A 57,671-nucleotide genomic window follows, 5' to 3' on the forward strand; every position below is an offset into this window, starting at 1 on the left:
GGGGGGAGGGGGGTATATAAACAGATCCGACACTCGAACGGGTGGTGGATTCTACCGACGTTTGTTTACTTCGTCTCAGTGCGTATCTTCGGCTGATCACACGCTCAGTTGTCTCGACTGCTGCCGATATAATAACGACGCAGTAACCCCCGTCGTTCGAGTGAATTGAATGACACGACTTTTCTGCTTAATTCAATCGAAATTTCAACCTCCCGGCCATCCGTGCCAACTACCGTTGCGAAGTCGACTTCTGGAAAGCCTCCCGAGCTACTCCCGCACTTTCTCGTTTTGCTGTGCGGCTTCGCCCGCGTTCGCCTTCGCGTTTCGCTGACGCACCCGCGCCAGCGCCTCGAAGTAGTGGTCGATCTCACGGTCTCGTTCCGCGAGGATCGTCTCCAGTTCGCGTCGCGAGAGATCGACCGGGAACGTCATCGCGAGCTTGATATCTCCGCCGTCGAGGCCGATCATCACCTGTCGGTCGCCGCCGTCGCGGTGCCAGCTGACGTGCACCTGCTCTGGGTCCATCGTTGACATCGGTGACTCACTCCACGGTGACGCTCTTGGCGAGATTGCGCGGTTTGTCGATCGGGCGATCCAGATAGTCGGCGACGTGGTACGCGACCAACTGGAGTTGGACGTTCGCGAGCACGGCGGCGACGTCGGGGTGGGCCTCGGGAATCGTCAGCGCGGCGTCGGCGGTGTCGATCACCTCGCGGTTTTCTTCGCTGACGACCGCGATCACGGGCGCGCCGCGGGCCTGGACTTCCCGGACGTTGCTCAGAGTCTTCTCGGTGTGCCGGCCGGTGAACACCGCGAACACGGGCGTGTTCGGCGTCACCAGCGCGAGCGGACCGTGTTTGAGCTGTCCGGCGGCGAAGCCCTCGGCGTGCTCGTAGGTGATCTCCTTGAACTTCAGGGCACCCTCCATCGCGACCGGGTGGGCGACGCCGCGGCCGATGAAGAAGTACGAATCCATCGCCCGGTAGCGGTTGACGACCTCCATCGCACGCGTCTCGTCGAGTACGCGCTGGACCGTCTCGGGGAGGGTCGACAGCTCCGAGAGCAGCTGGCGGCTGTCGTCGCTCTCGGAGTCGGCAATGTCGCGGGCCAGCCGTTCGGCCAGCAGCCCCAGCGAGGCGACCTGCGAGGAGAACGTCTTCGTCGCGGCGACGCCGATCTCGGGCCCGGCGCGGATGAACATCGCGTCGTCACACTCGCGGGCGGCCGTCGAGCCGACGACGTTGGTCATCGCGAGCGTTCGGGCGCCCCCTTCGGCGGCCCGACGAAGCGACTCCAGCGTGTCGGCGGTCTCGCCGCTCTGGGTGACGCCGATCACGAGCGTGTCCTCGTCGACCGGCGCCGGCGACATGGCGTACTCGCCGGCGCGGAACGTCTGGGCGGCGACGCCGCGGCGGGCGAGCAGTTGCTGACCGTACAGCGCCGCGTGGTAGCTCGTCCCGCAGGCGACGAACTGGATCGCCGAGACGTCCGCGAACGATCCCGGCGGGAACTCTTCGAGGCTGACGCCGTCTGCGCCGGAGGCGGGGACATCGTCGCTCGAATCCCTATCGCCGTCGTCGGCGTCCGATGCGGATGCGTCGGCGTCCAACGCAACGGCGTCGATCCCGGACGCCTCGCTCCCGTCGGTGACGATCGGCTCGCCCTCGTCGCTGGCGTCGATCCGCCCTTCGATCGTCTGGGCGAGCGCGGTTGGTTGCTCGCTAATCTCCTTGCGCATGAAGTGGTCGTACCGGCCCTTCTCGGCGTCCTCGGCGACCCAGTCGACCGTCCGAACATCGCGGTCCAGCGGGTCTCCCTGACCGTCGACGATTTCGTAGCCGTCGTCGGTGACGGTCACGATGTCGCCGTCCTCGAGGTAGACGACGCGGTCGGTGAACTCCAGGAACGCCGGCACGTCGCTGGCGAGGTAGTGGCAGTCGTCGCCGATCCCGAGCACGAGCGGGGATCCCTGTCTGGTGGCGTAGACGGCGTCGGCGTCGTCGGTCATCGCCGCGATGGCGTAGCTGCCTTGGAGCTGCTCGGCCATCCGGCGGAAGGCGACGTCGAGGTCGAGTCCGCGGTCGACGTGCTCCTCAAGCAGGTGCGGGATCACTTCGGTGTCGGTGTCGCTCTCGAACTGGTGACCGCGCTCGCGGAGGTCGGCCTTGAGCGCCTCGTGGTTCTCGATGATGCCGTTGTGGACGATCGCGATCGACCCGGTACAGTCGGTGTGCGGGTGGGCGTTGGCGTCCGTCGGCGGTCCGTGGGTGCTCCAGCGCGTGTGGCCGATCCCCATCGAGCCCTCGGGCGGCGACTGCTCGACGCGGTCCTTCAGGCGGTCGATCTTCCCCTCCCGCTTGTGGACCGCGAGACCGTGGCCGTTCTTGATCGCGACCCCGGCGGAGTCGTACCCCCGGTACTCCAGATTTTCGAGGCCGGTCAGCAGCTCGTCGACGGCGTCGCCACGTCCGATCCGGGCGGTGATGCCGCACATCGTCATCCACCCCCCGTGTCGGCGCCTCGGCGGTCATCAGCGCCAGTCCGAAGGTTGTTCGAGCGACGGTGCGATGAGTTCGCGTCGTGGCGGAAGTAGTTTGAGCGACGGTACGAACGGTCGTGTGGTGAGTGCGTTGCGGACATAGGTTTCTCGCGCGGTACGCCCCGGCGGTTCCGGGAACTGGATACTGCCCCTGTCCGGTGCGCCACTCTTTGTTATTGATCGGGTGCCAGTACGACAGAAGGTCCCTAGCACGGATAGGTTAGTTGTACGACCTATGAACGGCCTGTGACGACTGCGGCGATTGCGACCGTCGTACCGCACCGCGTGATGTCGCGGATCGTCATCGCTTCGGGCAGTTCGTCAAGTCGTCTCACTCAGTACGCCGCTGTCAGCAGGCACCGTCTTCTGCGCCGACACGCATTCGAAAGTGACGGCTTCGCCGCTGACCGCTCGGCTGCGCAGTCGATTTGCAGTCAGTCGAATGCATCAGTCGAGAACGGCACACGCGATGCTGAGCGGCCCTCAGTCCTCGCGCGACTGGAGCACGGCACAGCCCGTCAGCGCCACGAGCATCGCCAGGACGATGGCCGTCTGGACCCAATCAGCCGGGAACTGTACGGCCTGGCCGATCAGGAAGAGCCCACCGCCAATCAGTGTGATGCTCAGGTAGTAGCGCGGCTAGACCGTCTCCTCGTCGGACTGGCTGTCGAGGTACTCGTCCAGCTGGTCGGCGCTCTCGCCGAGCTTGATCGTTCCCCGGTTGCGATCGAACTCGACGATGTCGGCGTCGTCCATCTTCGGCAGATGGCACTGGTAGAGTCCGACGTACACTCGCTTTCGCTCTCCTGACGTCAGCGCGGCCACCGACTTGTCGTTCTCGAGCGCCGCCACGTGCTCGGCCAGCTCTCCCAGATCGACGGTTTCGTTCTCCTCGCGCCTGACGTACCGGAGCACCAGACGCCGTCGCTTGTTTTTCAGTATCTCGAAGACGATATCGAGCGGGAGCGGCTCCGGTTCGGCGGACTGTTCCGACTCCACCGACTCCCCTTCGTTTTCGACTTCGCCCTCGTCGTCCGTGCGTTCCGTCTCCGGAACGTCCATGTCACTGCTGGTCATACGGCCCGTTCTCGCGGGTCGACGGTTTGGTATTGTGCTCGCACGATTCGTACATCCCCATCATGTTGTTCTGTAGGCACGTCGCCGCTTCTCCTCCCCGTATCCGGTCCGCGGGTCCCTCGGCGTCGCCCGTTCTGTACGATTGAGTAATCAACCCCCCGCATTTTAAAGTTAATTAAACCAAGGTGATGCTTCCGAATCAAATTGGGTGGTACATCTTAACCGATCCAACTACACCGCTACTCGAAACGGCCGGCAGGTAAGTCACCGCTACGGGTTTGCCGCCCGAAAGGATCCGCCGAGTCGTCGAAAGTGCCGTCCCGGGCGCCTCCGGACGACTCCGATACATCGGCATCGAATGACTGCGTTTTGCCAGCGGTAGGTGGCTTTTACTCGTCACTCCAGTCAGCAAGGTGACGCATACTTACGTGGGTGAACGAAGCAACTCGCAGCAATGTCGGAGGAATACGGATCTAGGGGGAAGCAGGGAGACGCCGAACGTACTGCCGGACCAGTCACGTTCGACGAGTTGTTCACAGTGCTCTCGACGGCGCGACGCCGATACGCGCTGTACTGCATGGTCGAGACGCCGGCAGCGACGCTCTCGACGACTGAACTGGTCGACGAACTGGCTGCGCTCGAGAATCAGGTATCTGACGAGGCTCCGTCCCGCGACGAGATCGAGATGACGCTTCGCCACACCCACCTGCCGAAGCTCTCGGCAGCCGACGTGGTCGACTACGATCCCGAGCGATCGGTCGTGACCTATCGGGGCGGGCGACGCATCGATCGATGGCTCGATCGAACGATGGACGCCGAGATCGATCGACCGGGGTCCTGACCCGATCGTCGCTTCGGAATCGGCGACTCGTTCGTGGCTTTTGCCATAATATTTTTATCTCGTGCGGTGGATTACCATACGACAGGGGAGCGTCTTTCGTTCCATACTGGCGCGAGCCCCAAGGTCGGTCCCCCATGAGAGACACAGATTATCACAACGGGCGCGACGATCACCGATCCGACGCGCACCGCTTCGAGTGGTCCGACGACCCCGCCCTTAGCATCGCCGTCATCGAAGCGGTCGCGGCGGTCTCGGGCCGCGATCCCCTCGAGATAGAACCCCTGAACAGGTACGTCGATCCGGACGCGCTCGACGACATCTTCGAGCGCGACCAGGCGCCGTCGACGGCGCGCGGTCGGATCTCGTTCCCGCTGGAAGAGTATCTCGTGGTGGTTCACAGCGACGGCGAGATCCTCGTATATCCGCCGGAGTAGACGCCGCACCGGATCAAAGCGATCCTCCGAATTCGCGCTGTTCGCGTTCTCCAGTCGTACGGTCGGCAGCAGCCGTCAAAGCTGTCGGCATCAGTCGTCAAGGCTGTCTGAGTCGGCCCGTCGCGTCGCCGAGGCTCTGGGTCGGTCAGTAGAAAGTGGCATCGCATCGCCCGGGTACGACGGCAACGTCGTCCGCGGTAGAACAGCGGCGTCGTCGACGGTGACCTCTCGTTCGGTGGCGGCGTCGCCCCGCTTACTGTTTGTCCATCGCCTGGACCTGTTCCTGATAGCGGTTGCGGATCGTGACGACGGTCACCTGCGCGACGTCGGCGACCTCGCGCTGGGTGAGTTCCTGATCGCAGCGCTGTGCGGCCAGGTAGATCGCGGCGGCCGCACAGCCCGTCGGCGACTTGCCCGAGTGGAGGCCGCTGTCGACGGTCACGTCGACGATTTCCTTGGCGAGTTGGCGCACCTCCGAGTCGATGTCCAGTTGCGAGCAAAAGCGCGGCAGGTACTGCTTGGGATCGACCGGCTCCATCACGAGGTTCAGCTGCTGGGAGATGTGCCGGTAGGTGCGGCCAATTTCCTTGCGTTCGACACGGGAAACTTCCGCAACTTCGTCGAGGCTGCGGGGGATCTCCTCCTGGCGGCAGGCGGCGTACAGCGCCGCGGTCGCGACGCCCTCGATCGACCGGCCGCGGATCAGGTCGGCGTCCAGCGCCTTCTGGTAGATGACGCTGGCGACCTCTCGGACCGAGTGGGGGACGCCCAGCGCGCTGGACATCCGGGAAATTTCCGAGAGCGCCTGCTTGAGGTTGCGCTCGCCCGCGTCGCCGGTCCGGATACGCTGTTGCCACTTTCGCAGCCGTCGCATCCGACTGCGCTGCTCGGGTCGGATCGTCCGCCCGTGGGCGTCCTTATCACGCCAGTCGATCTTGGTCGTTAGCCCCTGATCGTGCATCAGCTCCGTCGTCGGCGCCCCCACGCGCGAGCGCTCCTGGCGCTCGGAGTGGTTGAACGCGCGCCACTCCGGGCCGTAGTCGATCGTCTCGTCCTCGACGACCAGCCCGCACTCGTCGCAGATGAGTTCGTGCCGGTCGGAGTTGTGAACCAGCGTCCCCGAGTTACACTCGGAGCACGTCGACCCTTCGCGGGACTCTCCCTCTTCCTCGTCCGTCTGTTGCTTCGGCCGATTGTATGTGTTTATTTTTGACATGGTGTCGTCGGAATCGTTCCTCCCCCTGAGGATACATTTATATCGGATGCCACCGCCGAGGGGTACTTAATCATCAGTGCTGTTCGTTCCCCAAACGGCGTCTGTCACCCTTAGTTATAAACTCGCTACAGCGGGTCGCGGCGGTCGACGCGAAGCTTACCGCTGCGGGCGATTATGCGGCGTCTACGCTAAGTGTTCGCTACCGTCCTTCCCACCCCTACGCACGCGCGAGCGTGGGTGTCAATCCGACGCGCGTTGATCCCGCGAGAAACGTCCCGGTTCCGGCACTGTCCCCTCGCCGAGGACACGTCGGCCTACCACTAGCGGAAGTCGCGGGATCAGCGACTGATTGATTTGCCCTCGACACTGCTCCGGTGGTTCGGCTATCGGATCGACGCCGACGTTCGGCGTCAGCCTGACGATCGTCAAGGAGTCGGATTTCGGCGTCGAGCAACTGGTCGTGACGCCCCGACTGGTCGATGAGAGACTGTGGTTCGGAACGGAATCAGATCCGCGAGGTCTGGGGGTCGCCGCCGAACGCCACACGCATTCTCCACAATGTTTGCACATTGTTAGACTTGTAGCTGCGACGAGACGCTCACCCGTGCGATAGTTATATACCAGTTGGTTGCACACCGGTACGTATCGGCCGACGCACAGTGCGCACATCTCAGACACTTCACACATTTCAAACATTGTAAACGATGGACCGAACGAACGCAGTCAGCGTGGCGCTGCAGAAAGGCGGCGTCGGAAAGACGACGATCGCGATCAACCTCGCCGAACGACTCGCCGCTCGCGGCGACGACGTGCTGCTGGTCGACCTCGACCAGCAGGGGAACGCGACCGAGGGCGTCGGATTGGCCGACGCCTACGAGGCCGACGTTCACCTCGGGAACGTGCTCGACGACGACGATCCGACGACGCCGGGCGACGTGATCCGTCCGGCCGCCGGCGAGACCGACTTCGAAGTGCTACCGGGGCACAAGGATCTCGACACCGTCGCGGACACGATCCGCAACACCCGCTTCGCGGAACTGTGGGTCCGCCGCCGGATCGTCGAACCGCTCGTCGAGGACGGCTACGACCGCGTCGTGATCGACTCGCCGCCGAACCTCGGACCGCTGTCGGACGCCTCGCTGATCGCCACTCAGAACGTGATCGTCCCCCTGCAGATGGCCGAACCCAGCGTCTCGGGGTTCGAGCGCATGTACACCCAACAGATCGTCCCGATCGACCGCGAGGTCGGGATCGACATTGCCGCGATCGTCCCGAACAAGCTCTCGGGCGACAACGAAGAAAAGCGCATCATCGGCGATCTCGAGGACTCCGAGTTCGGCGAGTACCTCCCCGAGTTCGCGCGGTCGGATCGGTTCGGGACGTCGCCGGGGCCGGGTATCCGCGAGCGCATCTCGTTCCGGCGCGCCTGGCGGGAGGGTGTCCCGCTGGCCACTTACGACCCCGACAGCGACATGCTCGATCGGCTCGACGAGCTCGCGGCGATCGTTCAGGATGGGGGTGTCACCGATGCCTGACGAGAACCGCTTCGCCGGGCTGAGCGACGCCGTCGACGAGGACGAGGAGAGTACCGACCAGCCGGAGAGCGGCGAGACTGCGAGTGAGGTGGGCCCAGACGGTGACGCCAGTACAAACGGCGACGGGGACGTGAACAGTGCAGAAAGTTCAGACATTGTGGACAGTTCGGACATTGTAAACCTTCCAGAAAGCTCGGACGGTGCAGACACTGTAGAATGCTCAGATGGTGAGAGTGACGGAAGCAGCCCGGATAGCACGGACGATATCGGGGAGCAAGCCGCTACGCCGGCAGACGACGAGAGTCAAGATATGAACAGTTCAGACACTGCGGACGGCGCGGGAGCATCGGGAACGACGGATATCGGGAGCGAGGAGGAAAGTGCGAACAGTGCGGACAGTTCAAACATTGTAGAAAGTGCAGACATTGCAGACAGTGTGGACATTGCGGACAGTAGAGACATTCCTGAGAGTGGAGACAGTTCGGACATTCCGAACAGTGTCGACGCCGAGGGGGAGACCGAACCGTCGGACGACGAGCCCGCCCCGTCGATCGCGGGCTCGGCGTTCGGCTTCGACGACACCGAACAGCACTCGGTGTACGTCCGCCCGGATGCCTGGCAACAGTTTGAGGACGCCGAGGCGCTCGTCGACGCTCGACTACGAGCCGAGCATGACGTCCGGGACCTGACCGGGCGGGAGTTCCACGACACCGTGCTGCGGGTAGCCAGCGATCACGAGGACGAGCTGGTTGAGGCGATTCTGGCGGCGCGGAAGGAGGACTAGGGACGGCGCTCTGTTCTTCGGTGGATTCAGAGACAGTGCGTTTCGTGTGCTTTTGCTGGCGGAGACACACCGCGTTTCCGATGGGTGTGTTACACCGTATCAATCAAGACATCGTGAACGGTTTCTGGATCTTCAAGCAATCGGTGAGACACGAACTTACCTTCGGAGCCGCCCATCTCTCGGGTCTGTTCGATGATGTCGAGAAACGCGTGTTCTTTCAGTAGGTCTCGAACACGGCGCTGCGAGAGCGAGTCAGAGGCGTGTTCAGAACAAACTTCCTCGTACATATCGTAGATTCTCGACGTTCGGAATTCGTCTTTCCGGTCGGAGTTGAGCGAAAGGAGCGTAAGCGCCTGTAGCGCGTACCGCGAATGAGGAGTCGCACCGCGGATCAACTCACGGAAGCGGTCTGTTTCCGCGTGGTCTCGCGCTTCGTTTACGAACCCTTCCTTGACTGATGTGACGCCCCGGCTTTGTGCAATCTCGCCGGCGTAGCGAAGCATATCGATCGCCTTCCGTGCATCGCCGTGTTCCTGAGCAGCGAGCGCTGCCGCTCGCGGGATCACGCCCGATTCGAGAACCTCCTCCCGGAAAGCATCAGCCCGAGCGTTCAGTATCTCTCGAAGCTGATTGGCGTCGTACGGTGGGAAGACGAACTCCCGCTCGCAAAGGCTCGACTTTACGCGCTCATCCATCCGAGATTTGTATTTGATCTTGTTACTGATTCCGATGACGCCAATCTTCGACTGTTCGATCTTCCCGGCCTCGCCAGCCCGCGAGAGTTACATCAGCACGGAGTCCGAATCGAGAATATCGATCTCGTCGAGGATGACGATCGCGACGTCGAGGCGATCGTCCAGAATTCGCCAGAGTCGGTTGTAGTACGACGACGTACTGATGCCCTTCTCCGGAACGGTGATACCGGTCTCGTCGCTGTCGTTGAACGACTTCGCGAGGGCGCGCACGGTCTGTGTCTCGGTCGGGTCCTGCGAGCAGTCGATGTATGCGTACTCGACGTCGATACCCCTCTCGTCTGCGAGTTCCACTGCCGTTCGCGAGACGTGTTTGGCACAGAGCGACTTCCCGGTCCCCGTCTTGCCGTATATCAGGACGTTGCTCGGTGACTGACCGAACAGCGCCGGGTTCGTCGCGTTCGCGAGGTCCTCAATCTCCTCGTCACGGCCGACGATCCGGTCGTTGCGTGGAAGGTGGTTGATCTCCAGCAGCTCCTTGTTCGAAAAGATCGGGTCCTCTTGCTGGAAGAAGTCCTCTGTGTCAGCCATCCGTTGACACCTCGTTTCCGATGGTCGGTGTATAATACCGACAGTACAATAGTTGAAACGCAGGTACGGAACCATCGGAAACGAGGTGCCGCTACTGTTCTCTTTCCCGATACGGTTCTTCAGTGGTAGTTACGAACGACAAAAATAACGGCCCCGCGTAGCGGTTCTCGTGGATCTGAGGCGATCAAGTCGCCTCTCTTATCTGATCCACGATTCACTTATTGGAATCTAATGCTATGAGCCATATTAAATCTATGTCAGACGCATATCATCGAGGTGCAGTTTTCCACCCGATTTAGACAGAATACGTGCTAGGTCAAGCTGATTCCCATCGGAAACGAGGTGTCTCTGTCTGATCTCTGACGACCGACGTGCTTCAGTCGCGTCTCCATCGGAAACCCGGTGTGTCTCTCCAAAATGACCCATCGGAAACACGGTGTTCGTCGCATCGTCTTACTATTGGCCCGCTGTTCGAAGAAGCCGTAGCTCTCCACCTATCGAGCATCTTTAACACCGTTTCTCTTTACCGGAGATCGACTGTCACTCCCCGTCCAGCACGTCCTCAATCCGCTCGCGTCGCTCCACCGCGTTCTGTTCCCGATAGGCATCGTGGGTCGTCTCGATCGACTCGTGGCGCAGCGTCTCCTGGGCCAGCTCGGCGTCGGCCGCGTACAGCCGATCGCCCAGCGCCCGGCGGCCGCCGTGTGGTTTGAGGTACTCGCCGTCGACGTCGATACCGGCCGACTCGCAGAGCCGTTGCATCAGATTCCGGGCGCCGTTCTTCGAGAGCGCCGGCGGCGCGATCTCGTGGTGGCGCAGCAGTTCTGTCGAACCGTGCTCGTCCAGCGCGGCCTCGATCTCCGCCTCGGACCAGCCGCGCTCCTCCAGTCCGTCTCGCACGGCGCCAGACAGCGACGGCCGGTGACGTGTCGGGAACACCGGCCATTCGTCGGTCGGCGGTGCCAGGACGCGCTGGTACCGGTCAAGCGCGTCGACGACCTTGTCGGTCAGCGCGACGGACTGGCGTTCGCGGGTCTTTCCTAACACGCGAGCGACGCCGCGGTCGAGGTCGACGTCGGCCCAGCGGAGGCCGTCGCGGTGTTCGTCCCGCGGGTCGGCGAACACCTCGGCGCCGCGGACGCCGGTGAACGCCAGCACTGCGACGATCGCGCGGTCGCGAAACGGCGTCGGGTCGAGTTCGTCGCGGTTCGTCGCGTGGCCTTGGCGAGTATCGAGTTCCGCCCGAACGCGCTCGACGAGCGCGTCGAGCAGTGCGTCGCGCGCCTCGGGCGGCCAGAACTGTCGGTCTCGATTCCCGTGGTACTCCGGCAGGGCGTCCCGAACTCGGTTCGGCCGGGCGGGGTTGGCGTCGAGCCGTTCGTCGTCGACGCACCACGAGAGGAACGCGCGCACGATCGTGAAGTACGGTCCGTTGGCGTGGGTCGAAGCCGCCGACAGCGTCTCCTCGGGATCGGACGCCCGACTACGCAGATACTGGGCGTAGCGCCGGCAGTCGAGCACCGTCAGCTCCTCCAGATCATCGACGCCTCGCTCCTCGCGGAGGAACGCGACGAACTCTCCCAGCACGAGCTCGGTGTTCGCCCGGTAGTTGCCCGCGTCGAGCGCGTCCAATCGTGCTCGAACGGCGGTTTCGAGGTCGGTTACCCCGGGGTCATTCCCGCGATCCCCCCGTTCCTCCGAGTCGTCCATGCGCGTCGGCCGACGGCGGCCACCCACTTGTATTTACTGTGTCTTTCTCCTCTAAGACATAGTAACTGCTTATTCATCTCTTTCGGCTATATCTACTCTCTACAGTCCTGTACTCCGAGCATTGCACTCTATAAACTCCATTTCGATATAGGGATATAGATGCGGTCCAGCGGTCGGATCCCAGCCGCTGTTTCCTGGATGGAACCCAACGTTAAACGTCGTATAATCGGAACGTGTCGGACCACAGGGGCCGGGTATACGGCTTGTAACTATGGCCTATGGTCCCGTCGAGCCGAACGTCACATGCCACACTGTGAGAACTGCGGTGGATTCGTCACCCGGAACTTCGTCCGAGTGTTCGGAGACAACCACGACAACGTGCAGGGGTGCATGGAGTGTTGCGACCGAACTGCGGTCAGAGAAGGCGGCGTCGTCGCGGAACCGACCACTTGAGGACCGTTCTTACACAGCTCCGACGTCGCTGTTCTCCCGATCGTCAGTTTCGCCAGTGCCGTAGCAGGCGGGCGTGCAACCCCAACCGAGCGACGCAGTACCTCGATTTTCTCGCTTAGTGATACTCGGTCGCGCTCCGCTTTGCGATCTCCGGCTTCGTCGATGGCCGGGACTCGCATTCGTCTCGAATCCGTGAAGACTGGCCGCGAGACTGTGTAGCCCATACTGTAGCTCCTTCAGATTCTCTCGATCGAATCGTGTCGTTCGACCGGGCTCGTTGCCTCGTTGCGGAAGGTATCACTCCTATGACGACTATAACTATATGTAGCTATAGGATAGCTCGGCGTATGCAATCTAGTAGCAACCACCGCGCCGAAACCGATGGTGAGTTGCGCAAGGAACAGGTAAGCGCTCCGAGCGGGGAGAGCGATTTTCAGGGACCACGGACTTCCGGTCACGAGAAGCGCGGCGGCCGATCTCCCAGTTTGGGTCGACCGTCGATCACCTCCAGAGCGAAGCAGTTCCTCCTGAACGGTGCCGGCGCCGCGATCGGAGCGCTCTCCGCGCTTCCGGTTCTCGCGACGCACGTCGCATCCCGGCGCGACACCGCTAACAGCCCCGGACTCGACTGGAAGCGATCGTTCGGCGACGCCGACGTCTGCGACGCCGCTGCGGTCGGCGACGGCGGTTACGTGCTCGTCGGCGCCGTCAACGACGGGAGCGACGCCTGGATCGCGAAGACGGGACCGGAGGGGACCGTCGAGTGGTCCACGCGAGTGGCTTGCGGCGACGGTGTCGACGTCGCCAGGTCGGTGGTTCCGATTTCCGGCGGGTACGCGTTCGCGGGGACGTCGACGTCGACCGAAGAGAGCGACGTTTTTCTCGTCGCGACGGATCGGCGGGGAACGCGCCGGTGGCGGCGTACGTTCGGCGGCTCCGAGTTCGATTTCTGCAGGACCCTCGTCGGGACTCGGGACGGCGGGTTCGCAATCGCGGGCAGCACGCAGTCGAACGCCGACGGCGGGCAGGACATGTGGCTCCTCGAGACCGACGCCGAGGGGCGACTCCTGTGGGAGCGAACCTACGACCGGAGTTTCGGCGACGCGCTCGCGGACGTCGTCGCGATCGACGACGGTGACGGATCCGACGGCGGCTACGGACTCGTCGGCACGACCTTCGGCGAGGGCACCGACTGCTGGGTCGCGCGAACGGACGCCGACGGCGACGTGACCTGGGAACGGACGCTCTCGCGAAGCGACGTCGATGTCGCCAGATCGATCGTGCGCGCGGACGACGGCGGCGTCGCGATCGCCGGCCACACGCTCGTTGGCGACGACCGGCGGAAGGACGCGTGGCTCGCGAAGTTCGACGCCGGCGGGGCCGTCGAGTGGCAGCGAACGTACGGCGAGGGTCACGACGACCTGGCCGTCGAACTCGCCCGAACGGACGAGGGCGGGTACGCGCTGCTGGGGACGACGATCACGGCGGGGCGCGAGCGCACGCTCCTCGTGACGACCGACGCAGCGGGTCGCCGGGAGCGTCTGCGAACTCTCCGCGAGACCGGCTCTCTCCGGGCCGGACTCCCCGGCGCCTCGCCGGGAACGTTCCTGCTGGCAGGCGCTGAAGCGGGCGGAAACGACGGTCGCAGCGTCGACGGGTGGGCGGCGCGGTACTCTGGCGCCCTCGACGGACCGAGTCCGTAGCGGGAGGCTCTCAGCATCGGGACGGTGTTCTTCGCCGTATCTCGGCCGTAACGAACGGAATACTGCCCATAACTAACTGGATCTTCTCTCCGTTAGATCACGAACAGGTGATGGTAATGGGGGAGCACTCGACGAGTAATCGCAATAAGCGGATTCGTCAGTTCGGCCGCGAACCGGCCCCTCGACAGCGACTGACGCCGCCGACGAGCGGGGACCATGTATAAGGGCAAGACGATCGGCGTCGTCGTGCCAGCGTACAACGAGGGGAAACTAGTCGGGGACGTCATCAGAACGCTCCCCGAGTTCGTCGACCGCGCGTTCGTGGTCGACGACTGCTCGACCGACGGCACGTGGCGGGAGATCAGGGAAGCGGCCCGCGACGCGAACGACCGCGTCACCAGGCCGGACCAAGAGAAACTCCACGCCGACGGCGGCCAGCCGGTGTCCGGGCGCGTCGTTCCGATCCGACACGAGCAAAATCGCGGCGTCGGCGGCGCGATCAAGACCGGCTACCGCAGGGCCCGCGACGAAGGGCTCGACGTCACGGCCGTGGTGAACGGCGACGGCCAGATGGATCCGGAGATTCTCGACCGAATCATCGATCCGGTCGTCGACGGGGACGCCGACTACGCCAAGGGCAACCGGCTCTCGCGGGACGAGCACTGCGAGCAGATGTCGGCGTGGCGGCTGTTCGGCAACGTCCTGCTGACCTTTCTCACGAAGGTCGTCAGCGGCTACTGGCGGATGTCCGACCCCCAGAACGGGTACACGGCGATCTCCTCGCGCGCGCTGTCGGCGATCGATCTCGACGACCTGCACGACGACTACGGGTTCTGCAACGACCTGCTCGTCGCGCTGAACGTCCGCGGGATGCGGGTCACGGACGTCGAGATGGCAGCGAAGTACGGCGACGAGGAGAGCCACATCAAATACCGGCGGTTCGTCCCCCGGCTCTCCCGGCTGCTTGCCCGGCGCGCGCTCTGGCGATTCAAAGTGAAGTACGTCGTCACCGACTTTCACCCGCTGGTGTTGCTGTACGCGCTCGGGGTGATCGGCATCGGCGGCGGGGTGCTGTACGGCGGCTGGTCGGTCGTCGCCGCGACGCCGACGCCGCTCGACGCCCTGCTCGCGCTGCTGACCGTCCTGCTGAGTAGCCTCTGTCTCACGCTCGCCATGATCTTCGACCGCATCGACAACGCGCCACTCGAGACTGACGCGACCGAACAGTTCCACGAGCTAGAATGATGAACGCGCGACGAGTGAACGACCGAGAACAACGTACCAGCGAACGACAACGATGAACGTGCTATCGATCGTCGGGGCCCGCCCGCAGTTCGTGAAGGCGGCCGCCGTCTCCCGGCAACTCCGCGAGGACCACGACGAGACGCTGGTCCACACCGGCCAGCACTACGACGCCGAACTCTCCGACGTGTTCTTCGAGGAGTTGGCGATCCCCGAACCCGACCACAACCTCGGCGTCGGATCCGACACCCACGCCGCCCAGACTGCCGAGATGATGGTCGAAATCGAGCGCGTCGTCGCCGACGCCGACCCCGACGTGGTGCTCGTGTACGGCGACACGAACTCCACGCTGGCCGGCGCACTGGTCGCCGCGAAAGAGACCACGCCCCTCGCGCACGTCGAGGCCGGGCTGCGATCGGGCGATTTCTCGATGCCCGAGGAGATCAACCGCGTCCTCACGGACCACTGCTCGGACCTGCTGTTCGCCCCGACCGCTGCGGCCCGGGAGAACCTCGAACACGAGGGGATCGCCGAGGGCGTGTCGGTCCCGGGCGACGTGATGTACGACACGCTGTTGGGAGTCCGCGACCGCCTCGACGCCGTCGAGACGATTGCTGTCCCTGACGTGGTCGATTCTCTCGACGAGTTCGTCCTCGCGACGGTCCACCGCGCCAAAAATACGGACGACCCCGACCGAATCGCGGAGATCGTCGACGGGCTCGCCGACTGCTCGTCTCCGGTCGTCTTCCCGGCACACCCGCGCACGGTCGCGGCCCTTCAGGAGTTCGACCTGTGGGAGCGCGCGACCGAGGGCATCGAGATCGTCGATCCGGTCGGCTACCTCTCGTTCGTCGGCCTCGTCGAGCGAGCCCGCTGCGTCGCGACAGACTCCGGCGGCGTCCAGAAGGAGGCGTTCTACCTGGACACCCCCTGCGTGACGTTGCGGGACACGACCGAGTGGACCGAGACCGTCGACGCCGGCTGGAACCGGCTCGTCGGCGCCGACGCCGAACGGATCGTCGACGCGGTCGACGCCGCCGGCGACCTGCCGCCCAAGCCGGATCTGTACGGCAACGGCACGGCCGCCAGCCGAATCGTCCGCACGCTCGAATCGGAGGTCGAGCGATGACCGCACCGGACGCGTCCGGCGGCGGGCGCTCCGACCCCGATCGACCGGACGCGTCGCCGATCGGCGGCCACCACCCGCCCTCGATCGTCGACGAGTTCGTCGAGGCGCGGGGCGCCACGCGCGTCGACGCGTCGCTGCCGGGTGACGCCGAGTTTGCGCTCTGTCTCACCCACGACGTCGACCGGCCGTACAAGGGGCTCCCGTCGCTGTACTACGCGCTCCGGGAACGTCCGATCTATCACACCCGCACGGCGCTGTCGTCTGCGAACCCCTACTGGCAGTTCGAGGCGATCGCCGACCTGGAGGCAGATCTCGGCGTCCGCTCGGCCTTTTACTTTCTCGACGAGCAGCACCTTCTGCTCGACCGCCCACTGTCGGACTGGACATCGCCGACCCACTGGATCGAGCACCTGGGCCGGTACGACGTCGAATCGCCCGACATCGCGCGTGCCGTGCGGGAGCTTGACGATGGCGGCTGGGAGATCGGCCTCCACGGTTCGTACCACTCGCCCGAGGACGAGGCGCGACTGCGCGAAGAGAAGGACCGCCTCGAATCGGTGCTCGGCGACCGGATCGTCGGCGGCAGGCAACACCATCTTCGGCTCTCGTTCCCCGAGACGTGGCGTCACCACCGTTCGATCGGGCTCCGGTACGACGCCAGCCTGGGCTCGGGCGAGACCATCGGCTTCGACTACGGCTACCGGCCGCTGCGTCCGTTCGACGACGAGTTCGTCGCGTTCTCGCTGACGATCATGGAACAGGCGCTGCCGGATCCCGGCCAGCGGTACGACGCCGCTCGGGACGCCTGCGACGAGATCCTCCGCGAGGCGGCGCGTAACGACGCCGTCGCGACCGCGCTGTGGCATCCCCGCTACTTCGACGAGCGCGAGTTCCCGGGATACCGGCGCCTCTACCGCTGGCTGGTCGAACGCGCGCTGGAACTGGGCGCGTGGGTCGGCTCGCCGCGCGAGCTGTACCGGTGGTTCGAGTCGGGCGCCGATCTCGATCGCTCCGACGAGTCGAGACGGCGCCGCTCCCGCCAGTCGATCTCGGGTGGAGACCGATCACGATGAGAATCGGCCGCACCCTTCTCGCGGCGCTGCTGGTCGCGTCGCTCGTCGCCGCCGTCGCCCAGCCGCCGGCGGGCACCGCCGACGAGGAGCCGCGCCGTACCGCCGTCGCCGACCACCACGAGACGGCGTCGTACGTCGTCGAGCAAAACGGCGTCTGCCGGTCGATCGAGCCGTTCGACTCGGGCGGAACGGTCGCGTCGTTCTACGATTACCGCTCGAACGCGACCACTGGTCTCGCCTCGCAACCCGGCCGCAGTTCCTATGGGACAGAATCGCTCCAGTCAGCGAACGGAAGCGTCCTGTTCCTGCACGAGGGCTCCGACGGCCTGAGCCTCGGCGTCGTGCACGGCCGGGTCAACGGTTCCGGTGACGGCGGGCGGGCGACGATGGAGTTCGTCGGACTCCCCGCCGATGCGGAGTGGGCCGTCCGCGACGACGCCGCCACCCGTCGTTCCGACAGCTTCACCACCGGCGACGGCTGGGCGAGCGGCTCCTGGTCTTGGCGCGACGGCCACACCGACGGCGGGGCGCTCAACGGGGGTTTCAACGGACGCTTCGCCGTCACGGTCGATCCTGGCGTCGGACTCGATCGCGGCGTCGAATCGCTGGCGGTTGCTTCGGGCGGCGGTCCGTCGGCCACCTCGACGACGCTCCCGTCGCTCGACGCCCCGTTCACGATTCGGACCGGCACCTGTGACGGCGCGTCGGTGCGCTACGACCGGACCGCTGACGGGATCGAGGCGTCGGTCGAGGGCGCGCGAGCTGACCATCCGGTGGCGCTCCAGCCGGCCGGCGGGGCGTCCGACAACGTGACCTTCGAGCGCGTGACGGTCGTGGGCGCGAACGGCTCGTTCGCGCTCGGATTCGGACAGTCCGACACCAGGGCTCCGCTCGGAAACGTCGACGGCGCCGACTCCCTCGCGGCCCTCTCGATGACGGACGATCTCACCGAAAACGGAGCGAACGGCACCGTTACGTTCTCCGTGGGCAAGGACTCGTTCGATCCGAACGCCCGGGACGACAACGCGGTCGTCCTCTACGAGCGCGTGGGCGAGTGGCGACCGACCGCGACCGAACTGCTCGGGGAGACGGCCGACGCCTACCGGTTCAGGGCGAACGTGTCGTCGTTCTCCGCGGTCGCGGTCGCCGCGCAGCGGTCGTTCGACGTCACCGACGTGACCCTCTCGGAGACGCGGATCCGGGAAGGTGAGACCATCGACGTGACGGCCACAGTCGAGAACACCGGCCAGTTCGCCGGCGAGTACCGGGTCCCGCTGACGGTGTTCGGCGAGCACGTCGACGCCCGGACGGTCTCCATCGCTCCCGGCGAGAACCGGACCGTCGAGTACGAACAGCAGTTCGCCGCGCCGGGCGACTACACTGTCGAGGTGCGAGACGAGCGCGCGGCAGTCACCGTCGAGGCCCGATCCGACGGGGCGACCGGCGAACCCGATACCGGAGGCGGCAGCGGTGACGACGCCGGCGCTCTGCCCGGGTTCGGGCTGACGACCGTCGTCGTGACGCTGTCGGTGCTCGTCGCGGTAGCAGTCGTTCGGCGTCGCGACGAGGTTTGAGGGCCAGTCAGGAGCGGTCGACCACTGCTGCCGGTTCGCGCTCCCGCGACGGCGGTTCGCCGAACCGTCGAACGCCGCCGACTGATTCGGCGTCGCCGCGCTCGGTGGCGATCTCGACGAGCAGCGACGTCAGGTTACACTTCTCGGCGAGGTACGCGTCGCGACGCCGCTCCCACTCCGCTGCCACGCCGTCGGCGTCGAGCAGCATCTCGGACTGTTCCAGAACTTCGCCGAACGACGCGAGGTTGAAGATGAGCCCCTCGTCTTCGAGTTCGAGGAAGTTCCCCATGTCGTCGTCGCCGACGAACGAGTTCGAGCGGATCGCCGGCGTCCCCAGCAGCGCGGCCTCGGTCACCATCGTCTGCGTGTCGGCGACCAGCAGCTCGGCCTCCGCGAGCGCGTCGTGGAGCAGCGCCGGGTGCAGCGAGAACGGTTCGGCCGGCGTCCCGTCGAGATCGACGTCTCGCCCCTCGTCGGAGACGAACACGGTGGCCCGCTCGGCGAGGCTATCGAGCAGCTCTCGACAGTCTGCCTCGTCGATTCCGCCCTCGCCGACGTCGTGGTGCGAGCCGAACGCGTTCAGCCGGACGATCGCGTACGGCTCGTCGGCGTCGACGCCGAGGCGGTCGCGAATCGACGAGTCGCGCTCGTAGACCTCCGGATGGAGGTACGCGCACTCCTTGAACCCGGAGAATACGTGGTGGTTCTCGCCCAGCTCTTTGCGAAACGTATCCGGCGTGAGTACGGCGCGCGCGAGCGGCGTCGACACGGCGTGGTCGAGACCGGTCGACTCCGAGTCGAGTACCAGCATCGACGGCGTCCGCGTGAGCGCCGCCGTGTGGGCCGCGTAGCCGCCCATCCCGAAGATCAGGTCGGGGTCGAACCGTCTGACGTGATAGAGCGCCCTGGCGTAGTGGGCGGGCAACCGGGCGAACAGCGACCCCTTCGCCGTGGCGCAGTAGCCGTACACCTCGTAGGGCAGATCGTACCACTCCAGCAGTTCGACGGTACAGCCGTAATCCCGCCCGAGGACGAGCACGTCGTGGCCGCGCGCTCGCAACACCTCGACGACGTGCTTGTAGAGATGGACGTGGGCCGGCGTGTTCGCGAAAATCAGATACCTCATTCCTGCTCGAACGGGGACCGTCGGGGCTGATTGTTACCCGTATCCTTCGGCGTCGACGCAATTCTTCACCGCTGTGGCGGCCGCGGCGTCGCTTCGTAGACGCCCCCGGCGCTGGTCCTGTGTTCCTCGAAATGGCCCATTACTGCGCTGCAACGCGGCGTATACAAGCTATAACAAAACTGTACCACTCGGGACTGTCGTACAAGTAGATGTGTAGCAATCGAACGTTCGGCAGACGATCGAGCGCGGCCCGCGACGAACCCGGCGATCGAGCGCGTCGTACACACAGCTCGACGGCCGACCGCGGGGGCGACGATGACTAATCCCGACGTATCGACTTCCACGCCGGGCCTCGCGTCACGACTGGCGACGCGGATCCCGTCCGACGTGTACGCGACGCTCGCGTTCTTGGTTCTGGTCAACCTCGCAGTCGTGGTCGTCGGCGTCGAGTCGCCGCCGCTCCGCGTCGCACTGAGCGCCCCGTTGCTCTTGTTTCTGCCCGGCTACGTCCTCGTCGCTTCCCTGTTTCCGCGGGCCTCTCTCCCTGAAGATCACCACCAGTCCAGCGGGTGGAACGTCGTTCCCGCACAGCACACGGAACTCGACGGTCCCGAGCGCGCGGCGCTGTCGTTCGGTCTGAGTTTGGCCGTGCTGCCGCTGTTCGGGATCGCGATCGCATTTTCCCCGTGGCCGTTCGCCGACGACGTGGTCGTTCCCGGCCTCTCGCTGCTGGTTCTCTTGGGTGCCGCGACCAGCGCCGCCCGTCGCGGCGCCGTCGCTCCCGAGTCGCGCTTCGACGTCCCGTTTCGGGCGTGGGCCGGTCGTCTGTGGAACTTTATCTCCGGCGACGGCGCGGCGAATACGGTCGTGAACGTTGCGCTCGTGCTCAGCGTCGTCCTCTCGGTCGCGGTCGTCGGGTACGCCTTCGCGGCGCCCCAGGACGGCGAACGCTACTCGGGGTTGTCGCTCGTCACCGAGAACGAGAGCGGGGAGTACGTCGCCGGTGGCTACCCCGAGAACTTCACCGCGGGCGAGGAGCGTGACCTGACCGTCGCCGTCGAGAACAGCGAACAGGTCGAGACCGAGTACACGGTCGTCACGCGGGTCGAGCGGGTCGACACAAATGCCAGCGGTGGGCCGGTGACCGTTCTCGAAGCCACCGAACTGCGGCGCGCGACGATGACGCTCGATCCCGGCCAGCGGCGCTACGACGAACACGCCGTCGCGCCCGAGACGACCGGCGAGAATCTCCTGCTCAGTTACTACCTCTACAGGGGTGACGCGCCGGAAACCGTCGGACCGGACACCGCGTATCGCCACGTCTACATCTGGATCGACGTCTCGGACGATTCCGCAGCGGCGCCGTAGCGTCGCGGTCGTTCCGCGGATCGGCGCTTGCCGCGTAACTAGCAGTTACCTTCGAGAATATCCACTATAACAAGGTGCGAGTTGCCGAACGATTCGGTAGAGAATGCAACGCTCACGCTCGGCGCCGCTCGCTGACAGAGCTTTGTTGGTGCTCGGATTTCTCGCGCTCATCGGCGCCGTCGCCGTCGCGCACTCGAATCCGGCGACCGGCTACGAGCTCTCCCTGTACGCGGACACGCCGCTGACGTTCTGGGTGCTGTACGGCTCCGCGATGTTCGTCTCGCTGCTCGTCGCGCTCCGGGCGACGAGCGACTGGATTCGCCGGACAGCGCTGGGTCTCGGCGGGATCGCCACGACGGCGTTCGCCGGCCTCCCGATCTTGCGCGGCTACTGGTTCTACAGCGGCGGCGACGGTCTCACGCACCTGGGATGGGCGCGGGGGATTCAGGTCGGGAACTTCCTCCCGACCGACCTGCGCTATCCGGGGATGCATACCGTTACGATCCTGCTGGACACCGCGTTCGGGATCGATCTCGCCCACGCGATGTTGCTGGTAGTCGTCGTCCTGTCGGTGCTCTTTTTCGCCTGCGTGACGCTCTCGACGCCGCTCGTGTTCGAGAGTCGGTACAGTACGACCGTCGCCGCCTTTTCGGCGTTCCTGTTCCTTCCGATCACCTCCCTCAGCACGCACTTGCAGCCCCACGCCATGTCGCAGGCGATCCTGTTCTCGTCGGTCGCGGTGTATCTCGTGTTGAAGTACCTCCGCAGTTCGGCGTCGTTGCTGTCGCCGTCGGCCGTGGGCGCGTCGCTCGTGCTAACGTCGGCCGCCCTCGTCGTCTATCACCCCCAGCTCGTCGCACACCTGCTTCCGTTCTTCGCGAGCATCTGCGGGCTCCAGTTTCTCTACCGGCGCTGGCGGACCGACCATCCGATCGCGTCCCACCGACCGCTCTACGGTCAGACCGTAGTGCTGGTGGCCGCGTTTCTCGCCTGGATCTCGAATCACGGCTTCTTCTCGGGCGTGATCGGGTACGCCGTCACGAACGCGCTGGAGTTCTTCCTCGGCGGCGGCGGGGCTGCCAAGGATGTCGCCACTCAGGGAGCGTCGCTCACCGCTATCGGCGGGAGTTTCGTGGGCATCTTCCTGAAGCTGTTCGGCGCGAGCCTCGTGTTCATGACGCTGGTCGGCTTGCTCGTCTTGCAAACTCTGCGGGACGGCGATCGAACGCTGACAGAGGCGACGCACGGGATGATCCCGTACTTCGTCGTCGGACTGGCCGGGTTGTCGGGCATCTTCGCCCTGTACTTCTTCGGCTCCGTCTCCGGAATGTACTTTCGCGTGTTCGGGCTGATGATGTTATTCGTGACGATCCTCGGTGCGGTTGCGATCGCCTACGGCACGTCTGCCCTCTCGCAGCGTGTGTCGAGCGGCACCGTCCACAGCGTGGCGATCGCCGGGTTCGGAATCGTCCTGGTGCTGTCGCTGCTCACCGTGTTCCCGTCGACGTTCATCTACCTCCCCTCCCCGCACGTCACCGATATGACCATGTCGGGCCACGAAACCGCGTTCGATCATCAGGAAGCGGACGTCGGGTTCGTCGGGATCCGCGCCGGTCCGAACCGCTACGCCGACGTGGAGCGAGCCGAACTGGGACGCGCTCGCGGGTTCGGGGCGGTGAACGGATCGGAGATCGACAGCGGACTCGCCGGGCAGTCCGCGGACGACCGATATCTCACGATGACGCAACTCGACTGGGAACGCGAGGTGAAAGCGTACGATGAATTACGCTACACGCGGGAGCAACTGGACTCGATCGGCGAACGGCCAGGCGTGGCGCGCGTGCAGTCGAACGGCGAGTTCGAACTGTTCTACGTTGACAGTGTAGCCGAATGATATTGATCTCTCTGCTTGCTTGCGCCAGAGGGGAGTTTCTCTGTTGTGAACTACCCCACCCTACTCGCTCACGGCTAACGCCGTTGGCTCCTTGAGGGTGGGGCTTCCTGCTTCCACGACGCGCTTTGCAGGAACCGAAGTGGTTCCCGTAGGGAGCGCAGTCTTCACAGGCGTTGATTCGGAGCGTCCCGCTCCTAACTGCTTGATACCGCGAGAAAGAATGTTCCACGCTGCATTCCAATCCCTGTCCGCCGTGAACCCGCACGAGGGACAGGAGTGTTCACGGACCCACAACGGCTTGTCGGTCGAGACACCGCAGGCCGCGCACTCTTTGGTCGTTCCGACTGGGTCGACGGCGACGAAGTGCGTGCCTTCGCGTTCGCACTTGTACTCGAGCATTCGGAGGAACGTTCCCCACGCTGCGCCGGCACGGTTCCGTGAGTTCCCGTTGAGTTCGACCAAGCCTTTCGCGTCAAGGTCTTCGACCGCGACAAGATCGTACCCTCGAGCGTAGTAGTTCGAGAGTTTATGCAAGAAGTCTCGACGCTTTCGCTTCAGATCGGCGTGGCACTCGGCAACTCGACGGCGCTGTTTCTCGTAGTTGGCAGAGCCGTGTTCTTTGCGCGAGAGCTTCCGTTGCTCGCGTTCCAAGCGTTCGCGTTCGTCCGAGAGGTCGAGTGATCCGACTGCTGTGCCGTCGGTGTCGTGAGCGTACGTGAGCATCCCCACGTCGATACCAACGCATTTCTCGGGGTTCTCAGATCGCTCAGGTGGTTCACAGTCCATTTCGACGCCGAAGGTGGCGAACCACTCGCCCGTTGGTTCCTTCTTGAGCGTGACCTGTTTGAGCGTGGCGTCGTCGGGGATGGCGCGGTGGAGACGAATCGGTATGTCCGCGAGTTTCGAGAGTGACAGCACAGCCTGGCCGCCCTTCTTGTCGAGCTTGAAGCCAGACTGACTGTACGTGAAACTGCGGAACTCCCGTGGCGGCTTCCACTTGAGTTGACCGACGCCGTAGCCGTTCTTCTTGAGCGCAGAGAGTCCGTTGAGGTTGTCGAACAGCCGTTCCACGATGGTTTGGAGAACCTTCGAGTACACGTCGGAGAGTCTGTCCCACCACTTCTTGAGGTCGGGGAGTTCCGACCGGAGCGTGGTCATGGACGGTAGTTCACCGTGTTCGTCTTGGTACTCGTTGAGGCGGTAGAGCGTGTGGTTGTAGAGTTGCCTACAAATATCGCGGTGACGGTCCAACTCCTCTCGGTGGGCGTCGGACGGTTTGAGGCGGTATTTGTAGGCGTAGTACATTCGTTACTCGCGTTCCTCAATCAGTTCGTCCAATTGTTCGCGGACGAACGACGAGAGGTTGAGGTGTTGGTCTTCAATCCACTCGTCTTGATCCTCCCGAATCGTGATTGTCTTCCGTTTCACCGTAATGCACGGTATGCACGGAAAACGCATAATAGTTTTGGCGAGACGTTGGCCTGTGGGCCGAGCGGCAAACGTGTATGAGAACTGTGCGGCGCTGTATCCCCTCCCTGCTCGCGCCTTCCCTTCGGTCGGCGCTCGCTGAGGAAGGGGGCTTAGCGCCTCAATTCAGCTAAACGTACTGATCTGAAATCATCGCGCTGTATGCTATCGTAGAGTTTCTCTACTCGTCAATATATAAGATTTCATATAATATGGGGCCGAGAATGGGTTTCAGGGTTGCCAATTTGTCTCTCATAAGTTACTTCTTGATATTTTCAGTCTGACTATCTTTTGTTGGCGTATCCGTTCAGAATCCGTTCTCATTCAGGGCAGCTTAATTCTACATATGATTACTAGCAATCTGGTAGAGACTGAATACTAATACTAACGTATAGTAGCTAGTTGTGTGTCATGAGGCGACGTTCGTATCTCACAGCAACGGTCGCGACGATGGGAATCGGTGGTTGTTTCGGGAACGTCGATGACGATGCAAGAGTTGCGCCGGACGAACACGGATCCGATCGTGTAAAGAAAATGTCCGCAGGAGTACTTGATGATTTTGAGGATTTGTCCCGGTGGACTGTAGGTGGAGGGGAGATCTCGACGATATCTAATCGCACCGAGAATGGGTCACAGAGTTGCCAAATAACCGCCTCCGAGACAGAGCCGAGAGCTCGAATAACAGTAAACTTCTCTGAACCAGTTGATTGCTCAGATGTTGTTCCTGGCTTGTTGTGTCGGGCTCCGAAGACGATCTACCCAAGAATACAATTTTTCGATAGCAGTGGCGGCCGAGTTGATTTCAGGTCTGCCGTGGTCGGTGGGATTCCTTTCCATCGGCCCTCCTTCGGAATAGAAGATGTTACTGCAGATGTAGATCTGACTCGGATTGACCAGGTTCAAATTTCACTTTGGGTGGGAGATGATGATTCAGGAAAAATTATCGTAGACGAACTCTTTCTCGTTCCGCGTCCGGATACTGGAAAAGTGCTAATCCAGTTTGACGATGGCTATGAAACGGATTACACGAAGGCGTTCCCGATTTTAGAACGGTACGAGTATCCTGCGACAACATTCGTTAATCCGGAGTACGTCGGAACGGAACGAAGCCTCTCGCTCGAACAAATCCACAAACTGGATGCTGCTGGCTGGTGTGTCAGTAGCCACGCGTACGAACACAGTCGCCTCGCCAAACAAAATAAGCAGGAGCAGGAAGCGCAGATTCGAGACGCTAAAGATTGGTTACTAGAGCGCGGTTTTGAACGTGGTGCGGACTACTTTGCGTATCCGTTCAGTTCTTTCAACCAACAAACACTCGAACTCGTCGACAAATATCACTCGCTGGGATTCGCCGCGGGCTGGCCAGCAAATGGGCATATATCGGACCGAACTCTCTGCCCCAGAGTCGGTGACCCGAGCTTCGATCAGGCCCGAGCAATCCTCGAGCGAACCGCGGAATACCGGGGTATCTCTACGCTCTTTTATCACGATCTCAATGACGAAGATCTAACCGAATTCGAGTCTACGATCTCGCACCTGTACGAACTGGAGTCCGAGAACGAACTGGATGTGATTCTGCCATCAGAATTAGAACGCGAGTTCGCGTACTCAAAATGAGACCGCGTTCGACCGCCAGGAGGCGGATGTCGAGCTCGTCGGAATCCGGGTCGGGCCGAACCGTCTGCCGACGTGGAGTGAGTGGAGTTCGGCAGGGTTCGCGGGTTCGGAGCGGTGACCGGCGCCCAGATCGATGACGGACCCGCCAGGCTGAACGCATACAACGGATTGGGCTACACGCGAGCGCAACTGGACTCGATCGGCGAACGGCCGGGCGTGGCGCGCGTACGGTCGAACAGCGAATTTCGACTGTGCCGTGTCCAGAGATCGACCGGGAGACTCCACGAGCTTCTCGGCCGTCCGGACTCGCCGTTTTAGCGCATCACTAACTATCCAGTCGAACCCGGACACAACTGACACGTACAATGGAACTACTGCGCAAGGGATTCGCGTTTCTATCCGACCCGAAAGAGAAGGCGTGGTGGGCGAAGCATGGGCTGTGCGAATTTCGGCTGTTACTGCGTCGGGAACGTTTCGGTGCCGTCGTCGGATATCTCGTCGCCGCAGCGACGGGATGGCGGATCTACGACCTCTACCTGCGGTACCTCGTCTGGCGGTACGGCAACGCGATCGAACGCGAGATCCGAGGCAACAGGATGCGACTGGACCTGTCCGACAACGGGATATCCCGGGATTTGTTTCTGTACGGCGGGCGCGAACAGGTTGGCACGGAGATTTTCGAGCGGGAGTTGCGGCGTCTGGGCGACGAGAACGACTCCGGTCTCGCTATAGAAATCGGCGCGAACATCGGTTACTTCGCTCTGATAGAGATGAACTCCCTCGGCGAGGGGGCGGAGCTCGTGGCGTTCGAACCGGACAACAAAAACGCCGATCTCCTGGAGACGAACCTGACGCTGAACGATCGACTGGACGCCGCCAGCGTCGAACGGGCTGCGGTCGGTCCGGAGCGCGGGACGGCCGAACTTCAGCTGTCGAGCCACAGCAACCTCAACCAGGTCCGGTCCGAGACGTCGATCGAGGACAACCACGATACTGGCGAGACGGTCGCGGTCGACATGTGGTCGATCGACGAGTACCTCGCCGAGCACGGCCGCGCCCCGGACACCGTCGTCGCCGTCAGGATGGACATTGAGGGATACGAAACTGAAGTGCTACGAGGAATGGAGACGGTGCTTCGCGCCGACGGTCCCACGGTCATCTCCATAGAAGTGCACGCGAACGCGCTCGATTACGAGACTCGAGCGGAACTACTGGATCGATTCGACGAGCACGGCTTCGAGATCGTCGCGGCGCTCACGGAGTCGATCACGGCGGACCCGTTCGTCGGACGCATGGACGTCGAGGATCTGCAGTCGCTCGCGGAGTACGACCGGGCGTACAACCTCATCCTGAAAAAACCACAGTAAGTTCGCAGACTACTCGTTCTGGATCGTCACGGTCGCGTTGCCCCGGATCACCATGCTCGTGACCTTGCCGGAGTAGACGTACGCGTCTTCACCTTCGCTGACGATGCCGACGACGGAATCCTCCGAGACGTTGTCTTCGATCGTGTCCCAGTCCGATCCGCCGTCGATGAGCGTCGTCCCCTCCGGGTCCGATTCGACCGTTCCGGAAACGGTGAACTTGTACGTGCTCACGTCGTCCGTTTGCGTCCCGTCGACGACGACCCTGTTCGTGTGTTCGGTATCGGAATCGCTACCGGAGTCGGCGTCGCCCTCCTCGTCCGGGATGGACGAGATCGAGTCGACCGCCTCCGTATCGAGACGTTGCCCATCAGCTGTGAACAGCGGCGAACCCTGCGCAGCGCCGAGACGAAGGATTTCTCCGCCCGCGACCTGGAAGGTCTCCGAGCCGCCGGCCGTGTACCCATGGACGTACCAGTTGCCGTTGCGCTCGAACGCGCGATCCTGGTAGTCGTGGTCGTGCGTGTCCGCTCCCTCGCCGGCCGTCACGTCCTCGGCGTCGAGTTCGACGACGTATTCGGCGAGGTCGCCGTCCGTCGACACCGTCAGCGGGAAGTCGCCTTGCGGTAGCGCAGATTCGTCGTCGGTGCCGTCAGTGCTGTCGGAGTTGGAGGTACCGTCGGAGCTAGCATTTCCGGCGGCGGCCGCCTCGGGCGAGGTGGGACAGCCTTCGGGCATCCGGTCTTGGGGCGTCCCGTCCGACGAGCCGTGCAGCGCGTTCGAGCTCCCGCCGTGTTCGACCGTCTCCCAGCGGGAGTTTTCGGCTGTCACTTCAGCATAGTTCTGCTTCTCGTAAGTGTTCCCGCCGAGGAGAATGTCAGCAACGTTGGATCCGAAGATGTCGCAGTTGCGAATCTCGGGGTTCTCGTAGTACGCCCAGAAGCCGCGGTCGAGACAGTCCTTCAGCACGCAGTTTTGGGCGTACGATCCTGTCGTTCCGAGACGGATGTTCGCCGTCGCGTTCGCCTCGAAGTACGAGTTCTCGACGCGGACGATCCCGCCGTTCGCGTCCGACGCGTCGTGGCCCGGCGAGGACGCGTAGATACCGTTGTCCTGCATCCGCTTGATGTTCACGTTGCGGATCAGGATCTCGCCGGCGTGATCGCGGAAGACGTAGATCCCTTTCGCGCCGTCGTAGCTGTGGCCGGGGCTGGATGCACCCGGGAGATAGACGTTCTCGACGACGCCGGAACTGTCCGAGGAGGGCGTGTTGAGCGTGATCTGCGAGTCGTTCGAGTGGCTGTCGAACGTCCCCCTGACGCCGACGTTGCGGATTGCCCACCCGTCGCCGTCCGCGTTGATGCTGTAGCCTGCCCCCGACGCGGAGACGTCGATCAGGACGTTTTCGAGCGTCTCCCCGTCGCCGAGATAGACGCTGTACGTCTCGCCCTCGCCGACGACGATCTCCTCGTAGTCGGCGGCCGCAGCCGCGTTCAGCCCGAAGGCGGCGATCCCAGCCGCGCCGGCGGTCGCTTTGAGATACGAGCGCCGATTAACCGATGCCTTCCGTTGCGAACTTTTAGATTCGTCAGCCATTCCGGATGGTAGGTGGATACTACCTCTTATAAACATTTTTATCTCTGTAACGAAAGTTACCTTTTGGTTAATAAAATAAAGCAAGATTACTGAAACAGAGCGATCTGTTATCTAAACAGTTGAAAGCGTAGCGATGCGTAAGTAAACGAAACAACCCGAAACGGTCGTTCCACGGGCCGACGAAAGCGTCGAACTGACGACCAAACGCTCCATAACAAAGACCGGTCCCCCGGAAACGCCCGGAAGGACCAGTCACAGGATGGTAACTATCAGCACACCGTTAGACGGTTGCTCATCACTCCGCCTCGGCACGTTCGTCTCCGGGCGGCGCCAGCGTTTACGATCCCGGACGTCAGGACGACGGTTCGCGGTGAGTCGTTTCTCAGCGAGCTGTCCCCGCCGAGAGACACGGATCGACTGCGCAACTAGTGACACGCACCGGCCCGGGTCACTGTCGACTGGACTGCGGGGGAACTGATCGATGCCGATCGTCGATCGAATCTCGCGGGGTCTGAAAGCGACGCTCGGCGCGAACATCGTCAACGTCGTCGCCAACGGTCTGCTGATCGTCGTCCTCGCCCGGTCGCTGCTCACGCCGGACGAGTACGGCCTGCTGTTCCTCGCGCTCTCGGTACTCGGCGTCGTCACGATCTTCGGAACGCTCGGACTCCCGTCGTCGGTTGCACGCTACATAACCGAGTACGCCGAGAAAGAGCCCGCGCAGGTTCCCCACGTCGTCACGTCGTCGCTCGGCATCCTGCTCGCGCTCTCGGTTGTGACCGGAACGCTCGTCTCGCTCGGCAGTCCGTGGATCGCCGAGTTGCTCGACGAGCCCGGTCTCGCTTCACTGCTCGCTCTCGGGTTCGGGTTCGTGTTGTTCCAGGCGCTGCGAACGTATCTCGCCAAGGTGTTTCAGGGGTTCAACCGAGTCGATTACAGCGCCCTGGTCAACACGCTCTCGGCGGTCGGTCGCGTGGTCTTCGCCGTCGGATTCGTCCTGCTCGGCTTCGGCGTCGTCGGCGCGCTGGCGGGGTACGTCGTCGGACTGTTCGTCGCCGTCGCCGTCGGGATCGGGCTCCTGTACTACAACGTCTATCGAACGTTCGACCGCGCCGAGCAGCGAGAAGACGGCCTCGTCCGGCGGATCGTGGAGTACAGCGTTCCGCTGACTGCGACGAGAGGTGCGGGCGTGCTCGACAAGCGGGTCGATACGATCCTCATCGGCGTTCTGATGAACCCGGCGGCGGTCGCGTTCTACACCATCGGAAAGCAGGTCTCCAGCGTCTGTATCGTCCCGGCGCGGGCACTGGGTTTCACTATCTCCCCGATGTACGGCGAGCAGCAAGCGACCGATCAGGACCGGCAGGCCGCTCGCCTCTACGAGCAGTCGCTCGAACACGTGCTACTCCTGTACGTCCCCGCGGTCGTCGGACTGGTACTGGTCGCGGACCCGATGGTTCGGCACGTGTTCGGGGCCGAGTATCTCGGGGCCGTTCCGGTGCTGCAGGTGCTGAGCCTCTACGTCCTCGTGAGTGCGATCAACAGGATCACGAGTGACGGTCTGGACTTTCTGGGTCGCGCACGCGATCGGGCGATCGTCAAGTCGGCGACCGCGATTTCGAACTTCGTGCTGAACCTCCTGTTGATCCCCGCCTTGGGCGTCGTCGGCGCCGCCGGGGCGACGGTGGTGACGTACTCGGTGTACACACTCGTGAACATCTACATCATCAGCCGGGAGCTCCCGCTCCAGTTCGAGCAGGCCGTCAGAACGACGATCGGCGTCGGTGCGGTGTCGCTGCTGATGGGTGCCGGAGTCTACTTGCTGTTGCCGTTCGTCTCCGGCCCCGTCCGGTTGATCGGCGTCGTTCTCTTCGGCGTGCTCGTGTGGTCCGCCGGCGTCTCCCTGAGCGGGTTGCTGAACGTCCGACAGGCGATGCGGCTGCTCTCCTGATCGGCGACCCGCTCGCTCCGGACTGCAACAGCGACGTCAGAGATACCCCTGCTACTTCAACTGCGTGTCTCGCTGTTCCGCCTTCTTATGCATTGTAGCTGAACGTATTTCGTCGAGACGACACGCGGGACCCCGCCGTTCAAGAGGGCTCCGCGCGCTCAGGGGCGACATAACAAAGGGTCGACGATCGGAACCGGGATTCGAATGTATCGATGCACGTGCTGAATCTGACGACGAAAGAGGCCTCTCCGTGTTTCAAGCTCCAGGTGCGAGCGCTGGAGGAGCACGGCGTCACCTGCACGAACCTCTCGGTCCCGGGCGAGTTCGATCGCGACTCCTCCCGGTCGGTCTTCGATTACCTGCGTCTGCATCCCAAAGTGCTGCGGCGATCGTTCGGGGAGTACGATCTCATCCACGTCAACTACGGGCTCACCGCGCCGATGGCGCTGGCACAGCCGAACCTCCCGGTCGTGCTCTCGCTGTGGGGGTCGGATCTGGAGGGGCAGTTCGGCTGGCTGAGCAAGCGGTGTGCGCCCTACTGCGACGCCACGGTCGTGATGTCGGAGGCGATGGGCGAACAACTGGACTGCGAGTACCACGTCGTCCCCCACGGCGTGGAGCTCGACAAGTTCGAACCCACAGACAGGTCGACCGCCGTCGACCGCGTCGGGTGGGACCCCGACACCCGCAACGTGCTGTTCCCCTACGGGCCGGATCGCGATGTAAAAGACCATTCGCGAGCCGAACAGGTCGTCGACGCCGCTGCCGACCGACTCTCCGAGCCGGTCGAACTCCAGACGCTCGGCGACGTCGATCACTCCCAAATGTCGAACTACATGAACGCCGCGGACTGTCTCCTGCTGACCTCGCGCCGCGAGGGGTCACCGAACGTTGTCAAGGAAGCGATGGCCTGCAACCTTCCGGTCGTCTCGACCGACGTCGGCGACGTCGCCGAACGACTCGACGGCGTCGAACCCTCCGCCGTCCGTCGTACTGACCAGGGGCTGACCGACGCACTGGTCGAAATTCTTCGCGGCGGCGAACAATCGAACGGTCGAGAGCACGCCAGAGCGATCAGCAGCGACCGGATGGCCGAACAACTTCGTTCCGTGTATCAGTCGGTCGTCGACGCCGACGAGCAGTCACACGGGCGGAGCAGCGCGATGCGTCGTCCGACTGCGAATTCTGACAACTAACGTACCGTATAGTTCGTCTTCTCTCGGAATGGTTGCCGGTCGGTATATGATGCATTACGAAGGGGAACTGCAACTACTCGTCTCACGTCCTGATGACGATACGAAACCTCCCCATACCTGCTGCGACGCTCGTCGCGCTGACCGCGATACTCGCTATCGTCGCCGTGCCGGTCGCGGGAAGCGCCGTTCAACCGGCCGTCCAGCAGCAAGATGACGCCGCACCCGGGAACTATTCGATCCTCCAAGACGGCGACTGTACGACGATCGAACCGCTGGGCGACGGAACGCAGTCAGTCGAGGAGTTCTACGATTACCGAACGCCCAACACCACACCCGAGAGCTACACCTACAGCTCGCTCGGGACGCTAGATCTCCAACGGGACGACACGAGCATCCTGTTCCTGTACGAGGGAACGGAGGGGACCAGTCTCGTGCTCGTTCACGACCGCGTCTACGGCGACACGAACGGTAGCGCCGTCACGATGCAGTTCGACGGGTTGCCGGAGGACGGCGAGTGGGTCGTCGAAGACGACAGCTACAGCGACAGCATCAACGGCGGCCCGGACGACGAGTTCGAGCACGGCGAGACGTCGAGTCGGATCACGTGGGTGTTCAGCGAGAACAGCACCGACGGCGGCGCGTTCCGCGGCGGACTCGGTGACGACGATCTCGAACTCACGGTCGATCCGGCGTTCAACGACGACGCCGACTTTCGCGAGTACCCCGGTGAGATCACCGACTGGCAGGCGCTCTCGGGTAGCGACGACGGCATCGAGCGCACGTCGCTCGATTTCCAGCCGATTGAGCTCCGCGCCGGATCGTGTTCCTCGTTCGACGTGTCGGCGGTGAACGCGCCGACGGACGCCAGTCCCAACGAGAGCTTCGAGGTCAGCGCAACCGTCGAGAACGACGGGAACGTCGAGGACACGTTCACCGTGCCGATCTCGATCGACAAAGCCGTCGTCGACGAGAGGGAGGTCACGCTCGCCCCCGGCGCGGAAACCGAAATCACGACGACTGTGACGCCGAACGCGACCGGGACGCACACCATCGAAATCGGCGACGAAACGGCCGAGGTGACGGTTACCGAGGCGAACGACGAAACGGCCGGAGGGACGGGTACCGACGCTGACGGGAACGACGACCGGTTGCCTGGGTTCGGCATCGCTGCCGCTCTCGGCGCCCTGCTCGTCGCGGCGGTGGCCGCCCGGCGACGGCAGGAGTAGTCGAAGACCGACTTTCGGACCCAGGCCAGTCTTGTATTTCATCCAGATAGTCTGCCGGCCGGATAGATCTGGATCTGGCGTCCTCAAACTACCACGAGAGATAGTATAGAAAGTATATCTATAGTATAGATGTAGTAACTAAGATCGATCTGCAAGAGCCTATCAGTATGACCGCAACGGTTACGATCAGCGTCGAGATCGAACTCGGGTGGGGTGTTCACGATCTGGGGGAGTACGATCACCTGAGCGAGGGAGGTCAGGAAGAACGCCGCTATCTGCGAAAGCTGCTGGGCGCCTGCGATACGCACCGGATCCCGATCACCTTCGACGTCGTCGGGCACCTCTTTCTCGAAGAGTGCTCGGGATCACACCCGGGGCCGTACGCGGACGGCTGGTTCGAAGCTGATCCCGGAACCGACAGCGAGACCGATCCGCTGTTTTACGCGCCCGACGTGATCGACGAGATCGTCGCCCGACGAACCGACCACGAGCTGTGCACGCACACGTTCTCGCACGTGCTGTGCGACGAGGAGAACGAGGAACTCCAGCGGGAAGATCTCAAATATTCCCAATACCTTCACGAGAGAGACGTCGGCGAGCAGACCGAATCTCTCGTTCCGCCGCGACACTACGGTCCGTCGCCGGACGCACTACGCGATCAGGGCATCGAGATCGTTCGCGTGCCGACCAACGAGAGCCACGCCACTGGAATCGGGCGATTTCGCGAACTGTTGTTCGGTCCGCCGCCCGTTCGCACCCCCAAAATCGAAGACGGTATCGTCGAAACGTACTGCACGTCACACCCGACGTTGACCGCCGCATCGCTACCGTCCGGGCAACGGAATACGCACGTCGCGTTTCGATGGCTTCCGGTCCGACTTCGGCGTCGCCTCCACGACCGGTATCTCAGAACGGCGGTCGAGACGGCGATCGAAGACGACTCGTCGCTCCACGTCTGGTGTCACCTGTACGACCTTAGCAACGAGTACCAGTTCCCGCAGATCGAGTCGTTCCTCGCGGTGCTCGCATCACTCAGAGAGAACGACGACGTTGTTATCATGACGATGTCCAATCTGAACGAAGACGCCAGAGCCGGGCAGCCGTCGTCGACGAAAGTGGGGGTGGATCAGAAACGAACGGAAGAAGAGAACCCAGCAGAGGACGTGAAACCGGACGCGGAGCAGAAACAGGAGGCAGACAGGCGTGTCTGAGGTGCTTCGCGTGTGTGTCCTGCTCGGCGGCGAGACGATACCAGCTTGGCAAGCGAATGCGTTGCGCAGGCTGCTCGCCGACGAGCACGTCGAGGTTTCCCTCACAGTTGTCGACGCGGAGACGTCACAGCGTTCGCCGCTCGACGCGATTCGCCGAGGGATCGAACTCCGCGAGTGGGGCGTGATCGGGGCGCTGCTCGCGGTATTGCGGCGACTCCGGGGACCGCTCCCGTCACAAGAGCGGGTTCCAGTCGACGATATCGACGCGCTTCGGACGGCCACTCGGCGTCGCTGCGAACCGATTTCGGTCGACGGCTGGAAACAGCGGCTTCCCGACGAGATCGTCGACGAGATCGCGGCATCGACCGACCTCGTCGTCCGGTTCGGCTTCGGCGTCCTGGTCGGTCGCGTGCTGACGGCGACGGAGTACGGGGTTCTGAGCTACCACCACGGCGACCTCCGGGAGTACCGGGGAATGCCGATGGGGTTCTGGGAGTACGTTCACGGGCGAGACACCGCGGGAGTCACGCTCCAGCGGTTGAACGAGACGCTCGACGGCGGCGAGATCGTCGCGTTCGAGCGGGTCGACATCAGCGACGCGGACCGGTGGGGCGGCGTGAAGTCGCGTCTCTTCGAAGCGTCCGAGTCGATGCTCGCGAACGGCGTGCGAAATCTCCGGAGCGACTCCAGAGAAACGGCGAGGCCCGACGAACTCGGCGATCTCTACACGACGCCGACGGGAAAGCCGGTACTGACGTATCTCGCCAAAACCGTTCGCGGGACGCTATAGACGAACTGTCCAGGCTGCAACCGCGGTGATATCCGCCGCCACTGACCAACAGTGCGGACACCTGCGAAAGAACGAACACAGTCGAGAGCGCATCGCCCGGTGTTTTTCATCAATTAGCACCCACATACTAGCGCGGACTTGAGTGTTAGTTGCAGTTTACTTCGTGCCTCGACCGTCGGACAACGCGACACGTAGCGCTTGAGTGGCTCGATGAACTACGTTCGACCGATGACCGAGATCCGAGAGTGCGACGCCCACGGCTACGTCGCCGGCGACTCCTGCCCCGTCTGTTTAGCCGACAGTCCGGTCGTACTCGGGAGCGACCGCCGAGTCAGGCTCTCGAAGTTTCTCAGCGGCGCGCTCCGGCACTTCCCCGACGACGCCGGTTTCGAACTCGACGATCAGGGATGGACACCGTACGACGAGCTCGTCGACGCCGCCGTCGCGAAGTACGACTGGGCGCGTTCCGAGCACGTCGCAGCGGTGATCGCTACCGACCCGAAGGGCCGGTTCGAGCGGGACGGCGACCGCGTCCGCGCCGCCTACGGCCACTCCGTCGACGTCGACCTGGACGCCGAGGCGACGCCGGTGCCCGACGAACTGTACCACGGTACCGCGCCCGAGAACATGGCGTCGATACGCGAGGATGGATTGCAACCGATGGGCCGCCAGAAAGTCCACCTGTCCGGGTCGGTCGCGGAGGCCCGATCGGTCGGCAGTCGCCACGCCGCCGATCCCGCGGTGCTCGCGATCGACGCCGCGACGATGCAGGCCGACGGTCTGCGAGTCGTCAAGCGCGGCCGAGAGACGTACACGACCGATCGAGTGCCACCGAAGTACCTGCAGGAACTCGACGGCTGAGCGTCGAAATCGACTCTCGGAACTCGCGCTTTCGGTTGGGGAAGCGCCGGTCGGACCTGCCGGTTCGCTCGGCGCGAACCCTATATTTCGGTCACGCGCTCGTGGGGCGCCTCCAGCGCGGCGGCGTCCTCCTCGAGCAGCGCGACGGTGAGATACGGCACGTGATCGCGGAAGTACTCGATCAGATCGGCGATCCGCGCGGAGTCGATCGCCTCCAGCGAGTCCAGCAGCATGAACGGCACCGTCTCGTGGATGTCGTGGACGAGGTAGCCCGCCAGAGCGAACACCAGTCCGGTCACCTCGCGCTCGCTCTCGCTGAGGTGGCTCACGTCGTCCTCGTAGGCGGCGCCGCTGTCGGTGCTGCGGACGATCTTCAGGTCGAACGACGACTTCTCGACCTTGCGGCGGCCCTGACGGACCTCCCGCTCGGTGCGCTCGATCCAGATCCGGTCGAGATTGTCGTAGCCCAGCACGTCGAGCACCTGCTCCATGTGCTCGTTGAACGCGTCGACCGCGTCGGCCTCGATGCGGTCGATCCGGGTCCGGAGGTCGGTCAGTTCGTCGGCGACCGTCTCGCGGCGCTCCTCCAACTCCTCGCGCTCGTCGAGGCGCTCCTCGATCGATGCGATCTCCTCCTCGACGTCCTCGCGCTGCTCTTCGAGGCGTTCGATCTCGAATTCCAACTCGTTGACCTCCTTGTGCTGGTCGAGCAGTTCGTCCTGCACGTCGTCTTCGAGTCGCTCGACGTCCGCTTCGAGCGCCGCGATTTCGTCTGTGAGCTCCGAGCGCTGCTCCTCGTACCGCTCGACGCGCTCGTCGCGCTCCTCGATCTCCTCCTCGACGTCGTCGAGTTTCTTCCGAGTACGCTCGTGCTCGTCGCGACGGTCGCGCAGGTCGCTCAACTCGGAGCGCGTCTCGCGGAGCGCGGTCGAAAGCTCGCTGCGCTCGTCGAGACGCTCTTGCCGAGTCTCCCGGAGCTGCTCGACCGTCGTCTCGATCTGGTCGCGTGCGACCGACGAGCCGCAGGTCCAGCACTCGACCGTCTCGCCGTCGTTGTCGGGCAGCAGCTGGTCGGTCACGTTGCCCCCGCCGTCGGAGTCTCCGCTCGCGTCGATCGGGCCGCCGGCCGATTCGAGCATCTCCTCGTTGAACTGGATCGTACTCTGGAGCTGGCTGATCTCGGCGGTGAGCTCTTCTTTCTCGTTCTGGAGCTGATCGATCTCGGCTTCGAGTCGGTCTATCTCCGCGTCGGGGCGCTCGGGAGCGTCGTCGAGCTCATCGGCCAACTCCTCTCGTTCGTCTTCGAGAGCGTCGATGCTCTCGCGCTCGGTGTCGATCCGGCGACGAACCCGTTCGAGTTCCGAGCGGGTCGTCTGGAGTTCGTCGAGCTTCGCGTCGAGCTCGTCTTTCTCCTCGCGTGTCTCCTCGACGCCCGCCTCGGCATCCTCGACGCTCTCTTCGGCCTCGGCAAGCTCCTCGCGCAGTTCCTCGATCTCGCCGGTCAGCCGCGTTCGCTTCTGCTCGAGGTCGGGGAGCTTCGCGGACAGATCCTCCAACTTCGAGAGTTGCTGATCGATGTCCCGCTTTTCCTGCTCGGTGCGGGAAATCTCCTGCCGGATGGCGTCAGTGTCGACCGGCCGCATGATGATATCCCGGAGGTCGTCACCTCGGGCCACCGCGCGCCGAGCCTCGTTGTCCTCGAGCAGGAACGCGAACAGGTCGGCGATCTCGCTGTCCTCGAGGAAGGGCTCTCCCTCCGTCACGACCGTCCCGTTACGACGGTGTAGCGTCCGCTCGTACGTCTCGTCGCCGACTTCCAGTACCGCCGTCCCGTCGTCGGCGTCGGCTTTCAGCGACGCGTCGTCGCTGCCCAGCGCAGCCATAATCGCCTGCAGCAGCGACGTCCGGTTGGTCGCGTTGCGGCCAGTGAGTGCCGTAATTCCCCGGTGCAACGTCACCTCGGTCTCGTCGATGCCACCGATATTTCGGGCACGGAGGACGACGCTCTGCGGGGGAGTCGATATCCGCTGTTGTGAATCAGAGCTCATTACGAATTCGTTCATCGTGATTGTATTTATGCTTTAGTACTCTCCCCCGGTTTCGACCGTCATGGGTTACAATCATACGCGTGTAAATCCCGGCGCGGCGACTGCAGATCCACGGGCGCGACACTCACGCTCCGGCGCAGTCGCACCCCTCCGCGTCGAGCAGTTCGCCGACCGTGTAGTGGCCGCCGCAGTCTTCACAGACGACCGTCACGTCGACCAGGACGCTGTACTCGCCGACCGACAGCGCGTCGGCACCGTCGAGCCGGCCGATCGTGTCGTCGGTCACCGCGACGGTGCGGTTCTGCAGGGCTCGGAGCGTGTCGCGCGCGTTCTCGACCCGCTCGGCGTCGTCCGGTTCTTCCATCGAGGCTTCGAGGCAGTCGGTGAGGTGCGTGTGGACGGTCTGGTGGGAGACGAAGTCGCGCTCGACCTGCTCGATCGGCACCGAAGCGTGTTCGAGTTCGCGGCGAGTTTCGGTCCGGCTCCCGCTGCTGACGTCGTCGTCGGTGAGGATCCGATAGACGTTCTCGACCTCCCCGTCCCTGTACTCCATACCCGCCTGATCCATCGCCGCTCGCAGGGTTCTGCGGTCGACCTCGCTGGCGAGCTTCCGGAGGCTGCGCCGTTCGCCGTCGGCGCCGGTCCATTCCGCTACGAGGTCGTCGTTCAACTCGTCGAGATCGTACCGATCGACGATCCGTCCGACCTTGCAGTTACAGCCCTCGTCGGTGTCGTCGTGTTCGCTCACGACCGTTGCTACGGGCGGTCGGCTCAAAACTGTTTATCCTCGTCGTCAGTCTTCAGGAGGGGCGAGTGACGGTGGTACGCTGACGCTACCGAGCGCTCGAGCGAGCCTGAACGACGCCGAGCGACTCGACGGAGCCCGCCGAGACCGGACGCATAGCGGCGCGAGCGTCGGTACGCCGTTGCTATACTCCGGTAGCCTACACGTACCACCACCAATTTTGCAGTCGTAAGACGCTCTCGCGGCGCCTGACGAGCGAAGAGCGACACGATTATTATGCCCGCCGCGAGGACATACGTCCGACGTTGACCATCGATCTTCCCTATGAATAGCAACACAAGCTTGCGTTTGACGACCGACGACGAGAAGACGACTGTACCGACCGCAACGACCCAATCGGCCATGTCCGATGTCCCGGCCAGCACTCACCGAACGCGCCACGAGTTCACGGGCGAGCGGCGACTGAGCACCAGCGTGGTCCAAGCCGTCGCGACCACGCTCGGGACGGATCCGATGTCGCTCAACGAACGCCTGTACGACGTGCTGGACCCCGACGCACTCGACCGTCTGTTCGGCGGCGACAGCGGGACAGCGGGCCCGCGAACGCTCGAATTCGAGCTGGCTGGCTGTTCGGTGACCATCCACGGCGACGGGCGGATCGTCGTCCGACGCTCGCCCTGAAGCGGTGTGAGGCCGGCGTCACGTCGTTCCTGACGACGGAGAGTCAGCCAACCCTACGCATCGGACGGGCGCTGATTCGGACGTAAGCACAGCCACGGCGATATTTGGCGGTCGTTTCACCGAAGTAATCAAAGGAAAACTACAGGTCCCGATACTAATTTATACTGCTAAGTTGAAGCTACGATCTCATGACAGGATGGCTGTCCGACAGCGATCGCGAGCGGATCGAAGAGTTCGCGGAAACGCCGAAGTACAAGCGGAGCCCGGAGATGCTCGCTCCGGAGTCAGACGAAGACGACGAGGAGTGACGGACAGTCGGTAGGTCCGGTCGACCGCGACCCCGCGCGTTCGCGACGCGATCGCGTCGTCCTCGCTGCCGCGCAGGCCTCCTCGCCGTGCCTAGACCGATTCCTTCTTCCAGTAGACCGGTGGACGTTGAACAGCTTTGTAGCCAGCCACGGCGCTCTGGCGGCTGCGCGCGAACTGTGAGATCACTATCGTCGATACGCTCATCGCGGCGCCGACCGCTCGCGCGGCGCCAACGCGCGGCACGCTATGCTGGGCATCGACGTTCGATGCGTGCGCCGTGGCACCAACGCTCGATACGTGCGCTGTGGCATCGCTGCGCAGCGTTAAAATACTCGACCCGACCGCATAGTGGTCGTCCGTCCAGTTGGGACGATCGCGCGACGAACGGCGCGCGGTCGCCCGACGAACGTCGACACCGCCCTCAGTCGTCGAATCTGTGCCCCCGACGGGGGGATCCATTCGGACACCACGCCGTGTCGTTCGCGTGCCGGTTTGCCCGCGAAGTCACTCGACCATGTTTTCGGCCTGAATCTGCTGCCAGATCTCCTCGCCGGGCTCCGTAATGCCGTACACCCGTCCCTTCTTGCGGTCCTCCGACACCAGAAGCTCGACGAGCTCACGCTCTCGCAGGCTGCTCAGCGCCCGCGAGATGTGCGCGATGCCGGCGCCGGAGTCGGTCGCGATCTGCGTCGGCGTCGCCGGTCCCTCCGAGAGCCGCCGCAGCACCTCCACCCTGTACCTCGAACTAATGACGAACCCGATCTCGTCCCACTCATCGTTCATTGTATCACTCGCTTGTTTCCTTTTGGTATTGGCAAACGGCTTAATACATGTCTATCGTCGAAACGGAATTCCCCAATCGATCATACTTTAAGCTACGAAAAACTGTGACGACTGCGTGTATCGTCTAGAGTATGTTCGTTTTACCTCGGTCTGAAGATAGATACTCACCACTCCGTACGTCTGGTCCGGTGTAGTTGATAGCCGACTGACGATACGTGCCGTCACGGAGGGTGTGGTTGCGTTTGCCACGGTTCGTGCGCGGTCCGGTATCGCCATCCGTTCCGAATGCACGCCGTGAGCACAGCCGACGAGCACGTCACGATGACGATCGGGGTGCCGCCCGACTGTAGGCGTCTGATCGAGATTTCGGCCCGATCGACTCGACCGGATCGTTCGGGACGGCTAAGGACGCTATTACAATGCGTTTGACCGGTCAGTTGCTCGGACGAGTGACCCGAATGACGATTTCTGCCATCGAGACGCTCGCACGCGCGCCGCGCGATGACTGTCCCGCTGCCCCGTCCGGGCGATGACCCACGGCGACGTCGAGACGACGTGGCGCACCCGGCTCCGGCGATCCGTCCGCCCGGGCGCGCTGGACGTGATCGCCGTTCTAGGGTACCTGGCGGCGAGTGCCGGCGCGCTGTACGTCCTCGAGGTCGGCGGATCGGTCCGGGCGCTACTCGGTCTCCCGCTGGTCCTATTCCTCCCGGGGTACGCCCTCGTCGCCGCGGCGTTTCCCGGCCATCTCGAGGAATCGGCGATTGGCGACGAGTCGACGGTGGATGGACTGCTGGCCGGCGGCACGCCCGGCTGGTACGAGCGTCTGGCGCTGTCGCTCGCCGGGAGCCTCGCGATACTACCGCTGTTCGGGCTCGCACTCCCCAGCACGCGGTGGGGATTCGAGCCGCGAGCGGTACTCGTCGCGCTGGGAGGGTTCACCGCGCTCGGGATGCTCGTCGCGGTCGTCCGGCGGTGGCGGCTCCCCCGGAGCGAGCGGTTCCGGGCGCCGATCGGCGCCGCGTCGACCGACGCCTACCGCGGGCTGTTCGCGCCGGACACCCGTTTCGACGGGGCGCTGAACGTCGTCTTGATCCTGAGCATGATCGTCGCGCTGAGCGCGGTCGGCTACGCGCTGGTCGCGCCCCAGAGCGGCCCCGCGACGACGCAGTTCGAGTTGCTAACCGAGAACGAGTCCGGCGAGCTCGTCACCTCGAACTATCCCGAAGAGCTCCCCCCAGGCGCCAGCGAGGAGTTGGTCGTCTCGGTCACCAACGGCGCCGACGAGGAGCGCGAGTACATCGTCGTGGTCGAGACGCACCGGGTCGAGGAGACCAATGGATCGCTGGAGGTTCTAGAGGAGTCCGAAATGACACGCCTGGAGACGTCAGTCGACGCCGGCTCAACCGCTCAGATCCGCCACACCGCCGACCCGTCGCTGACCGGCGATACGCTCCGGCTCAACTACTACCTCTACCGGGGCGACGCGCCCGACGACGTCGATGCCGAGAGCGCTGACAAACACCTCTGGATCACCGTCAACGGGACGGCCGGCGGCTGATCACCGGAGCGCTGACCGGCGAACCGCGCCGCCGGTACTCTCGCACGATCGGAACTCCGAGATCGCAGTTAGACGTACCGAGCGCAGTCAGCCTCGACGAGAACGGGCAGATGCTTTATTTATTCGTTCACGCATGCACGGGCAGCTGCGGCATCGCGCTCGCTTCGAGTTCAGTTCCGTTGCTGACGGCACGGCTGTCTCTGCGGCGGCCGACAGATAGTGACGGATGAGCGAGGACGGGCGAAGGATAACGTCTAGCGGTCTCGTAGCACGAGAGTGGCCGTCGGCGTCGCGGCTGGAGGACGCACAGTGCGGCCGAGCGGATTCAGCGCCGTCGGTTGTCGATCAGTTCCGTCGAGATTTCCCCGCCGCTGCGCTGGGTGTCGATCAGGTGAACGATCGCCATCGCCGCGAACGCGACGATGATCAGCAACCCTGCGGTGAATTCGCCCAGGGCGGCGAAGCCGGCGACGCCGAACTCGACTGCGAGATAGAACAGTGCGCTGATCGCGGCCAGTCCGAGATAGTACCGCTGCCACGGGCGGCCGTCTTCCTCTCGTGAGAGATACGCGCTGATGTCGTCGGCCTGGTCGGCGAGTGCCACGACCCCGCGGTCGGAGTCGTACTCGATGATACCGGCGTCCTCCATCTTCGGGACGTGCGTCTGGTACAGTGACACGTACACGCGCTTGCGCTGCTGGCTCGTCAGGTCGTCGACGTCGGTGTCGTTTTCCCAGGCGGCGACCTCGTCGGCCAGCTCGCCGATCTCGACTTCGCCGTCGACCTGGTTGAGGTAGTACAGCACGAACCGTCGCCGAGGACTACTCAACAGATCAAACACTACGTCTTGGGAAAGTACGTCGCGGTCGGGTTGGGACATTAATTACGTGTCATGCTCGGCGCTCGCCTGGTTGCGGTTCCGAACCTCTACAGCATGCTGTCTTTCAATCATTACTTTGTTACATAGTGGCTAAAAAGGACCCGCCCCGATACGGGACCGCCTGACGACCCGCCAGACGAGGCGTGAGAGAGAGTCATACGACAGCCTAAGCGGCGCTCGTGGATACGGGTTTCGCCCGACAGCACGGCGATAAGACGTGTTCTACGCCGGGGGCAACTGGCGCATAACAAAGGTGGCACGTTGATAAGCAGCGGGTAGTCCGAGACGAGTACCGACAACGGATATACCATGCATTCGACATACCTGGCTACTTCGGAGCCACACGACCGACTAGCAACGACCTCGCCGTCCCCTACGGCGACCTCGCCGTCGTGGGGACGGTCCTCCACCGCCGCGGAGGTGACGCCGTGACGACGATACCGATCGCCGACCCGGATCTCGGCGAGGAAGAGCAGCGCCGCGTCAGCGAGGTGATCGACAGCGGCGTCGTCGCGGACGGTCCCACCGTGCGCACCTTCGAGGAGGAGTTCGCGAGCTACTGCGAGGCCGACCACGGCGTCGCCACCTCGAATGGGACGACGGCGCTCCACGCCGCCCTGCACGCACTGGGAATCGGCGAGGGCGACCGCGTGGTGACCTCGCCGTTCTCCTTTGTCGCGAGCGCCAACGCGATCCGGATGACCGGCGCGACGCCGGTGTTCGCGGACATCGACCCGGAGACGTACAACCTCGATCCCGGCGCCGTCGCGGAGACGTTCGAGGCCCACGACGGCGAGGTCGACGCGATCCTGGCAGTCCACCTGTACGGCCTGCCCGCGGACGTCGAGCCGCTGGCCGAGATCGCCGACGAGCACGACGCCGACCTCGTCGAAGACGCCGCGCAGGCACACGGCGCGACCTACCAGGGCCGCCCCGTCGGATCGCTGGGCGACGCCGCCTGCTTCTCCTTTTACCCGACGAAGAACATGACGACCGGGGAGGGCGGGATGATCACGACCGACCGGGCCGACATCGCCGAGCGCGCGGCGCAGTTCATCAACCACGGCCGGGACGGCGCGTACGACCACGCCGAGCTCGGCCACAACTTCCGGATGACCAGCATCGCCGCCGCGATCGGCCGCGCGCAACTGGAGAAGCTCCCGGAGTACGTCGACGCCCGGCGTCGCAACGCCCGCGAACTCACCGACCGGCTCGGCGGCATGTCCGCGGTCGCGCCGCCGTTCGATCCGCCCCACGCCCGCCACGCCTACCACCAGTACACGATCCGCTCGTCGGACCGCGACGGGCTCCGGGAGTACCTGGAGGACTCGGGCATCGACACCGGGGTGTACTACCCGACGCCGATCCACGAACAGCCAGCGTACGAACACGTCGACGCCGACGCGCCGGTGGCCGAGCAGACCGCCGACGAGGTGCTGTCGCTACCGGTCCATCCGAAGTTGTCGGACGACGACGTGCGGACGATCGCGACCATCGTGCAGTCGTACTTCGAGTAATCACATGTCCACGGACCAACTCAGAACGGGCGTTATCGGCGTGGGAAGCATGGGCCGCCACCACGCCAGAGTGTACCGAGAACTGCCGGAAACCGAACTGGTCGGCGTCGCTGACGCCGACGCGGAGGCCGCGCGGGCGGCCGCCGACACCTACGAGACGGCGGCGATGGGGATGGAGGAGCTGCTGGACGCGGTCGACGCGGTGTCGGTCGCCGTCCCGACGCCGTACCACTACGAGACCGCCAGCAAGGCGCTCGATCGCGACACCCACGTGCTCGTCGAGAAGCCGTTCGTCGACTCGCTCGACGCGGGCCGGCGACTCATCGATCGCGCTCGCGAACGCGATCTCACGCTGCAGGTCGGCCACATCGAGCGGTTCAACCCCGCGATCCGGGCGCTGGCCGACATCGTACCCGACCTGAACGTGATCGCCGTCGACGCGCGTCGACTCGGCCCACCGCTGGATCGGGACCTGCAGGCCAGCGCGGTGCTGGACCTGATGATCCACGACCTCGACGTGCTGCTGGCACTGATCGGCGAGGACGCCGCGGTCACCGAGGCCGCCGGTGCAGCGGACGGGCAGTACGTCACCGCGACGGTCGATCTCGACGGCGGCGTCGTCGGGTCGCTAACGGCCAGCCGCGTGACCCAGCAAAAGGTCCGCGAGCTGTCGATCACGGCCGAGGAGTGTCAGGTCCACGTCGACTACATCTCGCGGTCGGTCCAGATCCACCGCCACTCGATTCCCGAGTACATCGAGGAGAACGGCGACGTCCGCTACCGCCACGAGAACATCGTCGAGCACCCCACGGTCGACAACGGCGAACCGCTCAAAAAGGAGCTGTCGGCGTTCGCCGAGGCGATCGAGGAGGGAACCGAACCTGTGGTTACGGGTGAGGACGGGCTCGAAGCGCTGAAGCTGGCCCGCGAGATCGAGGACGAAGCGACCGAGACCAAGCAGGTCACCCCGAGGCAATGAGCGAAGCCGTCTCCAGGCAGACCGGCCGGCGACTCTACGGCAGCGACGCCGCTCCCGAACGGCAGCGCGAGGCGTTCCGCTCCGGCGAAGTACCCGTGGCGGTGTACGGCCTCGGCCGAATCGGTCTCCCGCTGTCGATCGTCTACGCCAGCACGACCGGCGACGTACTCGGCGCCGCGACCGACCGCGACCGCGCCCGCCGGATCGCCGACGGGGAGTGCCCGATCAGCCACGAGCCGCGCCTGGAGTCGCTGCTGCGGACCGCCGTCGGCGCCGACGCGCTCACCGCGACGGCCGACTTCCCGACGGTCGCGGACGCCGCGAGCGTCCACGTCGTCGTCGCCGAGACCGGCATTCGGGACGACGACGCGCCCGACCTCTCGGAGCTCCGGACGATGCTCCGCGACGTGTCCGGCGGGCTCGATCGGGGCGATCTCGTGCTGGTCGAGTCGGCCGTCCCGCCGGGGACCTGCGAGGAGATCGTGCAGCCGATCCTCGAAGCCGGCAGCGACCTCGACGCCGACGAGTTCGGCGTCGCCGCCTGCCCGTCGCGAGCAGCGCCGGGGAGGGCGCTCACCGATCTCCGCGGGAACCATCCGAAGATCGTCGGCGGCGTCGACGCCGAGAGCGCGCGGGCCGCGGCGCTGATCTACGACGAGCTGCGCGTCGGCGACGTCGTGACGGTGCCCGACAGCACGGTCGCCGAGTGCGCGAAGGTGATCGAGAGCGCCTACCGGGACGTCAACGTCGCGCTGGCCAACGAGCTGGCGCGCCTGGCCGAGGAACTGGAAACCGACGTGCGGCGGGCGATCGACGCCGCGAACACCCAGCCCCACTGCCAAGTCCACGAGCCCGGCCCCGGCGCCGGCGGCCACGCGCTGCCGGACCATCCATACTACTTCGTCAACGAGTGCGCGACCGAGACGCCGCTGCTGTCGGCCGCCCGGGAACGCAACGAGGCGATGCCGGAGTTCACCGCGCGGACGCTCGTCCGCGAGCTCGCGGCCGCCGACACGCACGTCGAGGACGCCGTCGTCGTCCTATTTGGGCTGTCGTACCGCCGCTCCGTCGCCGATTCCCGGAAGTCGCCCGCGGTAGCACTCGGCGAGGCACTGGACCGGTTCGGCGCGACCGTCGTCGGCGTCGACCCGCTGCTCGACGACTTCTCGGCGTTCGACGACGTCTACCTCGCCGACCTCGACCACGTCGCCGAGATGGACGTCGACGCCGCGGTGCTGGTGACCGACCACGACGAGTTCGGGCAGTTCGACTGGGGAACGTTCGACGACCCGATCGTCCTCCTAGACGGCCGCGACGCGCTCGATCCCGACGCAGACGACGCGCTCGACGAGCACCGCGTCTACACGATCGGTCGCGGCGGCGACTGACCGATCAGATCGAGTGCGGCCACTGGCCGATCATCGCTTTTTCTACGGATCGACGTCGAAGCGGCTGAAGAACGAGGTATCGTAGTACGCGGGCAGTCGCCTGCGCGTCGTCTGATCGTATCGAAGAAAGTCGGCGACTCCGTATCCGAAGAAAGATTCTCGGCGCCGAGCCGGCGGTGGGAGGAGCTCACCGGACCGGCGAACGGTTATGTTACCGACGCCGACGGAGTCCGATCGCGGTAGCGCCCGCGACGGCCGCAAGCGCGGCGGCGACGCCGAAGCCGGGCAGCACATCGTCGCCCAATCCCCCGCCGCCTTCAGCAACCTCGACGGTCGCGGTCGTGTTGGCGACCGCGATCTCGTAGGACCCTTCCTCGTCGAACGTCGTCTCGACGGAGATGTCCTGGCTCTCGCCGCCGTCGAGTTCGACCTCGCGAGTGTCGAGGACCTCGCCGTCGGCCGTGATCTCGACGGTGAACGTCCCGGCCTGCACGCCGCTGTTTTGGACCGTGGCCTGAACGTCGACCGTCTCGCCGGGCGAGGGGTTCGACGGCGAGGTCGTCACGGACTCGGCCGTGAGCTCGGCGCAGCCGCCGGCCGTGACCGTCACTTCCTCGGTCATGCTCTCGAGCGACGTCCGGTTGTACTCGCCGCCTTCGGCCGAAACGACCTCCCACTCGGTGATGTCGCCCTCGTACTCGCGGAAGTCAGCTCGGTCGTTGAAGTACGGCGTGACCGTCACGTCCTCGCCGAAGCCGCGGATCGCGCCGCCGTCGTTCCGGCTGCCGGTGTAGGCCCACGTCGCGCGGGCGGCGGTTCCCGAGTGGCTCCACTCGTCGAGATTGCCGCCGGGACGGGTCCCGTTGTAGACGTCGTCTTGGACGGCCCACTCGCTGTTCTCGTCGAGGCCGTCGAACTGCATCGTCACGGCGCCGCCGTCGGAATCGTCGCCGACTCGTTCGTGGATGACGACGAGGCTGGTCCCCTCGCTGCCCTCGTAGACGAACATCGTCGTCGTGTCGCCGCGCTGGAGCTCTCGGGTGCCGTAGGAGCTGTAGACGTTGTTCGGCCCGTCGTGGGTTTCGGGGTTCCGATAGTCGTAGAACTCTTCGACGGTCTGGGAGCCGTTTCCGAGCGCCTGGAGGGTGATACACCGATCGCCCTGCGTCACCGCGTACGTCTGGGAATTGCCCTCTTGAAGCGCTGCCGCTCCATCCTGTTGTGGATGGACCGACGCGTGAGCGTCGGCGTCGTCCGCCACGGGGAGGGCGGCGACGCTGCCGGCGCTCAGGGCGACCGCACAGACGATACACAGTAGCACAGCCGTGGTACCTTTTCGCATGAGTCAGTTCCTCGCCACCGGGTTACACGGCGACGTTGCCAGATCCTACCGAGGTTTCGGGCTTAGTAATAGAGCGTCCAAAATCGGGTGAGAGCTGCTAGGGTGCGTTTGATACGGACGGCAATTACCGGTGTAGACGCCCGATATTGCGGGACGGCCGCCAGTAGCGCGTCGCGGCCAGCCGACCGCCCGGTCTCCGCGACACCCAGTCGATCGCGAGGCGTCGACAGTCGTCGAACCGCCGCCGGAGAGACAAGCGACCAATAACAATGGGGCGCTCCCGCTACTGTCCTGACGAGCCAATGGAGCACTTCTCGCCAGTGACTGTTCGCGGTGCGGAACGAACCGGGCTATCGATCCCGGGAGGGACCAATCATGTACCGCGGGCGTAGCGTCGCGATCGTTATCCCGGCGTACAACGAGGAAGGGTTCGTCGGGGACGTGATCGAGACGGTTCCCGACTACACCGACCGTGTGTACGTCGTCGACGACTGCTCGACCGACGGTACCTGGGAGGAGATCCGGCGACACGCCCGACGGGTCAACGAGTCAGCGTCGATCGCCGTGACCGACGCGGGCGAGGCCAGCGAAGCGAACCGCGCCTCGTCCGGTCGGCGATCGGACGGCGGCGTCCAGACCGATCGGCGCGTCGTCCCGATCCAGCACGAAGAGAACCGTGGCGTCGGCGGCGCGATCAAGACCGGCTACGAGCGCGCCCGTGAGGACGAGATCGAGATCACGGCGGTGATGGGCGGCGACGGCCAGATGGACCCCGAACTCCTCGATCGCCTGCTCGATCCGATCGTCGAGGACCGGGCGGACTACGTCAAGGGCAACCGATTGCTCGACCCCGACGACCGCGAGGAGATGCCGACGTTCCGACTGATCGGCAACGGCATCCTCTCGGTACTGACCAAGATCGCCAGCGGCTACTGGAAGCTCGGCGATCCCCAGAACGGCTACACCGCGATCTCGCTGGACGCCCTGGAGGCAGCGCCGATCGAGGACATGTACGAGTACTACGGCTACTGCAACGACCTCATGGTCAAGCTCAACGCCTACGAGCTGCGCGTGGCCGACGTGCCGGTGCCGAGCCGGTACGACGACGAGGAGAGCCACATCAGCTACCGCGAGTACATCCCGAAGGTGTCGGGCATGCTGCTCTCGAACTTCCTGTGGCGCCTCCGGGTGAAATATCTCGCGCGGGACTTCAACCCGGTCGTGTTCCTGTACGCGCTCGGCGCCGCCGGCAGCCTCGCCGGGCTCGCCCGGTCGCTGCGGAACGTCGCGCCGGTCGGCGACGGCGACGAGCCGCGCCCGAGCGGCCTTCCGGTCGTACTGCTCGGCGCGCTGTCGCTCGTGCTCGCGATGATCTTCGATATGCGTGCGAACGAAGACCTCGAAGAGCGCGAGTTCGAGTAGCCCGGTTCGGGTATCGGTCGGTCCGGTCGTCCGTCCGGGTTGTTTCGTTCAATCGACCGGTAATTGTCGGCTACTACCCGAGTATACGCCCTATAACAATGGGGAAAGCCGGCGTACGAACTGTTGGCGTCAGTGCCCCTGGCCCACTGCACCGCTGACCCACACACTCTTTGGAAGGGTAGCTTAGTGGCAGAGCACCACCTTCGGGTGGAAGCCTCACGGCTTCGCGTGGTTCAAATCCCGCCCCTTCCGCTCACCAGAACTATTCTGCGAGGCGTTTCATCGCCGAGCAACTGCTGTTCCGGTGAGCGGTCGACGGGGGATTTGAACCAGGGAGTAAGAAGTGAGCGAGCGCTAGCGAGCGAACGGGAACGACCGTGGTTCAAATTCCGATCGACGCCGTCGATCGGCGTTCGCTCACTCCCGCCCCTTCCGATTCTCGATTCACGTCACAACCCCCGTTTCCGCAATTCGATTTTGGCGATCCGTGCCGACGCAGTACAGCGGATTTATGCGGACGCACCCGGGGGAGTCAATGAGCGTAGATAGATTGCTTGGTAGTTACGACAACCACACAGACACACCACCGTTTCCGGAGTCTTTAGACGACTCTGACCCTCGTTGTAAGTGTTCTACCACTTCCAAAATTACTCGATGTTAGAGCATCTGACGGCGATAAACACTTGCAACTCGGGGTGTGAAGAAGCCGAACACCCCAGAAATTGAGGGAGACATACCTATGTCGTGTTTGTAAATTCATCATATCAGGAGTGATAGACGCTCTTCTCCCAATTCTCGTGTGAAGTGCACAGTTATTGGCATCGATCTCGGAACTAGCACCGCATCAGGCATCTCTAGCTCTATTGCCCAAATATCGGCGTTAGAGGCGCTTAGGGTTGAGAAAACACTTACAATCTGGGGGGTAGGTCCTCTCAATGACTTAGGAGACGGTGGTGTGGTGGTATCCCCGTTTTGATGCTCCAAGCATTACGCCGCGCCAAGAACACATGAAGTCGTGGGGTGGGGGAGCAGAAAATAGAATACAACCGATTCGCTGAGTAAGCACCGCACTCTATCGCCTAACACCCGTTTACTCCCCGAGACGTCCGGATAGGAATCTGATTACTAACACCGAACAACGCCTTCGATTCTACAATGATCGACACGAACCGGGATTTCACCTTCGAAACCTACGGGGAACTCCTCGACGCCGGCCTTGAGTCGGGGTACGAGTTCCCCACGGTCAGAGAGTACCTCGCGACAGACGACGAGGAGCTCCCGGAACAGTTCATTATTCTCCGCCACGACGTCGACCGGAAGCCCGAGAACGCCCTGGCGATGGCTCGTCTCGAAGCGACGCGAGGCGTGTCGAGCACCTACTACGTCCGGACGATCGACAAGACGTTCCAACCAGGGCTGATCCGGAGAATCGAGGAGTTGGGCCACGAAGTTGGCTACCACTACGAGGACATGGATCGTGCCGACGGCGACGTCGCCGCGGCCCACGAGTCGTTCAGCGCCGAACTCGCCCGGATGCGGGCGCTCGTCTCCGTCGACACGGTCTGCATGCACGGCAACCCGCTGACCGCCTATGACAACCGGGACATGTGGGACACCGCGGCGACGGAGGGCGGGACGGCCGCTGACGGGGGCGTGCTGACGAACGGCGTCGCGGCGTCGGAGGGCACCGTGACCGAACCTCGAAGCGCCGGGACGCCGACGTTCGATGACTACGACCTGCTCGGCGAGGCGTACCTCTCGATGGACTTCGAGGACGTGACGTACTTCTCCGACACGGGGCGGACCTGGCGGGACGGCGCGCTGAAGATCAAGGACCACACGATGGGCGATGGTGACAAGCGGATCCAGGTTGGGACGACCGAAGAGCTGGCTGCGCTGTTGCGTTCGGGCGATATCGACCGGTTCTGTGCGCTCACCCATCCCAATCGGTGGGCTCGAACGTCCAGAGAGTGGGCGATCGAATCGGCCAAGGACTACGCGATCAACGTCGCCAAGCGCGGGATCAATCTGGTCGACAGAGCATGATCGGACAGCACTACGACGACCGCGATCGCGGCGGCGCCGGATCTCGAACGCAGTCGGGCGTCGACACCAGCGCGGACGCCACGACACTGGACGTGATCGTCACGATCCAGCACCCGGCGCACGTCCACTTCTTCCGGAACGCGATCGCGGAGTTAGAGCACCGGGGCCACGACGTCCACGTGTTCGCCCGCGAGAAAGACATCGCGATCGACCTGCTGGCGGCCTACGGGATCGACCACGAGGTCATCGCCGGTCGGGCGTCGAGCCTCCCCGGGAAGGCGGCCGTCCAGCTGGCCTACGAGTGGCGGCTGTTCCGCCGCGCTCGCGATATCGGCCCCGACGTGATGATGGCCATCGGCGAGCCCGGTGTCGTCCACGTCTCCGCGGCGCTGGGCTGCCGGGACATCGTCTTCACCGACACCGAGCACGCGACCTACCGAAAGCGGTTCGTCTACCCGCTGGCCGATCGGGTCTGTAGCCCGGAGTTCTACCAGGACGACATCGGCGAGAACCACGTCAAGTATCCGGGCTACCACGAGCTCGCGTACCTCCATCCCGACCGGTTCGAACCGGACCCCTCGATCGCCGAGGAGATCGATCTCGCGCCGGACGAGCAGCTCGTCGTGATGCGGCTAGTCTCGTGGGAGGCCGCCCACGACATCGGCGACGAGGGGATCGACGACATCGGCGACGCGGTCGAACGCCTCGAAGCCGAGGGCGCACGGGTGATCATCACGGCCGAGGGCGATCTCCCGCCCGAGATAGCCGATCGCGAGCTGTCGGTCGCCCCCGAGCGGATCCACGACCTACTGTATCGGGCCGACCTCTTCGTCGGCGAGAGCGCGACGATGGCGACCGAGAGCGCGGTGCTGGGGACGCCAGCGATCCTCGTCTCGACGATCGAGGGGATGGGGAACGTCCACGAACTGCGCGACGAGTACGGGCTGGTGTTCAGCTACGCCGACGGACGCCGCCACGAGCGGGCGATTCAGAAGGCGATCTCGATTCTCGACGGCGAGGAGGACTGGTCGGAACGGCGCCGCGAGTTGTTGGCCGACAAGATCGACACGACGACGTTCGTCACCGCGCTCGTCGAGGACGACGCCGCGAGCGTCGACGTGTTTCAGAATCCCGCGCTGCTCGAGCAGTGAGTCCGTCCGGTCCGCGAGCTACTCTAAGTCTGGCCAGTCTGTGAGCTACTCCACCAGCGTCCGCAGTCCGTCCTCCAACGAGACGGTCGCCTCGAAACCGAGTTCTTCACGCGCGCGAGTCACATCTGCCCGGCTGTGGCGCACGTCGGCGGCCCTGGGGTCGGTGTGAACGATTTCGGAGTCCGAGCCGACAGCGTCGCGGATCGCCTCGGCGAGCCGGCGGATCGACGTGCTCTGGCCGGTTCCGACGTTGAACGCCCGTCCCGTCTCGTCGGTCGTCGCCGCGGCCAGATTCGCTTGCACGACATCGGAGACGTGGACGAAGTCGCGGGTCTGCTCGCCGTCGCCGTGGACCGTGATCGGCTCGCCGGCGCGGGCCTGGTCCAGAAACGCTTTGACGACGCCGCTGTAGTCGCCGCCGGCCTGCCGGGGGCCGTAGATGTTGAAGTACCGCAGCGGAACGACGTCGACGTCGTAGAGGTCGTCGTAGGTGCGGGCGTAGTGGTCGATCGCCAGCTTGTCGACCGCGTAGGGCGAGGTCGGCGTCGTGGCGTCGGTCTCGCTGACCGGCACCGAATCGGGGTCGCCGTAGATGGCGCAACTGGAGGCCAGCACGACGCGGGCGTCCTCCTCGCGCGCGCGGTCCAGTAAGTTGACAGTCGCCGCGACGTTGGTATCGTGGCTCTCGGCGGGCACCTCGACCGAGCGGTCGACGCTGACCAGTCCGGCCTCGTGGAAGACGACGTCGACGTCCGACATCGCCCACCCGAGCACGTCCCGATCGCGGACGTCGCCCTCGATCAGTTCGACGCCCGGCGGAACGTGTTCGGCGCGGCCGGCCGAGAGATCGTCGAGCACTCGGACCTCGTTGTCGTCGACGAGCGTCTCGACCAGGTGGCTACCGACGAACCCCGCACCGCCGGTCACCAGTACAGTTCGTCCCGACAGCTCCGGGGCGCCGCCGACGCCGCGGCGCCGACGGCCGTGTCGCTGGACCATGCTCGTCCGGCACCACCTCCAGCGCGGGCTTTGTTATGGACACGTTGCGCAGACTCGTCAGTACAGATTCGGTAGAAAAAAGCGCCTACTCGACACCGATACGAATCGGACCGACAGTCAGCGCGCTCAGCCGCCGACGCTGGCGTTCGGATCGACGTGGTACAGTGCGAACTGATCGTTGGCTTGCACCCGGTCGATCTCGACCTCGCGTTCGAGCTGTTCGAAGCCGGACTCGTTGTACCGGAACCCCTCGTAGAGGCCGGTCTCGCGCTCGACGTCGGCCTCCGTCACCGGCACGTACGTCGGCCCGTCGAACGCGGATTCGAGGGTCCCGTTCCGGAAGTCACCCTGCGGAACGACGCTGCGCCGCCAGGGGAACTGCTCGGCCGCCCGCGTCGTCGTCCCGTAGTGGAGATCGACGAATCGGCGAGGGCCCGACCGGATGCCGGCGAACGCCGTCGACTCGTTGCGGTGCTCCAGCGCGGCCGTGTACCCGTCGACCTCGGCCTCGGTCACCTGGCTGTTGGGCTGGTAGATGTAGGGCGACGGGTGGAATGCCACCGCCTGCAACACCAGAAACGCCACGAACGCGACCGCGAGAGCGCCGGAGAGAACGCTTCGACCGCGCACGTCGCGAAGGCGATCGATCCCGACGGTCAGCGCGACTGCGCCGAGGATCGTCACGATCGCCATCAGGAACCCGTGGTACCGGAAGTACTGGGTCTTGGCGTTGGCCAGCAGAAAGACCACGAAGAACCCGGCAGCGGGGACGCCGGTCAGAACCAGATACTCGAGGTACGCCGTACCGTCGTCGTCGATCCGTCCGACGCCGCCGGCCAGCACCGCGACGGCCAGCACCGCCGCGAGCACCGCGTACACCAGGCTGACGCCGAACAGCTTGACGAACATCTCCTCCAAGCTGCCGCCCAACAGCGTCAGCGAACTCGCTCGACTGGCGACCGCGCCGCCCGGTTGCGTCGACGATAGCAACCCGGACACGATTGCCACCACCGCCGTGTACACTCGTTCGAGGCGCGCCGACCACAGCAGGAAGACCAGCGCGAAAATCCCCGTCTGGGCGTACAGCCGGCGGTGCGCTGCGATCGGATGATCGCGACCGAGACGCCGGTAGAGGTACTGGAACATCGCGATCAGGACGAACGCGCCGAGCAGGTTCACCGCCTGCTGGGGATGGAGCAAGACGACCGCAGTCGTCGAGAGCGCCAGTAGCAGGCCGACGCCGGTGACGTTCCCGACCAGCCGCCGGTGGTCGCCGCGGTCGCTCGCGTACCCCATCGCGAGGTAGAGCACGACCGGCGCGAACATGATCGCCTGCGTCGTCGGATACGCGACCGCGTGGGTCCCGAGATTGTTGATCGGCATCAACAGCAGCGCGGAGACTGCGCCGACGGCGATCGCCGGCCCCGTATCCGCGATCGCGGCGACGCACAGCGGGACGAACAGCAAGAACACGAGGAAGAAGACGGCGACGGTCAGCATCATCGCCAGCCGGAGTTCGATCCCCGTCGCGTTCGACAGCAGCACCGAAATCGAGTGGATCGCCGGGTAGCGCATCCCGACAGGGTGCAACGCGCCGACATCGAACATCCGCGCCCAGCCGAGGTGGCTCAACGGGTCGCCCTTGCCGTAGAAGTAGTAGCCCCGCAGGATCGGCAGCGCGGCGACCGAAAGCGCGCTGGCGCCCGCGAGCAGCGTCGCTCCCTGCCCGATTCGGCGAGTTCCGGGCCCGCGGACGGCGATGCCGACGCCGATCAGCGCCGCGACGCCGACGCCGCCCCAGAACAGCAGCGGCGTCGCCTCGTAGATCGACAGCTCGTAGCTCTGTGCCGGCGAGCGGTGGGCCGCGATCACGGCGGTCGTCAGCGCGACGAAGCCGACCAGCAGCGCGATGCGCGCTCGGCGCGTTCCGTGGGACTCGGTGCGATCCGTGTCAGTACTCATGGTGGGTCAGTTGGCATCGGTCGCATCCGCGTTCGGCTCGGGTCAGTCGCTTTTGTTCGAGCTTGAGGCCGATCACGACTCGACGACGTCGCGGTACACGTCCCTGATCTGTTCGCCCATGCGCTCGACGCTCAGTTCGCGGACGACCTCCCGGCCGTTCGATTCGGCGCCAGCGTCGAGGATCGACACCAGGCAGTCGACCAGTTCGGCGTCGTCAAGTCCGACGAAGGAGTGACGAACCCCCGAGAGCCGCTGGCGGACGTCACCGACGTCGGTCGAGACGACCGGCAGGTTGCAGGCCAGCGCCTCCTTGACGGAGTTGGGCGATCCCTCCCGATCGGACGTGAGCAACAGCGCGTCGGCAGCGTTCATGTACGTCGGCATCCGGTCGTGGGGGACGCCGGAGACGAACTGCAACTCGACAGGCGTTCCCAGACGCTCGCGGACGGCCGCGACGACTCGCTCGGCCCGGGCGGGGTTCTTGATCGCCTTCGAGCGCGCGTAGGGGAACAGCACGTGGAGCGCGTCGGAGTCCCAACCGAGTTCCTCCTGCGCGGCGCGCTGGGGCTGGGGCGCGAACTTGTCGAGGTCGACGCCGTGGGGAATGACGTGACAGTCACGACCCAGTGCATCGGCCATGTGGTCGCTCATGACGATCACCTCGTCGCTCCGACGAGCGCAGAGCTTGCTGACCGGGCCGTAGGTTCCCAGCAAGTCCGATCCCCACAGCGAGAGCACGACCGGGAGGTTCGGCTGAAGCACCGCCGCCGGCCCGGTCAACCCGTAGTTGGCGTGGATCAAGTCGAAGTCCTCGAACGATCGCAGCAACGTCTGCGGGTAGAACCGGACGTAGTCGCCAAGCGACCGACCGTCGACGCCGCTCGTGCCGTGCTCGCGATCACTGGGAACCGCGAGCGTCGTACAGGAGACGCCCTGTGCTTCCAGCACCGACACCTGTTGCTTGTAGAACCGAGCCTCGTCGTTCGTCACGAGATTCAGCACACGCAGGGGTTCGTCGGCGCTCGTCCCGACGCCACCGTCATCCGTCATTACGTCACCGTCGTCGTCCGTCGTCGCGTCATCGTCCTGAGATTGTACTTCGGCGTCCGGACGCACTTGCGGCGACCGATCGCCCGTCACGACGGCATCGGACGGGTCGGTTGTCATCGTGATACCATCCGATAGGCGCGCTTGGCGACGTCCATCCCCGTCCCCTGCGACTCGACGACGTAGTACGGTACCAGATCTGCGCCGAACTTGCTCTTGTACCGGCAGAGTCGCTCAGTGTTGGCGCCCATCAGGTCGTACTTGGTCACCGAGTCCATCGGCGGATCGTCGATCACGTCGCGGATCACCCGCCAGTGCAGCAGGCTGTTGACGCTGACGTTCTCGTGGGTCGCCCGGGTCCCACCCTGCCAGAAGTACCCCGCCTCGTCGGAGTACAGCACCGTGATCCCGCTGAGGAACTCGCCGTCGGCCGTGCGCGCGACGTACACCCGGCAGCGCTCGTCGAGCGCGTCGACGAGATCGCGGACGTACTCCCAGGACAGCGGGAACGTCTTGTCCTGCTCCTGGTAGCGGATCTTCGTGTCCTCGTA

At 64.3% G+C, this 57,671-nt stretch carries 46 protein-coding genes, 1 tRNA gene and 1 pseudogene (1 of these 48 running past the window's edge); 29 read left to right on the top strand and 19 right to left on the bottom strand.

The genetic code is table 11. The features are described 5' to 3' along the window. Window positions 1-267 precede the first annotated feature (267 nt). The 3 genes from NO931_RS19455 to NO931_RS19465 all read right to left on the bottom strand — a co-directional run bounded on the left by NO931_RS19455 (window position 268) and on the right by NO931_RS19465 (window position 3,616). Window positions 268-534 (bottom strand): hypothetical protein, encoded by a 267-nt coding sequence (locus NO931_RS19455; RefSeq protein WP_256394032.1) that lies wholly within the window; start codon window positions 532-534, stop codon window positions 268-270. A gap of 7 nt (window positions 535-541) precedes the next feature. Then, window positions 542-2,494, bottom strand: a complete 1,953-nt coding sequence (locus tag NO931_RS19460) for a glutamine--fructose-6-phosphate aminotransferase (protein ID WP_256394033.1) — start codon at window positions 2,492-2,494, stop codon at window positions 542-544. Between the two features lie 684 nt (window positions 2,495-3,178). Further along, the gene (locus NO931_RS19465) at window positions 3,179-3,616 is read right to left on the bottom strand and encodes a DUF7344 domain-containing protein (protein ID WP_256394034.1); all 438 of its coding nucleotides are present in this window, start codon (window positions 3,614-3,616) and stop codon (window positions 3,179-3,181) included. Window positions 3,617-4,070: 454 nt separating this feature from the next. On the opposite strand from NO931_RS19465, the gene NO931_RS19470 reads away from it, so the two are divergent. Together NO931_RS19470 and NO931_RS19475 are read left to right on the top strand one after the other, a co-directional pair. Further along, window positions 4,071-4,457 (top strand): DUF7344 domain-containing protein, encoded by a 387-nt coding sequence (locus tag NO931_RS19470; protein WP_256394035.1) that lies wholly within the window; start codon window positions 4,071-4,073, stop codon window positions 4,455-4,457. A 134-nt stretch (window positions 4,458-4,591) separates the two neighbouring features. Then, entirely contained in the window at window positions 4,592-4,891 is a 300-nt protein-coding gene (locus tag NO931_RS19475; RefSeq protein WP_256394036.1) for a HalOD1 output domain-containing protein, read from the top strand. A 253-nt stretch (window positions 4,892-5,144) separates the two neighbouring features. Here NO931_RS19475 and NO931_RS19480 read toward each other — a convergent pair whose 3' ends face one another. Then, window positions 5,145-6,107 carry a transcription initiation factor IIB gene (locus tag NO931_RS19480; protein ID WP_256394037.1) on the bottom strand — a complete coding sequence of 321 codons (963 nt, stop codon included), beginning with the start codon at window positions 6,105-6,107 and terminating at the stop codon, window positions 5,145-5,147. A gap of 704 nt (window positions 6,108-6,811) precedes the next feature. Here NO931_RS19480 and NO931_RS19485 point away from each other — a divergent pair. Together NO931_RS19485 and NO931_RS19490 are read left to right on the top strand one after the other, a co-directional pair. Continuing rightward, window positions 6,812-7,642 carry a ParA family protein gene (locus NO931_RS19485; RefSeq protein ID WP_256394038.1) on the top strand — a complete coding sequence of 277 codons (831 nt, stop codon included), beginning with the start codon at window positions 6,812-6,814 and terminating at the stop codon, window positions 7,640-7,642. Beyond that, entirely contained in the window at window positions 7,635-8,426 is a 792-nt protein-coding gene (locus NO931_RS19490; RefSeq protein WP_256394039.1) for a DUF7970 domain-containing protein, read from the top strand. The genes NO931_RS19485 and NO931_RS19490 overlap by 8 nt, the downstream gene beginning before the upstream one ends. Window positions 8,427-8,515: 89 nt before the next feature. On the opposite strand, the pseudogene NO931_RS19495 reads toward NO931_RS19490, so the two are convergent. Further along, window positions 8,516-9,709: pseudogene (locus NO931_RS19495) on the bottom strand (orc1/cdc6 family replication initiation protein). Between the two features lie 540 nt (window positions 9,710-10,249). Then, entirely contained in the window at window positions 10,250-11,419 is a 1,170-nt protein-coding gene (locus NO931_RS19500) for a tyrosine-type recombinase/integrase (RefSeq protein WP_256394040.1), read from the bottom strand. Window positions 11,420-11,722: 303 nt separating this feature from the next. Here NO931_RS19500 and NO931_RS19505 point away from each other — a divergent pair, with 303 nt between their 5' ends. From NO931_RS19505 to NO931_RS19530, 6 genes are all read left to right on the top strand, one after another. Beyond that, window positions 11,723-11,872 (top strand): DUF7563 family protein, encoded by a 150-nt coding sequence (locus NO931_RS19505; RefSeq protein ID WP_256394041.1) that lies wholly within the window; start codon window positions 11,723-11,725, stop codon window positions 11,870-11,872. Between the two features lie 347 nt (window positions 11,873-12,219). Further along, window positions 12,220-13,575, top strand: a complete 1,356-nt coding sequence (locus NO931_RS19510) for a hypothetical protein (protein WP_256394042.1) — start codon at window positions 12,220-12,222, stop codon at window positions 13,573-13,575. Between the two features lie 216 nt (window positions 13,576-13,791). Further along, complete coding sequence (locus tag NO931_RS19515) at window positions 13,792-14,820, top strand: glycosyltransferase family 2 protein (protein ID WP_256394043.1); 1,029 nt, start codon at window positions 13,792-13,794, stop codon at window positions 14,818-14,820. Between the two features lie 52 nt (window positions 14,821-14,872). Further along, complete coding sequence (wecB, locus tag NO931_RS19520; RefSeq protein WP_256394044.1) at window positions 14,873-15,946, top strand: non-hydrolyzing UDP-N-acetylglucosamine 2-epimerase; 1,074 nt, start codon at window positions 14,873-14,875, stop codon at window positions 15,944-15,946. Next, window positions 15,943-17,019 (top strand): polysaccharide deacetylase family protein, encoded by a 1,077-nt coding sequence (locus NO931_RS19525; protein WP_256394045.1) that lies wholly within the window; start codon window positions 15,943-15,945, stop codon window positions 17,017-17,019. Before wecB ends, NO931_RS19525 begins: the two co-directional genes overlap by 4 nt. After that, window positions 17,016-18,593, top strand: a complete 1,578-nt coding sequence (locus NO931_RS19530) for a CARDB domain-containing protein (protein WP_256394046.1) — start codon at window positions 17,016-17,018, stop codon at window positions 18,591-18,593. The genes NO931_RS19525 and NO931_RS19530 overlap by 4 nt, the downstream gene beginning before the upstream one ends. Window positions 18,594-18,600: 7 nt before the next feature. On the opposite strand, the gene NO931_RS19535 is transcribed toward NO931_RS19530, so the two are convergent. After that, window positions 18,601-19,719: a DUF354 domain-containing protein gene (locus tag NO931_RS19535; protein ID WP_256394047.1), complete on the bottom strand. Its 1,119-nt coding sequence runs from the start codon at window positions 19,717-19,719 to the stop codon at window positions 18,601-18,603. Between the two features lie 315 nt (window positions 19,720-20,034). Between NO931_RS19535 and NO931_RS19540 the strand changes: the two genes are divergently transcribed. Together NO931_RS19540 and NO931_RS19545 are read left to right on the top strand one after the other, a co-directional pair. Then, window positions 20,035-21,087, top strand: coding sequence for a DUF1616 domain-containing protein (locus tag NO931_RS19540; RefSeq protein ID WP_256394048.1), 1,053 nt, complete (start codon window positions 20,035-20,037; stop codon window positions 21,085-21,087). A gap of 103 nt (window positions 21,088-21,190) precedes the next feature. Continuing rightward, on the top strand, window positions 21,191-22,981 hold the full coding sequence (locus NO931_RS19545) for a hypothetical protein (protein ID WP_256394049.1): 1,791 nt from the start codon (window positions 21,191-21,193) through the stop codon (window positions 22,979-22,981). Window positions 22,982-23,041: 60 nt separating this feature from the next. Here NO931_RS19545 and NO931_RS19550 read toward each other — a convergent pair whose 3' ends face one another. Then, the gene (locus tag NO931_RS19550; protein WP_256394050.1) at window positions 23,042-24,286 is read right to left on the bottom strand and encodes an RNA-guided endonuclease InsQ/TnpB family protein; all 1,245 of its coding nucleotides are present in this window, start codon (window positions 24,284-24,286) and stop codon (window positions 23,042-23,044) included. A gap of 1,077 nt (window positions 24,287-25,363) precedes the next feature. On the opposite strand from NO931_RS19550, the gene NO931_RS20785 reads away from it, so the two are divergent. Both NO931_RS20785 and NO931_RS19560 read left to right on the top strand, forming a co-directional pair. Then, entirely contained in the window at window positions 25,364-26,065 is a 702-nt protein-coding gene (locus NO931_RS20785; RefSeq protein ID WP_256394051.1) for a polysaccharide deacetylase family protein, read from the top strand. A gap of 365 nt (window positions 26,066-26,430) precedes the next feature. After that, a complete protein-coding gene (locus tag NO931_RS19560; RefSeq protein WP_256394052.1) occupies window positions 26,431-27,432 on the top strand; it encodes an FkbM family methyltransferase in 1,002 nt (333 codons plus the stop codon). Between the two features lie 9 nt (window positions 27,433-27,441). Here NO931_RS19560 and NO931_RS19565 read toward each other — a convergent pair whose 3' ends face one another. Beyond that, entirely contained in the window at window positions 27,442-29,025 is a 1,584-nt protein-coding gene (locus NO931_RS19565; RefSeq protein ID WP_256394053.1) for a right-handed parallel beta-helix repeat-containing protein, read from the bottom strand. A 481-nt stretch (window positions 29,026-29,506) separates the two neighbouring features. On the opposite strand from NO931_RS19565, the gene NO931_RS19570 reads away from it, so the two are divergent. The 6 genes from NO931_RS19570 to NO931_RS19595 all read left to right on the top strand — a co-directional run bounded on the left by NO931_RS19570 (window position 29,507) and on the right by NO931_RS19595 (window position 36,260). After that, on the top strand, window positions 29,507-30,976 hold the full coding sequence (locus NO931_RS19570; RefSeq protein WP_256394054.1) for a flippase: 1,470 nt from the start codon (window positions 29,507-29,509) through the stop codon (window positions 30,974-30,976). 212 nt (window positions 30,977-31,188) lie between these two features. Then, window positions 31,189-32,172: a glycosyltransferase family 4 protein gene (locus NO931_RS19575; RefSeq protein WP_256394055.1), complete on the top strand. Its 984-nt coding sequence runs from the start codon at window positions 31,189-31,191 to the stop codon at window positions 32,170-32,172. Between the two features lie 92 nt (window positions 32,173-32,264). Further along, the gene (locus tag NO931_RS19580) at window positions 32,265-33,398 is read left to right on the top strand and encodes a CARDB domain-containing protein (RefSeq protein ID WP_256394056.1); all 1,134 of its coding nucleotides are present in this window, start codon (window positions 32,265-32,267) and stop codon (window positions 33,396-33,398) included. A gap of 167 nt (window positions 33,399-33,565) precedes the next feature. Beyond that, complete coding sequence (locus NO931_RS19585; protein WP_256394057.1) at window positions 33,566-34,609, top strand: polysaccharide deacetylase family protein; 1,044 nt, start codon at window positions 33,566-33,568, stop codon at window positions 34,607-34,609. Next, window positions 34,602-35,399, top strand: a complete 798-nt coding sequence (locus tag NO931_RS19590) for a formyltransferase family protein (protein WP_256394058.1) — start codon at window positions 34,602-34,604, stop codon at window positions 35,397-35,399. The genes NO931_RS19585 and NO931_RS19590 overlap by 8 nt, the downstream gene beginning before the upstream one ends. 228 nt (window positions 35,400-35,627) lie before the next feature. Next, entirely contained in the window at window positions 35,628-36,260 is a 633-nt protein-coding gene (locus NO931_RS19595; protein WP_256394059.1) for an RNA 2'-phosphotransferase, read from the top strand. Window positions 36,261-36,340: 80 nt separating this feature from the next. Here NO931_RS19595 and NO931_RS19600 read toward each other — a convergent pair whose 3' ends face one another. Then, entirely contained in the window at window positions 36,341-38,308 is a 1,968-nt protein-coding gene (locus tag NO931_RS19600) for an archaea-specific SMC-related protein (RefSeq protein WP_256394060.1), read from the bottom strand. A 124-nt stretch (window positions 38,309-38,432) separates the two neighbouring features. Next, the gene (gene rdfA, locus NO931_RS19605; RefSeq protein ID WP_256394061.1) at window positions 38,433-39,056 is read right to left on the bottom strand and encodes a rod-determining factor RdfA; all 624 of its coding nucleotides are present in this window, start codon (window positions 39,054-39,056) and stop codon (window positions 38,433-38,435) included. A 399-nt stretch (window positions 39,057-39,455) separates the two neighbouring features. Here rdfA and NO931_RS19610 point away from each other — a divergent pair, with 399 nt between their 5' ends. Further along, window positions 39,456-39,734, top strand: coding sequence for a HalOD1 output domain-containing protein (locus NO931_RS19610; protein ID WP_256394062.1), 279 nt, complete (start codon window positions 39,456-39,458; stop codon window positions 39,732-39,734). Between the two features lie 399 nt (window positions 39,735-40,133). Here NO931_RS19610 and NO931_RS19615 read toward each other — a convergent pair whose 3' ends face one another. Further along, window positions 40,134-40,502 (bottom strand): hypothetical protein, encoded by a 369-nt coding sequence (locus tag NO931_RS19615; protein WP_256394063.1) that lies wholly within the window; start codon window positions 40,500-40,502, stop codon window positions 40,134-40,136. Between the two features lie 45 nt (window positions 40,503-40,547). Further along, window positions 40,548-40,826: a winged helix-turn-helix domain-containing protein gene (locus NO931_RS19620; protein ID WP_097009718.1), complete on the bottom strand. Its 279-nt coding sequence runs from the start codon at window positions 40,824-40,826 to the stop codon at window positions 40,548-40,550. Window positions 40,827-41,355: 529 nt separating this feature from the next. Between NO931_RS19620 and NO931_RS19625 the strand changes: the two genes are divergently transcribed. Then, window positions 41,356-42,387 carry a DUF1616 domain-containing protein gene (locus tag NO931_RS19625; protein ID WP_256394064.1) on the top strand — a complete coding sequence of 344 codons (1,032 nt, stop codon included), beginning with the start codon at window positions 41,356-41,358 and terminating at the stop codon, window positions 42,385-42,387. Window positions 42,388-42,712: 325 nt separating this feature from the next. Here the strand turns inward: NO931_RS19625 and NO931_RS19630 are convergent, their stop codons facing one another. Continuing rightward, complete coding sequence (locus tag NO931_RS19630; protein ID WP_256394065.1) at window positions 42,713-43,216, bottom strand: DUF7344 domain-containing protein; 504 nt, start codon at window positions 43,214-43,216, stop codon at window positions 42,713-42,715. 479 nt (window positions 43,217-43,695) lie between these two features. On the opposite strand from NO931_RS19630, the gene NO931_RS19635 reads away from it, so the two are divergent. Genes NO931_RS19635 through NO931_RS19645 form a run of 3 tightly spaced genes read left to right on the top strand, consistent with a single transcriptional unit; the run spans window position 43,696 to window position 47,151 of the window. After that, the gene (locus NO931_RS19635) at window positions 43,696-44,784 is read left to right on the top strand and encodes a DegT/DnrJ/EryC1/StrS family aminotransferase (RefSeq protein WP_256394066.1); all 1,089 of its coding nucleotides are present in this window, start codon (window positions 43,696-43,698) and stop codon (window positions 44,782-44,784) included. 4 nt (window positions 44,785-44,788) lie between these two features. Continuing rightward, window positions 44,789-45,763 (top strand): Gfo/Idh/MocA family protein, encoded by a 975-nt coding sequence (locus NO931_RS19640; RefSeq protein ID WP_256394067.1) that lies wholly within the window; start codon window positions 44,789-44,791, stop codon window positions 45,761-45,763. After that, the gene (locus tag NO931_RS19645; protein WP_256394068.1) at window positions 45,760-47,151 is read left to right on the top strand and encodes a nucleotide sugar dehydrogenase; all 1,392 of its coding nucleotides are present in this window, start codon (window positions 45,760-45,762) and stop codon (window positions 47,149-47,151) included. The genes NO931_RS19640 and NO931_RS19645 overlap by 4 nt, the downstream gene beginning before the upstream one ends. Before the next feature lie 211 nt (window positions 47,152-47,362). Here NO931_RS19645 and NO931_RS19650 read toward each other — a convergent pair whose 3' ends face one another. Further along, complete coding sequence (locus NO931_RS19650) at window positions 47,363-48,493, bottom strand: CARDB domain-containing protein (protein ID WP_256394069.1); 1,131 nt, start codon at window positions 48,491-48,493, stop codon at window positions 47,363-47,365. 375 nt (window positions 48,494-48,868) lie between these two features. On the opposite strand from NO931_RS19650, the gene NO931_RS19655 reads away from it, so the two are divergent. The 4 genes from NO931_RS19655 (at window position 48,869) to NO931_RS19670 (ending at window position 53,112) form a co-directional block, all read left to right on the top strand. Next, window positions 48,869-49,915 carry a glycosyltransferase family 2 protein gene (locus tag NO931_RS19655; protein WP_256394070.1) on the top strand — a complete coding sequence of 349 codons (1,047 nt, stop codon included), beginning with the start codon at window positions 48,869-48,871 and terminating at the stop codon, window positions 49,913-49,915. A gap of 172 nt (window positions 49,916-50,087) precedes the next feature. Continuing rightward, a tRNA-OTHER gene (locus NO931_RS19660) sits at window positions 50,088-50,167 on the top strand. Window positions 50,168-51,070: 903 nt separating this feature from the next. Further along, the gene (locus NO931_RS19665) at window positions 51,071-51,961 is read left to right on the top strand and encodes a polysaccharide deacetylase family protein (protein WP_256394071.1); all 891 of its coding nucleotides are present in this window, start codon (window positions 51,071-51,073) and stop codon (window positions 51,959-51,961) included. 86 nt (window positions 51,962-52,047) lie between these two features. After that, the gene (locus NO931_RS19670; protein WP_375142089.1) at window positions 52,048-53,112 is read left to right on the top strand and encodes a DUF354 domain-containing protein; all 1,065 of its coding nucleotides are present in this window, start codon (window positions 52,048-52,050) and stop codon (window positions 53,110-53,112) included. 45 nt (window positions 53,113-53,157) lie between these two features. Here NO931_RS19670 and NO931_RS19675 read toward each other — a convergent pair whose 3' ends face one another. The 4 genes from NO931_RS19675 to NO931_RS19690 form a co-directional block, all read right to left on the bottom strand. Then, window positions 53,158-54,111 carry an NAD-dependent epimerase/dehydratase family protein gene (locus NO931_RS19675; protein ID WP_256394073.1) on the bottom strand — a complete coding sequence of 318 codons (954 nt, stop codon included), beginning with the start codon at window positions 54,109-54,111 and terminating at the stop codon, window positions 53,158-53,160. A 126-nt stretch (window positions 54,112-54,237) separates the two neighbouring features. Continuing rightward, window positions 54,238-56,073 carry a hypothetical protein gene (locus NO931_RS19680; protein WP_256394074.1) on the bottom strand — a complete coding sequence of 612 codons (1,836 nt, stop codon included), beginning with the start codon at window positions 56,071-56,073 and terminating at the stop codon, window positions 54,238-54,240. A gap of 72 nt (window positions 56,074-56,145) precedes the next feature. After that, window positions 56,146-57,081: a glycosyltransferase family 4 protein gene (locus tag NO931_RS19685; RefSeq protein ID WP_375142090.1), complete on the bottom strand. Its 936-nt coding sequence runs from the start codon at window positions 57,079-57,081 to the stop codon at window positions 56,146-56,148. Window positions 57,082-57,236: 155 nt separating this feature from the next. Next, window positions 57,237-57,671 carry the final stretch of a lipid II:glycine glycyltransferase FemX gene (locus NO931_RS19690; RefSeq protein WP_256394076.1) on the bottom strand. 570 nt of this gene lie beyond the right edge of the window, so 435 of the gene's 1,005 nt are visible here — the last part of the coding sequence; its start codon lies beyond the right edge, outside the window; it ends in the stop codon at window positions 57,237-57,239.

It is taken from the genome of Natronoarchaeum rubrum (assembly GCF_024494695.1).

What these genes read in the sequence shown, in the direction of transcription:
- NO931_RS19455 (WP_256394032.1), bottom strand. Translation starts at nt 534, where the DNA reads ATGTCAACGATGGACCCAGAGCAGGTGCACGTCAGCTGGCACCGCGAC.
- NO931_RS19460 (WP_256394033.1), bottom strand. Translation starts at nt 2,494, where the DNA reads ATGTGCGGCATCACCGCCCGGATCGGACGTGGCGACGCCGTCGACGAG.
- NO931_RS19465 (WP_256394034.1), bottom strand. Translation starts at nt 3,616, where the DNA reads ATGACCAGCAGTGACATGGACGTTCCGGAGACGGAACGCACGGACGAC.
- NO931_RS19470 (WP_256394035.1), top strand. Translation starts at nt 4,071, where the DNA reads ATGTCGGAGGAATACGGATCTAGGGGGAAGCAGGGAGACGCCGAACGT.
- NO931_RS19475 (WP_256394036.1), top strand. Translation starts at nt 4,592, where the DNA reads ATGAGAGACACAGATTATCACAACGGGCGCGACGATCACCGATCCGAC.
- NO931_RS19480 (WP_256394037.1), bottom strand. Translation starts at nt 6,107, where the DNA reads ATGTCAAAAATAAACACATACAATCGGCCGAAGCAACAGACGGACGAG.
- NO931_RS19485 (WP_256394038.1), top strand. Translation starts at nt 6,812, where the DNA reads ATGGACCGAACGAACGCAGTCAGCGTGGCGCTGCAGAAAGGCGGCGTC.
- NO931_RS19490 (WP_256394039.1), top strand. Translation starts at nt 7,635, where the DNA reads ATGCCTGACGAGAACCGCTTCGCCGGGCTGAGCGACGCCGTCGACGAG.
- NO931_RS19500 (WP_256394040.1), bottom strand. Translation starts at nt 11,419, where the DNA reads ATGGACGACTCGGAGGAACGGGGGGATCGCGGGAATGACCCCGGGGTA.
- NO931_RS19505 (WP_256394041.1), top strand. Translation starts at nt 11,723, where the DNA reads ATGCCACACTGTGAGAACTGCGGTGGATTCGTCACCCGGAACTTCGTC.
- NO931_RS19510 (WP_256394042.1), top strand. Translation starts at nt 12,220, where the DNA reads ATGCAATCTAGTAGCAACCACCGCGCCGAAACCGATGGTGAGTTGCGC.
- NO931_RS19515 (WP_256394043.1), top strand. Translation starts at nt 13,792, where the DNA reads ATGTATAAGGGCAAGACGATCGGCGTCGTCGTGCCAGCGTACAACGAG.
- wecB (WP_256394044.1), top strand. Translation starts at nt 14,873, where the DNA reads ATGAACGTGCTATCGATCGTCGGGGCCCGCCCGCAGTTCGTGAAGGCG.
- NO931_RS19525 (WP_256394045.1), top strand. Translation starts at nt 15,943, where the DNA reads ATGACCGCACCGGACGCGTCCGGCGGCGGGCGCTCCGACCCCGATCGA.
- NO931_RS19530 (WP_256394046.1), top strand. Translation starts at nt 17,016, where the DNA reads ATGAGAATCGGCCGCACCCTTCTCGCGGCGCTGCTGGTCGCGTCGCTC.
- NO931_RS19535 (WP_256394047.1), bottom strand. Translation starts at nt 19,719, where the DNA reads ATGAGGTATCTGATTTTCGCGAACACGCCGGCCCACGTCCATCTCTAC.
- NO931_RS19540 (WP_256394048.1), top strand. Translation starts at nt 20,035, where the DNA reads ATGACTAATCCCGACGTATCGACTTCCACGCCGGGCCTCGCGTCACGA.
- NO931_RS19545 (WP_256394049.1), top strand. Translation starts at nt 21,191, where the DNA reads ATGCAACGCTCACGCTCGGCGCCGCTCGCTGACAGAGCTTTGTTGGTG.
- NO931_RS19550 (WP_256394050.1), bottom strand. Translation starts at nt 24,286, where the DNA reads ATGTACTACGCCTACAAATACCGCCTCAAACCGTCCGACGCCCACCGA.
- NO931_RS19560 (WP_256394052.1), top strand. Translation starts at nt 26,431, where the DNA reads ATGGAACTACTGCGCAAGGGATTCGCGTTTCTATCCGACCCGAAAGAG.
- NO931_RS19565 (WP_256394053.1), bottom strand. Translation starts at nt 29,025, where the DNA reads ATGGCTGACGAATCTAAAAGTTCGCAACGGAAGGCATCGGTTAATCGG.
- NO931_RS19570 (WP_256394054.1), top strand. Translation starts at nt 29,507, where the DNA reads ATGCCGATCGTCGATCGAATCTCGCGGGGTCTGAAAGCGACGCTCGGC.
- NO931_RS19575 (WP_256394055.1), top strand. Translation starts at nt 31,189, where the DNA reads ATGCACGTGCTGAATCTGACGACGAAAGAGGCCTCTCCGTGTTTCAAG.
- NO931_RS19580 (WP_256394056.1), top strand. Translation starts at nt 32,265, where the DNA reads ATGACGATACGAAACCTCCCCATACCTGCTGCGACGCTCGTCGCGCTG.
- NO931_RS19585 (WP_256394057.1), top strand. Translation starts at nt 33,566, where the DNA reads ATGACCGCAACGGTTACGATCAGCGTCGAGATCGAACTCGGGTGGGGT.
- NO931_RS19595 (WP_256394059.1), top strand. Translation starts at nt 35,628, where the DNA reads ATGACCGAGATCCGAGAGTGCGACGCCCACGGCTACGTCGCCGGCGAC.
- NO931_RS19600 (WP_256394060.1), bottom strand. Translation starts at nt 38,308, where the DNA reads ATGAGCTCTGATTCACAACAGCGGATATCGACTCCCCCGCAGAGCGTC.
- NO931_RS19610 (WP_256394062.1), top strand. Translation starts at nt 39,456, where the DNA reads ATGTCCGATGTCCCGGCCAGCACTCACCGAACGCGCCACGAGTTCACG.
- NO931_RS19615 (WP_256394063.1), bottom strand. Translation starts at nt 40,502, where the DNA reads ATGGATCCCCCCGTCGGGGGCACAGATTCGACGACTGAGGGCGGTGTC.
- NO931_RS19620 (WP_097009718.1), bottom strand. Translation starts at nt 40,826, where the DNA reads ATGAACGATGAGTGGGACGAGATCGGGTTCGTCATTAGTTCGAGGTAC.
- NO931_RS19625 (WP_256394064.1), top strand. Translation starts at nt 41,356, where the DNA reads ATGACCCACGGCGACGTCGAGACGACGTGGCGCACCCGGCTCCGGCGA.
- NO931_RS19640 (WP_256394067.1), top strand. Translation starts at nt 44,789, where the DNA reads ATGTCCACGGACCAACTCAGAACGGGCGTTATCGGCGTGGGAAGCATG.
- NO931_RS19645 (WP_256394068.1), top strand. Translation starts at nt 45,760, where the DNA reads ATGAGCGAAGCCGTCTCCAGGCAGACCGGCCGGCGACTCTACGGCAGC.
- NO931_RS19650 (WP_256394069.1), bottom strand. Translation starts at nt 48,493, where the DNA reads ATGCGAAAAGGTACCACGGCTGTGCTACTGTGTATCGTCTGTGCGGTC.
- NO931_RS19655 (WP_256394070.1), top strand. Translation starts at nt 48,869, where the DNA reads ATGTACCGCGGGCGTAGCGTCGCGATCGTTATCCCGGCGTACAACGAG.
- NO931_RS19665 (WP_256394071.1), top strand. Translation starts at nt 51,071, where the DNA reads ATGATCGACACGAACCGGGATTTCACCTTCGAAACCTACGGGGAACTC.
- NO931_RS19675 (WP_256394073.1), bottom strand. Translation starts at nt 54,111, where the DNA reads ATGGTCCAGCGACACGGCCGTCGGCGCCGCGGCGTCGGCGGCGCCCCG.
- NO931_RS19680 (WP_256394074.1), bottom strand. Translation starts at nt 56,073, where the DNA reads ATGAGTACTGACACGGATCGCACCGAGTCCCACGGAACGCGCCGAGCG.